General features: G+C 46.8%; 46 protein-coding genes and 1 riboswitch. Of the genes, 31 read left to right on the forward strand and 15 right to left on the reverse strand.

All coding sequences use genetic code 11. The annotated features are described in order from the left end of the window. Positions 1-458 precede the first annotated feature (458 nt). Positions 459-965 (reverse strand): hypothetical protein, encoded by a 507-nt coding sequence (locus G519_RS0123490; protein ID WP_029196777.1) that lies wholly within the window; start codon positions 963-965, stop codon positions 459-461. A 245-nt stretch (positions 966-1,210) separates the two neighbouring features. On the opposite strand from G519_RS0123490, the gene G519_RS0123495 reads away from it, so the two are divergent. Further along, complete coding sequence (locus G519_RS0123495) at positions 1,211-1,870, forward strand: hypothetical protein (protein WP_029196778.1); 660 nt, start codon at positions 1,211-1,213, stop codon at positions 1,868-1,870. Between the two features lie 77 nt (positions 1,871-1,947). On the opposite strand, the gene thrC is transcribed toward G519_RS0123495, so the two are convergent. The 6 genes from thrC to G519_RS0123520 form a co-directional block, all read right to left on the reverse strand. Then, positions 1,948-3,336, reverse strand: a complete 1,389-nt coding sequence (gene thrC, locus G519_RS0123500; protein WP_029196779.1) for a threonine synthase — start codon at positions 3,334-3,336, stop codon at positions 1,948-1,950. A 133-nt stretch (positions 3,337-3,469) separates the two neighbouring features. After that, complete coding sequence (locus G519_RS44235) at positions 3,470-3,844, reverse strand: LPD29 domain-containing protein (protein ID WP_051253622.1); 375 nt, start codon at positions 3,842-3,844, stop codon at positions 3,470-3,472. A gap of 66 nt (positions 3,845-3,910) precedes the next feature. Further along, positions 3,911-4,261, reverse strand: coding sequence for a zincin-like metallopeptidase domain-containing protein (locus G519_RS52340; RefSeq protein ID WP_244280196.1), 351 nt, complete (start codon positions 4,259-4,261; stop codon positions 3,911-3,913). Continuing rightward, the gene (locus G519_RS52345; RefSeq protein WP_244280197.1) at positions 4,236-4,640 is read right to left on the reverse strand and encodes an ArdC-like ssDNA-binding domain-containing protein; all 405 of its coding nucleotides are present in this window, start codon (positions 4,638-4,640) and stop codon (positions 4,236-4,238) included. The genes G519_RS52340 and G519_RS52345 overlap by 26 nt, the downstream gene beginning before the upstream one ends. A gap of 91 nt (positions 4,641-4,731) precedes the next feature. Continuing rightward, the gene (locus G519_RS0123515) at positions 4,732-5,019 is read right to left on the reverse strand and encodes a hypothetical protein (RefSeq protein ID WP_036633673.1); all 288 of its coding nucleotides are present in this window, start codon (positions 5,017-5,019) and stop codon (positions 4,732-4,734) included. A gap of 202 nt (positions 5,020-5,221) precedes the next feature. Then, positions 5,222-5,656 carry a hypothetical protein gene (locus G519_RS0123520; protein WP_029196781.1) on the reverse strand — a complete coding sequence of 145 codons (435 nt, stop codon included), beginning with the start codon at positions 5,654-5,656 and terminating at the stop codon, positions 5,222-5,224. A gap of 260 nt (positions 5,657-5,916) precedes the next feature. Continuing rightward, positions 5,917-6,003: riboswitch (cyclic di-GMP riboswitch) on the forward strand. Between the two features lie 91 nt (positions 6,004-6,094). Here G519_RS0123520 and G519_RS44245 point away from each other — a divergent pair. Further along, positions 6,095-8,389 (forward strand): EAL domain-containing protein, encoded by a 2,295-nt coding sequence (locus tag G519_RS44245; protein ID WP_051253623.1) that lies wholly within the window; start codon positions 6,095-6,097, stop codon positions 8,387-8,389. A gap of 151 nt (positions 8,390-8,540) precedes the next feature. Here the strand turns inward: G519_RS44245 and G519_RS50430 are convergent, their stop codons facing one another. Further along, complete coding sequence (locus tag G519_RS50430) at positions 8,541-8,777, reverse strand: hypothetical protein (protein WP_127528006.1); 237 nt, start codon at positions 8,775-8,777, stop codon at positions 8,541-8,543. Positions 8,778-9,041: 264 nt separating this feature from the next. Further along, the gene (locus G519_RS0123530) at positions 9,042-9,233 is read right to left on the reverse strand and encodes a hypothetical protein (RefSeq protein WP_029196782.1); all 192 of its coding nucleotides are present in this window, start codon (positions 9,231-9,233) and stop codon (positions 9,042-9,044) included. Positions 9,234-9,411: 178 nt separating this feature from the next. Between G519_RS0123530 and G519_RS0123535 the strand changes: the two genes are divergently transcribed. The 7 genes from G519_RS0123535 (at position 9,412) to G519_RS0123570 (ending at position 16,788) form a co-directional block, all read left to right on the forward strand. Then, positions 9,412-11,154 (forward strand): ABC transporter ATP-binding protein, encoded by a 1,743-nt coding sequence (locus G519_RS0123535; protein WP_029196783.1) that lies wholly within the window; start codon positions 9,412-9,414, stop codon positions 11,152-11,154. Between the two features lie 22 nt (positions 11,155-11,176). Further along, entirely contained in the window at positions 11,177-12,928 is a 1,752-nt protein-coding gene (locus G519_RS0123540; protein ID WP_029196784.1) for an ABC transporter ATP-binding protein, read from the forward strand. A 663-nt stretch (positions 12,929-13,591) separates the two neighbouring features. Next, positions 13,592-14,035 carry a MarR family winged helix-turn-helix transcriptional regulator gene (locus G519_RS0123550; RefSeq protein ID WP_029196786.1) on the forward strand — a complete coding sequence of 148 codons (444 nt, stop codon included), beginning with the start codon at positions 13,592-13,594 and terminating at the stop codon, positions 14,033-14,035. An 84-nt stretch (positions 14,036-14,119) separates the two neighbouring features. Beyond that, positions 14,120-14,521, forward strand: a complete 402-nt coding sequence (locus G519_RS0123555; protein WP_029196787.1) for a DoxX family protein — start codon at positions 14,120-14,122, stop codon at positions 14,519-14,521. Between the two features lie 63 nt (positions 14,522-14,584). After that, positions 14,585-15,541: a ring-cleaving dioxygenase gene (locus tag G519_RS0123560; protein WP_029196788.1), complete on the forward strand. Its 957-nt coding sequence runs from the start codon at positions 14,585-14,587 to the stop codon at positions 15,539-15,541. Next, entirely contained in the window at positions 15,538-16,146 is a 609-nt protein-coding gene (locus tag G519_RS0123565; protein ID WP_029196789.1) for an alpha/beta hydrolase, read from the forward strand. The genes G519_RS0123560 and G519_RS0123565 overlap by 4 nt, the downstream gene beginning before the upstream one ends. Before the next feature lie 30 nt (positions 16,147-16,176). Then, on the forward strand, positions 16,177-16,788 hold the full coding sequence (locus G519_RS0123570; protein WP_029196790.1) for a flavin reductase family protein: 612 nt from the start codon (positions 16,177-16,179) through the stop codon (positions 16,786-16,788). Between the two features lie 79 nt (positions 16,789-16,867). On the opposite strand, the gene G519_RS0123575 is transcribed toward G519_RS0123570, so the two are convergent. Next, the gene (locus tag G519_RS0123575; protein ID WP_244280198.1) at positions 16,868-17,863 is read right to left on the reverse strand and encodes an LLM class flavin-dependent oxidoreductase; all 996 of its coding nucleotides are present in this window, start codon (positions 17,861-17,863) and stop codon (positions 16,868-16,870) included. 495 nt (positions 17,864-18,358) lie between these two features. On the opposite strand from G519_RS0123575, the gene desA reads away from it, so the two are divergent. The 21 genes from desA to G519_RS50435 all read left to right on the forward strand — a co-directional run bounded on the left by desA (position 18,359) and on the right by G519_RS50435 (position 45,512). Then, the gene (desA, locus tag G519_RS44250) at positions 18,359-19,393 is read left to right on the forward strand and encodes a Delta(5) desaturase DesA (protein WP_036633674.1); all 1,035 of its coding nucleotides are present in this window, start codon (positions 18,359-18,361) and stop codon (positions 19,391-19,393) included. A gap of 139 nt (positions 19,394-19,532) precedes the next feature. Then, positions 19,533-20,159 (forward strand): TetR/AcrR family transcriptional regulator, encoded by a 627-nt coding sequence (locus G519_RS0123585; protein WP_029196792.1) that lies wholly within the window; start codon positions 19,533-19,535, stop codon positions 20,157-20,159. Positions 20,160-20,228: 69 nt separating this feature from the next. Continuing rightward, positions 20,229-23,339 carry an MMPL family transporter gene (locus G519_RS0123590; protein WP_029196793.1) on the forward strand — a complete coding sequence of 1,037 codons (3,111 nt, stop codon included), beginning with the start codon at positions 20,229-20,231 and terminating at the stop codon, positions 23,337-23,339. An 836-nt stretch (positions 23,340-24,175) separates the two neighbouring features. Further along, the gene (locus tag G519_RS0123595; RefSeq protein ID WP_029196794.1) at positions 24,176-25,138 is read left to right on the forward strand and encodes an ABC transporter permease; all 963 of its coding nucleotides are present in this window, start codon (positions 24,176-24,178) and stop codon (positions 25,136-25,138) included. A gap of 18 nt (positions 25,139-25,156) precedes the next feature. Beyond that, complete coding sequence (locus tag G519_RS0123600) at positions 25,157-26,038, forward strand: carbohydrate ABC transporter permease (protein WP_029196795.1); 882 nt, start codon at positions 25,157-25,159, stop codon at positions 26,036-26,038. Between the two features lie 145 nt (positions 26,039-26,183). Further along, positions 26,184-27,767 carry an extracellular solute-binding protein gene (locus G519_RS0123605; protein ID WP_029196796.1) on the forward strand — a complete coding sequence of 528 codons (1,584 nt, stop codon included), beginning with the start codon at positions 26,184-26,186 and terminating at the stop codon, positions 27,765-27,767. Positions 27,768-27,856: 89 nt separating this feature from the next. Further along, a complete protein-coding gene (locus G519_RS0123610; protein ID WP_029196797.1) occupies positions 27,857-28,897 on the forward strand; it encodes a response regulator transcription factor in 1,041 nt (346 codons plus the stop codon). Further along, on the forward strand, positions 28,894-30,738 hold the full coding sequence (locus tag G519_RS0123615; RefSeq protein WP_029196798.1) for a cache domain-containing sensor histidine kinase: 1,845 nt from the start codon (positions 28,894-28,896) through the stop codon (positions 30,736-30,738). The genes G519_RS0123610 and G519_RS0123615 overlap by 4 nt, the downstream gene beginning before the upstream one ends. Positions 30,739-31,040: 302 nt before the next feature. Continuing rightward, a complete protein-coding gene (locus tag G519_RS0123620; RefSeq protein WP_029196799.1) occupies positions 31,041-31,808 on the forward strand; it encodes an SDR family NAD(P)-dependent oxidoreductase in 768 nt (255 codons plus the stop codon). Continuing rightward, entirely contained in the window at positions 31,805-33,898 is a 2,094-nt protein-coding gene (locus G519_RS44255) for a heparinase II/III domain-containing protein (RefSeq protein WP_051253624.1), read from the forward strand. Before G519_RS0123620 ends, G519_RS44255 begins: the two co-directional genes overlap by 4 nt. 31 nt (positions 33,899-33,929) lie before the next feature. Beyond that, positions 33,930-36,233, forward strand: coding sequence for a DUF4962 domain-containing protein (locus G519_RS0123630; RefSeq protein WP_036633675.1), 2,304 nt, complete (start codon positions 33,930-33,932; stop codon positions 36,231-36,233). A gap of 674 nt (positions 36,234-36,907) precedes the next feature. Next, on the forward strand, positions 36,908-38,215 hold the full coding sequence (locus tag G519_RS0123640) for an extracellular solute-binding protein (RefSeq protein WP_051253627.1): 1,308 nt from the start codon (positions 36,908-36,910) through the stop codon (positions 38,213-38,215). A 94-nt stretch (positions 38,216-38,309) separates the two neighbouring features. After that, positions 38,310-39,200 carry a carbohydrate ABC transporter permease gene (locus G519_RS0123645; protein ID WP_029196802.1) on the forward strand — a complete coding sequence of 297 codons (891 nt, stop codon included), beginning with the start codon at positions 38,310-38,312 and terminating at the stop codon, positions 39,198-39,200. A gap of 17 nt (positions 39,201-39,217) precedes the next feature. Continuing rightward, positions 39,218-40,099 carry a carbohydrate ABC transporter permease gene (locus G519_RS0123650; RefSeq protein WP_029196803.1) on the forward strand — a complete coding sequence of 294 codons (882 nt, stop codon included), beginning with the start codon at positions 39,218-39,220 and terminating at the stop codon, positions 40,097-40,099. An 83-nt stretch (positions 40,100-40,182) separates the two neighbouring features. Next, complete coding sequence (locus G519_RS0123655; RefSeq protein ID WP_029196804.1) at positions 40,183-42,030, forward strand: sensor histidine kinase; 1,848 nt, start codon at positions 40,183-40,185, stop codon at positions 42,028-42,030. 3 nt (positions 42,031-42,033) lie between these two features. Next, positions 42,034-43,230, forward strand: a complete 1,197-nt coding sequence (locus tag G519_RS0123660) for a response regulator (RefSeq protein ID WP_029196805.1) — start codon at positions 42,034-42,036, stop codon at positions 43,228-43,230. Positions 43,231-43,392: 162 nt separating this feature from the next. Then, complete coding sequence (locus tag G519_RS0123665; RefSeq protein ID WP_029196806.1) at positions 43,393-43,932, forward strand: C40 family peptidase; 540 nt, start codon at positions 43,393-43,395, stop codon at positions 43,930-43,932. Positions 43,933-44,159: 227 nt separating this feature from the next. Continuing rightward, positions 44,160-44,561, forward strand: coding sequence for a pyrophosphohydrolase domain-containing protein (locus G519_RS0123670; protein WP_029196807.1), 402 nt, complete (start codon positions 44,160-44,162; stop codon positions 44,559-44,561). 13 nt (positions 44,562-44,574) lie between these two features. Then, positions 44,575-44,787 carry a helix-turn-helix domain-containing protein gene (locus G519_RS51085; RefSeq protein WP_029196808.1) on the forward strand — a complete coding sequence of 71 codons (213 nt, stop codon included), beginning with the start codon at positions 44,575-44,577 and terminating at the stop codon, positions 44,785-44,787. Between the two features lie 175 nt (positions 44,788-44,962). Further along, positions 44,963-45,163 (forward strand): cold-shock protein, encoded by a 201-nt coding sequence (locus G519_RS0123680; protein WP_028555213.1) that lies wholly within the window; start codon positions 44,963-44,965, stop codon positions 45,161-45,163. Between the two features lie 193 nt (positions 45,164-45,356). Then, positions 45,357-45,512, forward strand: a complete 156-nt coding sequence (locus G519_RS50435; protein ID WP_154669606.1) for a hypothetical protein — start codon at positions 45,357-45,359, stop codon at positions 45,510-45,512. Between the two features lie 462 nt (positions 45,513-45,974). Here G519_RS50435 and G519_RS0123695 read toward each other — a convergent pair whose 3' ends face one another. The 5 genes from G519_RS0123695 to G519_RS0123715 form a co-directional block, all read right to left on the reverse strand. After that, positions 45,975-47,291, reverse strand: coding sequence for an ABC transporter substrate-binding protein (locus G519_RS0123695; protein WP_051253625.1), 1,317 nt, complete (start codon positions 47,289-47,291; stop codon positions 45,975-45,977). Positions 47,292-47,437: 146 nt separating this feature from the next. Then, positions 47,438-49,054, reverse strand: coding sequence for a response regulator transcription factor (locus G519_RS0123700; RefSeq protein WP_029196811.1), 1,617 nt, complete (start codon positions 49,052-49,054; stop codon positions 47,438-47,440). Next, positions 49,032-50,789, reverse strand: a complete 1,758-nt coding sequence (locus G519_RS0123705; RefSeq protein WP_029196812.1) for a sensor histidine kinase — start codon at positions 50,787-50,789, stop codon at positions 49,032-49,034. Before G519_RS0123705 ends, G519_RS0123700 begins: the two co-directional genes overlap by 23 nt. 81 nt (positions 50,790-50,870) lie before the next feature. Further along, positions 50,871-51,722: a carbohydrate ABC transporter permease gene (locus tag G519_RS0123710; protein ID WP_051253626.1), complete on the reverse strand. Its 852-nt coding sequence runs from the start codon at positions 51,720-51,722 to the stop codon at positions 50,871-50,873. Beyond that, positions 51,719-52,681, reverse strand: a complete 963-nt coding sequence (locus tag G519_RS0123715) for a carbohydrate ABC transporter permease (protein WP_029196814.1) — start codon at positions 52,679-52,681, stop codon at positions 51,719-51,721. The genes G519_RS0123710 and G519_RS0123715 overlap by 4 nt, the downstream gene beginning before the upstream one ends. Positions 52,682-52,920: 239 nt before the next feature. Here G519_RS0123715 and G519_RS47755 point away from each other — a divergent pair. Further along, a partial coding sequence (locus G519_RS47755; RefSeq protein WP_154669607.1) for a transposase occupies positions 52,921-53,159 on the forward strand: 239 nt, incomplete at its 3' end.

The raw sequence follows: 53,159 nt of genomic DNA on the forward strand, positions 1-53,159 counted from the left end.
TGGTCTAACTTTGTAAATGCTGTCTTTCGCCCGCCAAGTAGAACTTCAAAGGGTCGACAGAAGACGAGCAAGACAAAAGAACGGCTAAGTTCACAGCGCATCATAGTGAGAGAATAGCGGAGACACAAGAATAAAATGTAAATTAATGGTAAAAACGCGTCATTTTCTGTAGTCTTTACTTTTTTGGCTTGTACCCAGAAAAACAAAATGGTAATAAATACAATATATTTAAGTAATTGTATTTATACGTGAAGACTTACTGATCATGTCAGCTATTTTGCATCGGTAATGTACAAAATACAACTTTTCGATTACCTAGGAGCTTGGACCCAATGTGACTTGGAGCAAGCCATTTTTTAAAGATAGTAGCTTGCGTCTTCAAATAAACTTTCTCGACATTGACCGCACCGCACAACACTCTCGTCCAAAAGGAGGGGGGTAATCCTTCTCTCGATAGATTACATTGATTTCCGATTACGCGTAATCATCATCAAGCCGCCAGCTATGATGAGAACGATGGCAATGATCGGTTGGTTGTGGAAAACCATGCTGAAAATAGACCCTATGGAGAAAATGGCGAAGAACAAAAGGGACATGACGGTTAGAATATTAATCGGGATGAGCAACCATTTATTTCGTCCCCCGAACCAATACAGTTCGAATAAACCCACAGCAACAGCCAGCATGAATCCAGGCCACATAAGGTGCCAGATATCGAACAGCATGGAGATTTGGCAGATGATGCCGGTCGTTAGGAGAAGCCCCCCTGGGACAAGCACGCCAACACCCCGCTGCTGCAGGATGAAGAAGTATAACCAGTGGAAAAACACGCCAACGGGTATGACAAATAAAGTAGGCCAGAAATACTCGAAAATGGTACCGGCATTGAACGTATTGTCACCTTTTAGAAACATAAAAACACCTAAGATAATCAATATAGGGCCCAGAAAGGCGCTGCGATTCAGATTCAACATGCTCACTCCTAAACGTTATTCTCACAATTAGTTTAAGGATATCATGACATGGAAAAAGTGTCTTCCTACTCAGGGGGAGGAGGGTATCGGTCGGAAGACTGATTTTTTTCTCCGTTATGGCCTTCCTTTTCTGCGTTGACGTCATCTTTCCTTTGTTTGGAAGCATGAATGAAAAAAGTCCACAAGCACACAATAAAAGGAACAGTGCACCATTTATGCTAAAAGGAGAGATGTTGATGCAAGGCAAGTTGCTAAAGGTAACGTTGCTATCGTTGTCCATTGCCTTAAGTGTTGTTCCTCTCAGAGCAGAGGCTAAGCTAGTGGACGAAAGACCTGTCGTAAAAATGCATTGTTACAGCCAATCCATGGTAAAGCTGAAAGGCGACCTAAAAAAGCTATGGCTCCAGCATGGTGTATGGGCGAGAAGCTATCTCGTAAGCACGCTTGCCGGTCTAGAAGATCAAGAGAAAGTGCTGGCAAGACTGCTCAAGAACCAGAAGGATATCGGAAATGCGATAAAACCGTATTATGGGGAAGCGATGGGTAATAAGTTAGGAGAACTGTTGACAGAGCATATCGTCCTAGCGGGTAAAGTTATAGCTGCAGCTAAAGGCGGTAATGCGTCTGATTATGAGAAGTATAATAAGGAATGGTATAGTAATGCCGATGATATTGCCGCATTTCTCAGCAAGGCAAACCCGAATTGGCCCATGAAAACACTGCAAGATTTTTTATATGGTCACTTGCAATTGTTTACTAATAATGTGTCAGCTAGGATCAAAAAGGATTGGGATGCCGATATTGCTGCGTTCGATCAAGGCGAGGAGCATACGATTATGTTTGCTGATTTTCTTTCAGACGGGATTATTAAGCAATTTCCTAAAAAGTTTAAGTAATAGGATAGCAAGCGCTCGAATGTGCTGTGAAAATAAAAAGCCTCGAAGACAATCGTCTTCGGGGCTTCTTCGCATCATTAGAAAAACTTAACGAGTTGATCTTTGATCTCATCATTCGTACCGCCAACAACCGTCTGGAACTGCGGCTTGTTGAACAGCGCTTGAATTTGCTGCGGATAAGTCTGCTCAATGCTGCGCAAACGGATGGACTCATCGAATTTGGCCGGATGAGCGGTCGAAAGAGCAACCGTCACTTCGCCGTCCACGGCGAGCTTGTCGGCAGCGGCTACCCCGCAAGCTGTATGCGGATCAAGCAGATACGCATATTTCTCATAGTATTCGCTGATTGTATCTAGGCACTCGTCGTTCTGCACGCCATAGGCAGCAAAGTCGGCTTGCACGGCTTGCAGCTTGTCGGCAGGAATAACAACGCGGCCTTCAGCCTTGAATTGATCCATGATCGCCGAAACAGCTTGCGCGTCTTCGCCATAGAGGTAGAACAAGTAGCGCTCGAAGTTGCTAGCCACTTGAATATCCATGGAAGGACTGTGTGTTCCGCGGAATGCTCCTGGTTGGTAGATGCCGTCCTGTACGAAACGCTCTAGAATATTATTTTCATTCGTCGCAAGAATGAGTTTATGGATAGGAAGGCCCATTTTCTGTGCCAAATAGCCAGCGAAGATATCACCGAAGTTACCTGTCGGTACACTGAAATTGACCTTTTCAGCCTGATTATTGTTCGCTAATTGGAAGTAAGCATAGAAGTAATATACCGTTTGTGCCAAAATGCGGGCAATGTTGATCGAGTTAATCGCGCGCAAATGGTAGCGGTGCTTGAACTCGACGTCGGCGAACAGCTCCTTGATAATACGTTGGCAGTCGTCGAAAGTGCCTTCAACGGAAAGATTCAGCACATTCGCATCGTCTACGGTAGTCATCTGCAGCTCTTGAACCTTGCTGACCTTCCCGTGGGGGTGAAGAATACAGATTCGGATGCCTTCTTTGCCGCGCACGCCTTCAATTGCCGAAGCCCCTGTATCCCCTGAAGTTGCTCCGAGAATATGGATAATCGAATTCGTTTTGCGAGAAACGTACGAGTAGAGATTGCCTAAGAATTGCAGAGCAATGTCTTTGAAAGCAAAAGTAGGTCCGTGGAACAATTCCAGCACATACGTGCCGTCGTTCAGACGTTTGACCGGTGTTACAGCCTCATCCCGAAAGGTTGCATAGCTGTCGTCAACAAGCTGCTTCAGCTCATTGCGCGGAATTTCGTTATTCACATATAGCGAGAAGATTTCAAGAGCCAACTCCGAGTAGGAAAGCTTTTGCCACTTCTGTAACGTGTCTGCCGATAATTGTGGGATATGCTTAGGAACAAGTAAACCGCCGTCGTCTGCCAATCCCATCAAGATGGCGTCGATGAAGCCGATGGGTTCTACTTTTCCGCGAGTGCTAATGTATTCCATATGAGTCCCCTTACGATTGAATTTTCAGTTATTGTATCAAAAAACAGACCATTTGGACAGTGTAGATACTTTACAAATGGGCAAAAAAACCTTCCTAAGATGGAAGGTTCTTCGATATGTTAATAGTATTAACCTATTCTTTCAGCATAAGATCCGGAACCTTGGCATCTAGCATGCGGATGCCCTTTTCCATCATCCGGTTTTCGACCAGCCTGCGCCGTTCTTCCGAAAAGGACCGCTTGGCATTGATCCATTGTGCGCCGACGATCCGCTGTCCCTCCCATTCGTAACCGACCGCGACCAGCCGATCATTCGGGCCGATCCGCCGCGTTTCGTAGCTCTCAAACCGCTGCAAAAGGCGATATACGGCAGCTTCTAGCGGTCCATCCTCCCAGGTCACATGAACGCTGTCAAAGTAGGACCGGACGGAAAATTTGATTATGGGGAACGTCTGCTTTAATGCCTTGCGGATCTTCTGCGCCGTTTCTTTTCCGGTTTCGTTTATCATGCTTGGATCTTCCTTTCTTTTTTGGAGTGGACCGGGAACCGCTAGGTTCCCGGCTGCTTTTCTCGTTTATCCGGCTTCGTCGAACGCCACGCCTAAAATGTAATCCGCGGCCTTCTGCGCTTGTCCTGCGGCTTGGACGATCAGCTTTTTATCATCCTTCAGCCGCCGCAGCCAGCTCCCCACATACGCCGCGCTGTTTTCCATGGTCGTGTTATCAATCCCGGCAACGCCGCATAACATGGCCGCGCCGATCTCCGCGACAAGTTCCTCTTTGCTGTAGCTTTCATCCCCGAACGCGGCCAACTCCGTAATGCCCGAACGGTCCAAACGGTTTTTGTGGCCGGTGCTGTGAACGTGTTCATGAAATAACGTGCTGTAATATTCCTCGGGCCTAGCGTAATCGCATAGCGGCGGCACGCTGACAACATCCTGTGCCGGTCGGTAGAAGGCCCGGCCGGAAGCGAATAAAACAGGCGGCGCGTCCTTGTAACCGGCACAAATTGTAGTAGCGCAGAAACGGGATTTTCACCGGCTTGTCGCTGTCGTCGTCCTCTTTCTCCAGCCACGTCCAAAAGACGACGATATGCCCTTTTTCGCCCTTCTTGACCGTTCCCCCGGCTTCCGTTACCTGTTTAAAGCTGGCATACTCGCCCGGCTCCAGTAGCAGCGTATTAATGCCCCGATAGGGCTTTTGATTTTTCCAGTTCACCGCCGCGCCCACGCGCCAAGGCACAACGCCTTTTTCCAGCAGTTCAATCATGCGATTGGTTATCATTTCGTAAATTTTTTCGCTCATGGGTTCCCTCTCCCTTATGTGGTATAATGGAGGGGCGAAGGGATCCAATTCTTCGCCCCGGCCGAACCTGCTCCCTTAAGCAGCTCGGCCTTTAATATTCTTCCGGCAGTAAAAACGTGGTTACGCTGCGGTCATGCTCGGTGATGATCCAAAAGGTAACGCCGCCCTCGCTGGTGTACGCCGACAGAAGCCGGAAGCCGTTTTGTAAGGCTTCGTTATTGCTCTCGGTGTCCTCGTCGCTAAGTTCGCCCCAATCGCCGCTCTGATGCCTGACAAGCGCTGAAACCCGGTCTAGCTCGGTCGTCGCTTCCAAAACGCCGGGAGTCGCGACCACTTGCCCAAGCGGAAATTTTTTAACGAAAATGTCGTCTTGTGCCATCTTGTTTCTCACCTCCTTTCAAGCTTGTTTTTTTTCCTTTCAACCCTATTCGGGAACCGTTTGCCGGTCAGCCCTAGCGGCGTTTGAGCGGAAGGTTTTAAGGTTTTTGAGCAGTTTGCTTGTGATGCTGCCCTCGCCTTGCGGTATGGAGTTTTCAAAGAACATAATCATTCGTTATACCGTAGCCGTCGCAGATTTTGGATCATATCGGTTCTCGCAGCGCAAGGTTGCCCGAAGGGACGACAAAAAGTTTTTTGAGCGTTTTTCTCAAAAAACTTTTTTCGCCTTGCGCGGAGAGGTTCGGTATGATTCCATGCGACCGGATGGATACGGTAAGACGAATGTCTTCTTTGAAAAGCGTAAGTACGCAAGGCGGCACGCGGGATAACGTCTGCGAGGGCGAACCTTCCGCTTCGTAGATCCCGGCTTGCAAACGGTTTGCATCGAGGAAGGACCGGCTGCACTTGCGCATGTTGAAAACATGCAGCGACAGCGGAATGGATTCATGATGCGCTGCCTTGGCATCGTAAGCCATGTTTGCCATGCAGCGGCAGCGAAGCGATAGCGGAATGGCAATGATGGGTGAGCTGCGCTTTAAAAGCCATTGCTTCCCTGCGAGTTCCGTTAAGAATCCCAATGGAACCCGGACGCTTGTTCCCGGGTCGCTTGGGATTTAGGGACGCTGAACCGGGGGATTAGACTTCCATTTCCAAACCCTGCCCTGGCTTAAGCCAGGACAACATGCTTAAGCAAATAAAAAAAACAGCCCTAAAATGGACTGTCCCTGACGGCTTACATATGAAATTGGTCGATCATTCGGAAATAAGTTGCTTCCAAATTGTCGAAATTTATCGGATATTGTTGAAATGTACATTTGATCTGCTTATAATAGGATAATATCGAAAAAGGCAAACTTATTGAAAGATAAGGACGCAAAACTACGGGCCCTACCGGATATTCTCCAAGGGCAGCCGAGTCGCCGAATTGAAACCTCGATTTCCTTTATAGGAAACACCGGTCACTCCCTTCGAGTGGCCGTTTTTCTGTTTACCCATCCTAATTAAGAGGTGAAAGATTGAATACATCTAAGATTAAACAGCAAAGAATCACTAAACTCCTTATATCCTTAATCTTTATTTATGTGGTCGCTGACTTTATTTTTGAATACATTCATAATCAATATATCCACGAGTTTATTCATAAATCTCGTTTCGTCGAATGGGAAGTTGCGTTTATCATTGGCGAACAGATACTGGTCGCCGTCCCCTTAATCTTTGCTTTTATCCAGTTTTATAAAAGGGATACCGAGCAGACCCGCCGCCACTTATTAGAAATTATGGAGAGTGAGTCCCGTCACCGCATGTTGATGGATGCCCTCCCGGATTTCGTGCTCATTGAATCACAAGGAAAAGTCCAATATATCAATGATGCTGCTGCACAATTGCTCCGAGTTTCCAGCAAAGAGGAGTTAATCGGGCGTCCCGCAACCGACTCCATTTTTGCAGCACCTTCCCCAAACAGAGAGCCAGTCGTGGGCCAAACCTCAGGTACAGAATTACATCGGGTTACCGGGAGGGACGGCATTGAAATTGAAGTGGAATATTCTAGTCAGCCCATCAATTATAACGGGTTTGATGCCATATTATATATCGGCAGGGATATCACCGAGCGCAACAAAAAATACAACGAATTAGCCATAACAAGAGCCCAGCTTCATAATATATTAAATTCCATAGATACGGGTATCTGGTCGTATGACGTTAAGGAAGATAAAATGCTTTTTGTTTCCGAAGCTTACAAAAAAATGTTTGGAATCCCTTCTGAAGAAAATGACATCAGCCCGGATCGCTGGCGGGAACTAGCCCTTCCAGAAGATCTGCCTGCTTTTGATGAGAGTTTTGCAAGAATATCGGAAACAAATTTATTCATCTACGACTTTCGCTACTATAAACCTGACGGTTCAATCGGGTATATCCAAACCCGGATCGTCCCCGTTAAAGACGATGAAGGCACAGTAGTTAGGCTAGATGGCGTGAATATCGATATAACCAAACGAGTGAGCGACCAGAAAAGAATTGAATTTCTGGCCTATCACGATGAACTAACGGGCCTGCCAAACAGGCGTATGTTCAGGCAACGTCTAAAGGAAGCGGCAACAAACGCAACCAAACACAATGAAAAATTCGGTGTTGTCTATCTGGATATGGACAAGTTTAAAAATATTAACGATACCATGGGACATTATGCGGGAGACCTCTTTCTCATTTCCGTGGGTGCACGTCTTCTCGGTGAATTTGATCAAACACAACATACCGTTGCAAGAATGGGTGGAGACGAGTTCACACTCATCGTGAACGGAATAAAGTCGGGCGATCACTTGAAAGACATGATCGCTCGGATAGAGAAGTTGTTTCATGAACCGTTTCTATTGGACGGTGTGGATTTCATCGTTACTGCGAGCATTGGGATTTCCGTCTACCCGGATGACGGAACCGACGTTGATATGCTTATGAATTATGCTGATCAAGCCATGTTTTTGGCTAAAGAATCACGTAATGGGCACAAATATCACAATCTCCAAGAATCAACCCTCGATATAGAACGTTATCACCTGCAAAACGGTCTGCAAAAAGCGCTCGAAAATGACGAGTTCAGCGTCTTCTATCAGCCTAAATACAATATATCGGACAGCAGGCTGATCGGTGCAGAAGCACTTATTCGCTGGAAACATCCCAAATTGGGACAAGTCTCCCCTGCGAAATTCATTCCGATTGCCGAAGAGTTCGGACTCATTAAATCAATTGGTGAGTGGGTGCTTGAGCAAGTATGCAAACAGATCGCCGTTTGGCAAAACCTAGGTTACAGGTTCCCGGTCAGTGTCAATTTATCCGTCAAACAGTTCCGCGAGGAAACAATCGTCCAAACGATCCGCAGCATGATCGAACGATCCGGCATCGACCCAGGGCTTCTGGAACTGGAGATTACCGAGGGCATGGCGATGGACATTGAAAAAGCGCTGCGGATTTTGCAGGAACTTAGAAAGATTGGACTCAGAATCAGCGTCGATGATTTCGGAACGGGTTACAGTTCTCTTAATTACTTAAAAAAACTGCCGATTCATCAATTAAAAGTAGATAAATCCTTTATTGATGATATCACTCGGGATCTGGGCGATGCGGCTATCGTATCCACAATTGTCACTCTCGCACATAACTTGAACTTGAAGGTCATTGCCGAGGGAGTCGAGAACATGGAGCAATTGGAGAAGCTTCGAGAAATAGGTTGCGATGAGGTGCAGGGGTATCTGTTCAACAAGCCATTGCCACTCGCAGAATTTGATGAGATTTTGTACCAGAATTTTGGGAAATAAAATACAAAAAACATATGCCTGCCATAATGGAAATATTGAGACCCCTTTTATGTACAAAACATATGTTTACGTTCACCGCAATTGATCCTAAACTATACTATGAGGTTAGCCAGTTTTTACTGGTTGACCTCTTTTGTCTTTAAGAGGAGGTTTAGTTGCGGTAACCGAGGTAGAACGTCTCTGCCTGTGGGGCTTTGATCCCGTGTCCTAAACTGTTCATCCCTTCGCAGATCCCGGCTTGCAAACGGTTTGCATCGAGGAAAGAACCGGCTGCACTAACGCATGATGAAGACATGCAGCGATAGCGGAATGGATTCATCATGCGCTGCCTTGGCTTCGTAGCCCATGTTTGCCATGCAGCTGCAGCGAAGCGATAGCGAAATGGCAATGATGGGTGAGCGGTGCCTTCAAAAGCCCTTGCTTCCCTGCGAGTCCCGTTAAGAATCCCAATGGAACCCGGACGATTTTGCCGGGGTCGCTTGGGATTTAGGGACGCTGAACCGGGGGATTAGACTTCCCTTTCCAAACCCTGCCCTGGCTTAAGCCAGGACAACATGCTTAAGCAAACAAAAAAACAGCCCCAAAGGGACTGTCCCAAACGGAATATGTATGAAATTTTTCGATCATTTATGGAAGGAGAACTTTATAATGATTAAATAAGCAGCTTCTCGGAAAGGGCTCCTCCATTGACTTGAACAGAAATAGCCGCTGAAGCAGCTTGTGTGGTGACAGGCATAATCGTAGTCGTTTGGGCAGTTTCATTCGTTGCAGCATATGCTGCGCCCGTCGTCATCATGGCGGATAAGGATAGAATAGCTAGGCTCTTTTTCATTGTGCGATTCATGGTTGTAATTCCTTCCTGTATGTAAGTTGTGTAGGATAGTCTGTCTTCTTAAACGAACGCATTTTCCAGAATGTTGCAGGTGAACGGAAAGTTTCGTTAAAAACAACTTAATAAGTAGACTTCAATTGGCTTAAACTATAAAATCAATCTTAGCTAAAAATGGAAAGGGGTGGAAACCGTGTCTTTTGTAATCAAATTGCGGTGGTTTTTCAAAGAAAGATGGAAATACTACGTGCTTGCAATTAGCTTAATGATTTGTGTGAATTTATTGGCGACGATTCCGCCTAAAATGATAGGGAATACAATTGACCAGATTCGCAGCGGGAATTTAACGGCATCTAGTTTAAGTCAGACTGTCCTTCTGCTTGTAGGCTTGTCTCTCCTATTATATGTATTTACTTATATTTGGATCACGACCTTATTCGGCAATTCGGCACTCGTTGAGAAAGTGCTCAGAGGGCGTTTACTGGCTCATCTGACGAAAATGACACCGGCTTTCTTCCAACGCAACAGCACGGGTCAGTTAATGGCATTAGCTACGAATGATGTGCTTGCTATTGGCCAGACATCTGGTTACGGCGTTATGACACTCGTTCACACGTTGGTAGGAGCATCCGTCGTCATTATTACTATGATTTCCCTAATTAGCTTCAAATTAATGATTGCGGCGCTGATTCCTCTGCCTTTTCTAGCCTTGGTGATTAGTAAGCTGGGTCAAAAAGTGAGAGTGCGCTTCCTTGCTGCGCAGGCCTCTTTCGGTCAAATGAATGATCATGCCCTTGAGTCCATCTCCGGTATTCGTGTGATTCGTTCTTATGTTCAGGAAGATCATGATCTAGTCGCCTTCGATAAAGTGACGTCAGAAGTGATGAATAAGAATAAACGCGTATCCATGCTGAATGCGCTTTTTCAGCCGCTTACCTCGTTGATTGTCGGTCTGAGTTATTCGATAGGCATTGGCTATGGCTCTTATATGGTCTTTCATGATGAGATCACGTTGGGTCAGCTGATTTCATTTAATATATACCTAGGTATGCTGATCTGGCCGATGATTTCTTTCGGCGAGTTTATTAATGTCCTGCAGCGCGGAAGTGCCTCAGCTGACCGTTTGGACACAGCGCTGACGCAGAAAGCGGATATTGTTGATGTCGATGCGCCGATTGCAGTGAGTGTACCGGAACGTATCGAGATGCAGGGGCTAACCTTTACGTATCCGACTGCCAACCATCCAAGTCTAGTCAACGTTTCTTTCCAATTAGAAAGAGGGCAGACGCTAGGGATTGTAGGCCGTACGGGTAGCGGCAAAAGCACGCTGCTGAAGCAGCTGCTGCGGCAATTCCCGATTGAACCAGGCAAGCTGCTGGTTTCAGGCGTGCCGATTGAGAGAATCGCCTTGGATCAGGTGAAGCGCTGGGTTGCCTACGTTCCGCAGGAGCATCTGCTGCTGTCGAAATCCATTCGCGACAACGTCGCACTGGGTAAGCACGATGCTTCGCCGGAAGAGATTGCGCGAGCCATAGAGATGGCCTCTTTTACCCAAGATATCGAGCAAATGCCGGAAGGCCTAGCAACAATTGTCGGCGAAAATGGCGTTATGCTGTCCGGTGGACAGAAGCAGCGTCTGGCGATTGCTAGAGCCCTTCTGATCGATTCGGAAATCCTGCTGCTCGATGACTCGTTATCCGCCGTCGATGCGCGGACGGAAAGCCGTATTCTCCAGCATATCCGCAAGGAACGAGCAGGCAGAACGACATTGATCAGCACGCACCGACTCTCAGCTGTGAGCCACGCGAATTGGATCCTCGTCCTGGATGAGGGGCGAATCGTCGAAGAGGGTACCCACGAAGAGCTGATGCTGTTCGGCGGCTGGTACCGTGAGCAGTGGGAGCGTCAACAAATGGAAGCGAGCTTGGAAGAATGACCAACAAAGAAGGGAGGACGACATGATGCAGAAACCGTCCACGGCGAGAAGGCTGATTTCGTATGCACTCGTCTATAAGTTCAGGATTCTCGGCGCACTGCTCATTCTATGCTGCGCAGTGGGCGCCGAGCTGGGCGGACCTTATATAACTAAAACCATTATCGATCAGCATTTGTCTACAGGTACACACACGATGGCGCCTGTACTTAAGCTGCTTGGTCTCTATATGGGCTTGCTCCTCATAGCAAGCATTTGTAATTTCTCGCAAGCCTATTTGCTCCAATCTACGGCTTTGCAAATCATCAAAAACATGCGCATGGACTTAATGCAGCACATTCAGCGCATTTCGCTGCGCTATTTCGATAACACGCCGATCGGGCAGGTTGTATCCCGAATTGCGAACGATACCGAGGCGATCCGCGATTTATTCATGAGCTTCATGGCTACGTTCGTCGTGAGCATGATGCAGCTAACCGGCATCTTCGTAGCTTTATTCATTCTGGATTGGCATCTTGCACTTTTTTGCTTGGTGCTGCCGCCAATCTTCGCATTAATTATGGTCGTTCACTTAAAATATTCGAAAATCTTCATCACCATTATGCGTGCGCGGTTGAGTGATATGAACGCGATGATTAACGAATCGATCGTGGTTATGCCCATTATTCAAGCCTTTCGCCGGGAGAAAGTGACGCTTGAGGAATTCGAAGTGCTGAACAAGGACCGCTATGTGAATCAGCTGAAGCAGTTCCGCATTTTTTCCCTATCCTCTCGTAATATTGTGGGGACCATCGGCAGTCTGGTGACGGCTATGGTCATTTGGTATTTTGGCCGGGAATCGCTGACGGCTGTGATTTCTTTTGGGGTGTTTTATGCGTTCATCGATTATCTGGGGCGGATCTTTCAGCCGATTATCGGGATCTTCGATCAGTTGACGAATGCGCAGAGAGCCTTTGTTTCCGCGGATAAGGTGTTCACCATCCTAGACATGGAAGGCCAAGAGGTAGAGAAAACCGATAAGGTCAGCCGCCCGGAAGGCGTCGTTAAGTTCGAGGACGTAACCTTTGCCTATAAAGCTGGGGAAAACGTGCTGAAGCATATTTCCTTCGAAGCTCGCAAAGGGGAAACTGTAGCCTTGGTCGGACATACAGGCTCAGGCAAAAGCTCCATCATGAACCTGCTGCTTGGTTTTTATGAACCGGATGAAGGCAGCATCACGATTGATGGACGCGACATCCGGGGGATGTCCAAGCAAGCGCTGCGCAAGCATATGGGCATTGTTTTGCAGGACCCGTTCTTGTTTGCTGGAGATATCAAATTCAATGTTAGCCTCTATAATGAGGAGATTTCGCTGGAACGCGTGAAAAATGCACTAAGCGATGTAGGCGCATCCTCCTTCATTGAGCAGCTGCCTAATGGCTATGATGAGCAGGTTGTGGAGCGGGGAAGCACCCTGTCTTCCGGCCAAAGACAACTCATTTCGTTCGCGCGAGCGCTGGCCTTCGACCCGTCGATTCTCATCTTGGATGAAGCGACAGCCAGCATCGACAGTGAGACGGAAGGGCTGATCCAGCGCGCGCTGAAAGTCGTCAGCGAAGGGCGCACGACCTTGGTCATCGCGCACAGGCTGTCGACGATCCGTGATGCGGATCAGATTCTTGTGCTGCACCGCGGCGAGATTGCCGAGCGTGGCAATCATGAGACGCTGATGGCGCTTGGCGGCCGATACGCGAAGATGTATCAGCTTCAGAAGGGCGAGTCGGCTGTTGTGGGCTGACTTAGACGTATAAAGCCTGCCTATAAGTGAAGCATAGGACGTGTGGTAAAAGGATAGGCCTTTCCCGATAGGGGAGGCCTTCTTTTTTGCCAATTTGCCTGCACAGTTCATTTTGGTTAAAAATGAAGATGCAAAAAGTGCATGTATTTTCCGGTGTGTAGTCCTTTATTAAGAAAGAACCTGCAAAAAGTGCAGCAAAAAAGTAATCTTTTAATCAGATCGACTTGTTTAGGATAGATTAGCTGTAGTTTTTGCAGCAAAACTTGCTGTGAAGCCCATTTAAGCCAAATTTGCTGTACAAGATGCATCAACTTGTTCATATATTTCCATCCACCGCGCCAACAAGAATGTAATCCAATAAATCAAAATGAATGGCATCCTCAAACCGACACATGCTTTGACAAAATAGGCTTAGACTCCAGCTATTCTTGCTATTTCGGACTATTTAAGAGGATACAACCGCACTTTAAGCAGCATGATAAAGACGAGTACAATATTTTAAAAATAGCCATTGACATCTATCTCTAAATAGAGTATCTTTAAATCAAGACATTACAAATTAATATTTCGCAACATAACATGGCACGCCACAGAGAATCACAACGCAACAAATCGCACCACACCACAACACAGCAAAAAGATAATAGAAATGAGGTGAACCAAATGAGTGAACAGAGAAATGATTCATTAGATCTCTATATTGCACTCTCCAGAGCTAGTGAATGGGTCAACGCCCATGGGGACCGCGATATTCGGAATTATGGCTTAAATCGAACAGAATTCGGTGTGCTCGAACTCCTTTATCATAAAGGTGCGCAGCCGATTCAACAGATTGGCAGCAAGGTGCTTATGAGCAGCGGGAACATTACCTATGTTGTAGATAAGCTGGAGAAGAAAGAGTTCGTAAAGCGAAAGACCTCAACTGAGGACCGCAGGCTCATTTTTGCGGAAATTACGGAAAAAGGGAAGCAGTTTATTGAAGAGGTATTTCCCGAGCATACCAAGGTCATTGAGAAAGCGGTGGCTGGACTTACGGCAGAAGAGAAGAAATTAGCTAGTCAATTGTTGAAGAAGCTCGGTAAGTTTGCTCAGGATGGTTTCAAGTAGTTTGCGCCTCCCTAGAGGTGTTAGCTGCTTAACCTTTTATCATATATCTTTAAATAGAGATTCTTAAAATGGAGGAGATATGAAATGAGTATCGCATTAGGATTACTAATCATTCGTTTGGTTGTTGGATTAAGCTTTGTGGCGCATGGGGCACAGAAGTTGTTTGGTTGGTTCGGAGGCTATGGTCCGAAAGGAACGGGCGGCTGGATGGAATCCATCGGCATTAAACCCGGTGTTGTTATGGCGGTTATGGCAGGACTCATGGAGTTCGTAGGCGGTGCGTTATTTGCTGCTGGATTAGGTACAGTCATTGCTTCATTGCTCATCGTTATGACAATGGTCGTTGCAATTGTCAAAGTACACGGCAAGAACGGTTATTGGGCTACAGCGGGCGGCTATGAATACAACTTGCTGCTGATTGCTATTGCGGTAGGCGTGGCATTCACAGGTGCAGGAGCTTACTCCGTCGACGCTTTATTCAATTAATAATCTTTGATACTTTTAAATCAGGTATGGAATAATTAAACTAAACTAAAGGAGTTGGATTCAATGACACAACAACAACAAACAGCAGGTATTCACCATATAACAGCTTTCGTTCAAAATGCACAGGAAACTGTAGATTTTTATGCTGGGATTCTAGGACTTCGGATGATCAAAAAAACGATTAACTTCGACGCACCTGAAGTGTACCATCTGTATTTCGGCAATGAAATGGGAAGTCCGGGGACAATCATCACTTTCTTCCCATGGGCGCACTCTCGCAAAGGACATATCGGCGGCGGTCAAGTCGGAGTCACAACGTATGCTGTTCCTACAGGCAGTCTGTCATTCTGGGAAGAGCGTCTAGGGCAATTCGATATTCCTTTTGAAAAAACACAAAGATTCACAGAAACATACCTTCAATTCGAGGATAAAGATGGTCTGAAACTTGAAATCGTAGAGCGTGAGCAAGGAGCGCTTAGCCAATGGTCTTTCGGCGGCATTCCAACGGATAAAGCGATCAAAGGCTTCGGCGGCGCTGTTCTCTACAGCACTGCACCAGACAAAACTTCTCAGCTGCTAGAGCAGGTTATGGGGCTGCAGAAAGTAGGGCAAGAGGGAGCTTACGCTCGATTCAAATCCTTCGGAGATTTGGGGAACATCGTAGATATTAATGTAACTCAGATGCCCTATGGAGCTGGAGGCGCGGGTACCGTCCATCACATTGCATGGCGCGCCAAAGATGATGCTGAGCATGCACTATGGAGAAGCCACGTACAGTCGAATGGGTTCCAACCTACGCCGATTGTGGATCGTCAATATTTTAACGCGATCTACTTCCGTGAAGAAGGCGGCATACTCTTTGAGATTGCAACGGATCCTCCGGGCTTTGCACGTGATGAAGAGCCTGAGGCGCTAGGTGAGAAACTGATGCTGCCGGAATGGTTCGAAGAGAGCCGTGACCAAATCGTGCGTAATCTTCCGCCAATTCAAGTACGTGTATTGGAGGCGAAAAAACAATGAAACATATCTTTCAAAAGGGAACGGATATAACGGCTCCGGTACTTGTGCTTTTCCATGGCACGGGTGGCACTGAACGTGATCTTCTGCCGCTAGCTCAGGCTATTTCACCGACATCGTCGGTGCTGAGCGTCAGAGGTAATGTGCTTGAGCATGGCATGCCACGGTTTTTTCGCCGGCTGGCTGAGGGAATCTTTGATGAGGAGGATCTCATCTTCCGTACCAAGGAGTTGTACGATTTCCTCGATGAAGCTGCTGCGGAACACGGCTTTGATCGCAACAATCTCGTAGCCATCGGCTATTCCAACGGAGCAAACATCGCCGGAAGCCTCTTATTCCACTATCCGGATGCACTGCGAGGCGCTATTCTCCATCATCCGATGGTGCCGCTGCGAGGCATTCAACTGCCAGATCTTTCAGGTATTCCGGTCTTTATCGGAGCGGGTCAGAACGATCCGATCTGCTCCCCGCAGGAGACAGAGGAATTACAGAAGCTGTTAAGTGAAGCGGGATCAACCGTTGCCGTTCACTGGGAACAAGCAGGGCATCAGTTGACTCGTTCAGAGGTAGAAGCGGCAGGGACTTGGTTTAAGACGAATTTGGCATGAGGTGAGTCTAGTAAAGGTGGGAGATGCTTTGTGAGATCCATTGATCCCTCAAGTCAAAGCGAGCGGGAAAACTATAAGCTAATGATAGGCAGTATAATTCCTAGGCCGATTGCATTTGTAACATCCCTATCTTCAGAGGGTGTGCTTAATGCAGCACCGTATAGTTATTTTACAATTGTGACGGCGAATCCTCCAATGGTCGCTATCTCCGTGCAGAGGAAGCAGGGTGTGCGCAAGGATACTTCGCGAAACGCCATCGATACGGGAGCTTTCGTCGTTCATATCTCTGACGAATCGTATATCGACCAGATCAATCAAACCGCTGCTGCGCTAGCACCGGATGAAAGCGAAGTTGCTTTAGCTGGACTAACACCAGTCGCAAGTGACAAGATTGTCGTACCGGGCATCGCCGAAGCGAGCATACGCATGGAATGTGTCCTGGAACAAGTTATAACGCTTGGCGGAACAGATGATGCGCCTGCAGCCGATTTATTAATCGGGAGAGTCGTACAGTTTCATATCGCTGAGTCCTTATATGAGAACGGTCATATTGACGCGATTGGACTTAAACCCGTCAGTCGGTTGGCCGGCAGCTCGTATGCGAAATTGGGCGAACAATTTGCAATGGATCGTCCGGTTTGAATCCACAAATAGGAAAGCCCTCGTAGCCCATTCTTCTTTCTTTTTGAAAGATAAAATGGATTGCGAGGGCTTTTTTTAACTAGATCTCTTTGACAACCTCTGCCACAATTTCATAGGATCTCAAACGAGCATTATGATCATAAATTTGGCCGGCGATGATCCACTCATCGGCGGCAGTTTGCTGCTGCAGCATAGCAAGCTTCTCTCGGACAGTGTCTTTACTTCCCACGATGGAGAAGCTTAAGGCCTTGTGAACGTAAGCTTTCTCCTGCGGACTCCATAAGGACTCCATGCTGTCTACGGGTGGGCTCAGCATGCCAGGACGGCCGCGCACGATGTTCAGAAATTGCTGGTGCTGCGACGTCGCCAAATGCTGGGCTTTCTCATCGGTATCGGCAGCAATAATGTTAACGCCGACCATCGCGTACGGCTTATCAAGCGCGTCCGACGGGCGGAACTGACGGCGATACAGATCAAGAGCCGCCAGCAAATAATCCGGAGCGAAGTGGCTGGCGAAAGCGAAAGGAAGCCCCAGCTGACCAGCAAGCTGGGCGCTGAAATCACTCGATCCGAGCAGCCAGATCGGGATGTCCAGCCCTTCGCCCGGCACGGCGCGCACGCCCGGTACACCTGTACCCAGCGCCGGGTTGAGATAGCCGCGGAGCTCGCTCAGCTGCTCCGGGAAGTCGTGGCCGTCGCTGCCTAAGCCGCGGCGGAGCGCTCTTGCCGCTGGCTGATCGGAGCCAGGCGCACGCCCTAAACCGAGATCGATGCGTCCCGGGAACATCGATTCCAGCGTCCCGAACTGCTCGGCGATGACGAGCGGCGCGTGATTAGGCAGCATAATGCCGCCGGAGCCTACGCGAATCTTCTCCGTAGCCATCGCGACATATCCGATGACGAGCGATGTGGCGGAGCTGGCAATGCCAGGCATGTTATGATGTTCAGCGAGCCAATATCTATGGTAGCCCCACTTTTCAACGTGTCTGGCTAGATCAACGGAACGGTGAAAGGATTCTCTTGGCGTACCGCCTGCAATAACGGGAGCCAAGTCCAAAACAGATATAGGTATCATTGAATAGACCTCCATTTTTTATATAACCACTATACCAGTATTGTATCAAGTGTAACAATTCTGCCTAAATCCCGCCTCGAGTAACCACTATAGCCAATCTCCCCTACGAAGCTGTTGAATGACTAAAATATAGTATATTCGGTTTTTTTGCAGCATTTGAAGGGTATAGCATCGATTTATTCGCCTAATGTTGTAATAAGTTAAATTTAACCAAGCAGGAGCATGTTCTGTAAGAGCAACCTATTTTTTATGGGAAAATAAGGGTTAGGTTGCCTTTCGCAGGTTGAATTTTGGTCTGTGTAGAATAGTAAAAAATATGACCTAATACACATTTGACTTATCTTGCATTTTACAAAAAGCATTTTGGAACTTATGATGAGAGGGCAATGTAACATTTCTTCTCTTATAACGGGAACTTAATTGAATTCCCAACGTACTACATCAGGTGTCACAAAACAGTCCGGTACGAAACGGAGAGAAGGAGCTTTAATTAGCATGAGTCAACAAGACAAAGGTGGGTGGCGGTCTGACATCGCGCCTTACGAAAGACCGCATATGAAGATCAGTGTGTGGCAAATTATTAATACATTAGGACCCTTTTTTTTACTTTGGTATTTCGCCTTCTTAAGTCTTTCGGTTTCGATCTGGCTTACGTTCGTGTTAGACATTATTGCAGCAGGATTCCTCATTCGAATCTTTATTATTTTCCACGATTGCTGTCACAAGTCTTTTTTTAAAAATAAATTAGCGAATGAAATTGTTGGTACATTAACAGGCATTTTGACGTTTGTTCCTTATCATCAGTGGCGTCATACCCACTCCGTCCATCATGCATCCAGCGGCAATTTGGATCGTAGAGGTGTCGGCGATATCTGGACACTAACGGTTGACGAATATATGGCATCTTCTCCGCTTAGAAGACTTTATTATCGGGTTTATAGAAATCCGATTGTGATGTTTATTGTCGGACCCATTTTCATCTTTTTGATCGATTACCGTTTTAACCGCAAACGTGCAGGCATGAAAGAACGAATGAATACGTACATCACGAATCTGGGCATCTTTGGGAGCATTGCGCTGCTTTGCTGGGGTATCGGTTGGCAATCATTTCTCCTAGTCCAAGGTCCGATGTTTTTAATTTCAGGTATGGCTGGGATTTGGCTTTTCTACGTTCAGCACAACTATGAAGACTCGTACTTCGAGAATGACGGGGAATGGGATTATATGAAGGCGGCTATGCACGGAAGCTCTTTTTACAAATTGCCTAGAATTCTGCACTGGATTACAGGCAATATAGGCTTCCACCATATTCACCATCTGAGTCCGCGAGTTCCTAATTATTACTTGGAAAAAGTTCATAACAAGAACGCAGAGCTGCGCAAAGTTCAGACGGTTACATTGAAGACAAGCTTGGAATCCCTTAAGTTCCGTATTTGGAACGAGGAATCCAAGAAGTTCATACAGTTCAAAGATCTCAAGCCTTTCAAGTCGAAAAGAATAATGGAGACTCTCAAAGCTAAGGCGGAGTAGTGTTAAAAGAAGAGTCGACGGCCTCTGGCAGCATGCTGCTTAGGTTGTCGGCTTTTTTTGCGATTTTAAGCTTGCAAAATAGGAAGTACGCACGTTATAATCATTGCATTAAGTCGAAAAGTGAACGGGTGTTTATTATATGCAGATTTTAAAGGATGACGTAAAAAAGAGTATCCGCCAAGCGGCATTGTCCGAATTCAAGAAACATGGCTATATGAAAGCTTCTATACGGCATATTGCAGACGCTGCGGGTATTACACCAGGAAATATTTACCGGTATTTTAAAAATAAAGAAGACTTATTCTATGAGCTGATTCAACCCGTCTATGAGCAGCTTGCTGCTTACACCTTAGAGATTAAAAATGAGGTTGATTTCAAATTGTGCACGGAAACTGCCGATCATCTCGTTATTTTGCGTAAAATCGATGCGACGATTATGCAGCTTTTCAAGCAATCAAGTGTGGAGCTGACCATCCTCTTAAATCTGAGTGAAGGCTCACGCTACGAAACCGTGAAAGAGGAACTTATTACACTGGTGTATCAAATTTTGGAGAACGTCTTCACCACCAAGAAGGAAACGTCGGCCCCGCTCGAAGCGAAAGAGCAGCAATCTGCACGGATGCTAGCTGTTACGCTTATTGAAGGCATGAGCCTTATTCTGCGCGATTATGAGGATGGCGATACGATTAAGGTGCTGGTTGATGAACTGTTGTACCTGTATTCTGCGGGTATTTCAGAAAAAATAAAGCTTCAAGGACTGTGCTAAAATTTTTTTGACTCAAAAATGAACGCTTGTTTACTAACGTTTTGTAAAATCGGAGGAGGAATCAGAGAAATGAAACAAATTATTAAATGGCGCTGGACGATTGTCGCCTTGTGGCTGGTAGCCACTGTAGTTCTGACCGTTTTTCAGCCCGATGTGAACGCCATTTTAGGGCTCAGGGGTCAAGATCCGCTGCCAAAGGACAGTCCGTCCAAGGTCGCTACCTCTATTTTGAATAAAATGAATGGGGTTAATGGGACTAGCGATATCATCGTGTTCCACAACCCGAATAAACTGTCGGATGCGGACATGAAGCAGATCGAGTCCGGTATAACGAGTATGAAAAACCATCAAGCGGAGCTTGGCTTTGATCAATTGCTGGATCCGTTCTCGCTGCCTGACGCGAAGTCCTCGCTAATTTCGGAGGATCAGACTACGTTAATGGCGAGCTTCAGCTTGGATAAAAGAGGCCGTCATGTCGATGAGATTCAACAAGAGTTTGAGGGTGTTTTGAAAGATGTGAAGGTGGATTACTACCTCTCGGGTGAGGACTTCATTCAGAACGATTACATCAAAGCTTCCGAGTCGGGTGTGGCCAAAAGTGCGGCCTTAACGGTGATTTTCATCTTAGCAGTGCTGGTCATTATGTTCCGTTCCGTTGTGATTCCGATTGTCTCGCTGCTTGCTGTAGGTATTTCCTACTTGTGCTCCATGGGGATTGCCGCGCAGCTGATTGATAAATTTGAGTTTCCAGTGACAAGTGTCACGGAGATGTTGTTGATTTTGATTCTTTTTGGAATTGGAACCGACTATAACATCCTGTTGTTCAATCGATTCAAAGAAGAATTATCCCACGGTCTGTCCGTGGATGAAGCGATTATCGTGACATATAAAACGGCTGGCAAAACGATTTTTTATAGTATTTTGACCGTATTTATTGCTTTCGCGAGCTTGACGTTCTCGGACTTTGGGATTTATAAATCAGGAAATGTCGTAGCTATCGGTACCGCGGTACTCCTGCTTGAAATTATGACAGTGACGCCTTTCCTCATGAAAGTACTAGGCAATAAGCTGTATTGGCCTTCCAAGGGTGTAACCGGGCATAAGGAAAGTAAATTTTGGGCGAGCTTGACGGCTATTGCGGTGAAAAGACCGGTGATCACAACGCTGCTTATTCTGATTGTGATGATTCCGATTGCCCTTTCCAACCATCAGAAACTGTCTTTTGACCAGTTGAAAGAATTAGGAAATGGCCATGAATCCACCAAAGGATTCAGCCTTGTAGCGGATCATTTTAGCCGAGGCCAAGCGCTGCCAACTATGGTCGTTTTAGAGAATGATAAAGCACTTGATAATAATGACGGATTAGCCGCAATTGATAAGTTGACGGACAAATTAAAGAGTGTTCCGGGCGTGGATAAGGTGTCCAGTGTGACGCAACCACAGTCGAAGCCAATTGATAACTTCTATATTTCCAACCAAACGTCGACCGTCGCTGAAGGAATTACGGCTTCGCAGAAGGGCGTTAATCAAATAAAAGATGGTTTGAATTTGATGCAGAGCAAGCTGGTCAGTCCAGATTTGTCCGGCACCGATCAGTTAGTTGACGGAACGGGTAAGGTACAGGATGGCTACAGCCAGATTACTGTTGCGCTTGGGCAAGTATCGAAGGGTATTGCTCAGGGGGCCGACGGAGCTGGGGAGCTAAGCGCGGGCATTGCGAGCTTAAAGGATGGCATGACGCAAGTTGATGCCAATACGTCGAAGATTAGCAGCGGGCTAACGCAGCTACAGCAGGGCTATAGTGCTTTAGCTGACGGCTATCGTCAGATTGAAGGGAAGCTTCCTGGTATTCAGCAGGGGCTGACCGGGATGAATGGGCTTATTGGCGGGCTGGGGGAAAAGTACAGCCAGTTGTCTAAAGATAGCGACTACATCAAGCTGAAGCAGACGGGGGAGGGCTTGGAATCCGGTCTCGCCCAGCTGAACGGCGGGCTGAAGGAGCTTGGCGCGAATGCCGCCAAGTTGAATGGCTCTTTTGCTGAGGCTGCTGCGGGGCTTGCGCAGATTAACGGCGCGCAGGCGCAGCTTGCTGCGGGATTGGCATCGCTACAGAGCGGCTCGGACGCGCTCGCTAATGGGCTGAAGCAAGGCAGCGCGGGCAGCCAAGAGATCGCCTCGAACATGGCGAAGCTGAATGACGCGCTGGGCAGCGTCAAGGACGGGCAGCAGAAGCTGAACGAGGGCTTGTCGGGCTTGGCTGGCGGCATGAGCCAGCTGAAGGACGGCCTCGGCCAAAGCGGCAACGGACTTGGCGATGTGTCCGATGGGCTCGGCAAAACGAGCCAGTTCCTGACGCAGCTGAACAGCTCGAAGACGTTCTTCATTCCGAAAGAAGCGCTAACGAGCGCAGATTTCGGCAAATCGATGGACAGCTTCATGTCCAAGGATCGCAAGAGTACGAAACTCATCGTCATTCTGAAGGATGATCCGTACTCGTCAGCGGCTATGGACACCATCGAGGGGATTAACGCCGAGTTAACGTCTAGTTTGAAAGGCACAGTGCTGGAGAAAGCGAAATTCGGTGCCGCGGGACCAAGCTCCACGACTTACGACACGAACAAAGCACAGCTGAAATCCTTCAACAGCACGGCAATCATCGTAATTATTGGCGTATTTATTGTCTTGTTGTTCGTGATACGCTCATTCTGGCCAGCGGTCTATATCATCGTGTCCTTAGTGATTTCCTACTATGTGGCCATGACCGCTACGAATATCGTCACAGATAAAATCATCGGAGCAGACGGTGTTTCCTCTTTCGTACCGTTCTTCTCCTTCATCATCATCATCGCAGTCGGTGTCGACTACAGCATCTTCCTGATGATGCGATATAAAGAGCTTGGCGAATTATCGCCGTCTAAAGCGATCGTTCAAGCCGCTAAGCATATCGGCGGCGTGGTGATCTCGGCTATGATCATCCTAGGCGGTACCTTCGCGACGTTGGTTCCATCAGGGCTAGTTCTGCTGATTGAGCTAGCCGTAGCCGTGATCGTTGGGCTCGTTGTGCTTTGCTTTATTTTGCTGCCGATGCTGCTGCCGGCTTTGCTGGCTATGCCTGAGGCGCTGCGGATGAAGCGCAAGTCAGCGGCTCGGCAAGTGTCCACGGAAAGTAGAACCGCGTGAGCATGAAGTGAGTGAATTTGATGGCGCCTCCCACATTGTGGGGGGCGTTTTTTTGTCGTGTTGTGAATGTGGTGGCTTTAACGATGATTTCCATCGTTAAAGTGATGATCTTGAGCAGCAGCCCGACTATAGCGATGAAAAACAGTCTTACGAGCAGGGAAATATACTTAAAGGCAGAGTAGATGTGGCCCTAACGATGAAATTCATCGTTAAAGTGCTGAATTTGAGCAGCAGCCCGACTGTAGCGATGAAAAACAACCTTACAAGCAGAAAATTTTACTTAAGAGCCAAGTAGCATGAATTGGGAACTGGACGTGTTGTAAGTCGGAGGGAATTTGGATAATTGGAAGCAGGCCTGAGCGTGAAAACCGTACTACATGCATTTTGTGCATCAAAATTGCATGTTGAATGTCTGTTTGGAGGTTTTATATGTAAAATGTGCAGCTAATTTCTCGCAAAAGCGTTAAAACTCACTTTTTCCAGGAAATTAACTGTAGGAAATGCAGCTAATTCATAAACAAAGCAAGCTGAATCAAAATTAGCAGCACGTTTTACATCAAAAGGCGTTGAGAACTTACGTATGCCGCGCAATAGACGGAAGGTGCTCGACACTGTGAGGACGGATGCTAGTTAGCCGAATACTTCTATTGTGTTTCTCACCCTTCTTCGCCTTCTCGCCTCCGCACCTCCCACACGTCAACCACAAGTCGCACCGCGGCACATTTACCCACCTAAAAAAAACACAAGTGAGGGAAAAGCCAATCCATTGTTGCAAGCGCTTTAGCAGGATACGATATAGGTATAACATCAGCGAAGAATAGTGAGGGGGGCCAAGGATGGCGGTCAACGCACAAGCGGTTAATAAGATGAATCAGCGCTCGCAGGTACGGAAAGGTAGATCCTTTCTGCGAACGTTCTGGAAGTATAAGGCGCTGTATTTAATATCGCTGCCGGGGATTTTGTATTTTATTGTTTTCAAGTATGTACCCTTGTTAGGTTCAGTCATTGCTTTTCAAGATTACAACATTTTTGATGGCTTCACGGGAAGTGAATGGGTTGGGTTCGAACATTTCATTCGGATGTTTGCCCACTATGACTTCCTCAAGATTTTGAAGAATACGATTCTGATCGGCATTTACGATTTGGTACTGGCTTTTCCAGCGCCAATCATACTCGCCTTGCTGCTTAATGAGCTGCGCGTTGTAGTGTACAAGCGGTTACTTCAAACCGTTGTTTACATGCCTCACTTCTTGTCGTGGGTTATTGTGAGCGGGATTGCGATCGGTATTCTATCTCCTTCAACGGGAGCTTTGAACCATCTCATCACTTGGCTAGGTTTCGAGCCGATTTATTTCATGGGTGAAGAGTCATGGATTCGTACAGTGCTCATTTCTTCGGGTATTTGGCGTGATTCCGGCTACGGTACGATTATTTATTTGGCTGCTCTGGCAGGGATTAATCCGGATCTATATGAAGCTTCTGAGGTGGATGGCGCGAACCGCTGGAGACAAACCATTTCAATTACTCTCCCGTCGCTTCTACCAACCATTATGATTTTGTTCCTCCTTCATATCGGTAAATTCTTAGACTTTGGCTTCGAACGTGTTTACGTGTTCCTGAACCCGCTAAATAAGGAAAATGGTGAAATTTTAGACACGTATATCTACACTGCGGGGTTGTTAGGTCAGCAGTTTAGCTATACGACGGCGATTGGACTTTTCAAAGCACTTGTTGGCGTGATTTTTATTGTTACGGGTAATATTTTAAGCAAAAAAACAACGGGTGAAAGCTTGTACTAAGACGGAGGTGAACGCTTTATGAATCGCAAGCCGACAGCCGGCTGGCAAGTTTTTAACTTCTTTAATGTGCTATTTCTGACTCTTCTATCGCTAGCGATGCTCCTGCCGTTCTTAAACGTGCTGGCCCAATCGTTCAGTTCTTCGGAAGCCATCGTGAATGGGAAGGTATTATTCCTACCTGTTCAATTTACATCGATCAACTATCAATATGTGTTTAGCGATGCGGCAATCTGGCGTTCTTTCGGAGTGACCGTGTATATTACAGTAGTGGGTACCCTGATCAATCTGATCGCCACGGCATCACTTGCATATCCGGTGTCTCGACCAGAGTATGCTGGCCGTAACGTTGTCGTTATTATGGTTCTCATTACGATGGTTTTTACAGCTCCACTGATTCCAAACTTTATTTTGATGAAAAATTTACACCTGACGAATTCGCTTTGGGCTTTATTGCTTCCAGGTGCAATCAGTGCTTTCAATTTTTTCATTATGCGGTCCTTTTTCTTGCAAATTCCGAGTGAGCTGATTGATTCCGGACGTATCGACGGCTGCTCCGAGCTTCGCATGATCTGGAATATCATTCTGCCTTTGTCCAAACCCGTGATGGCCTCTCTGGGGATCTTCTATGCGGTGGGTCACTGGAATACGTACCAAAGTGCACTGTACTATATTAACAAGCCTGCCTTATGGCCGCTTCAGGTAAAGCTTCGTCAATTGATTGTGTCTGAGGATATTAGTATTGATCCGAACGCTTCCCAATTCAGCGGACTTGCTCATATGGATCCGGAAGGCATCAAGATGGCGACCATTATTATTGCGACGATCCCCATTATTCTTATCTATCCGTTCTTGCAGCGTCATTTTGTCAAAGGAATGATGGTTGGTTCTGTAAAATCTTAAGGTTGCATGAAATCAACAATTTCTACAGCATTCTAAAAAAAAGACAAATCGAACTAAAGACATTCCATATCGGCAATTTGTAAACGCTTTTACAATGAAGATGTGAATGCGTTCATATCTTAGTGAAATGAAAAGAGGGGTAGAAATGAAAAAATGGATTCCCACCACGATGGCAGCCGTAATGATGGCCAGTTTGCTGGTTGCTTGCTCTTCTAAACCCGCTGAACAATCGGCGTCAAACGCTGCGGCTGGCACATCAAGCGCAAAGCCTGCTGAAAAAACGAAATTCTCCATCTCCTTGCGTACACTCGCATTCGGACATGTAGAGAAGTCGCCTGATATTAATCAAGACAAATGGGTGAAAAAGTTAGAAGAGATGACGAACTCGGATATGAATATCGTACTTGTTCCTCACAAAGAATATGAGCAAAAAATGATTCAGATGTTTGCAACCAATGACATTCCTGACGTTGTACAGGGTAGTGGTGGCGTGAACGGTAAAGAAATGGCAGGTTCCGTGAAGGCTGGCGTGTTCACGCCGCTTGATGAATTGTTGAAGAAGTATGGACCGAATCTGCTCAAAAAAGTGCCGAAAGACGCTTGGGATAACGTTACTTACCAAGGTAAAATTTTCGCCATTCCGGAATACTTGTCCAACCCTTCCCGCCGTGCCATTTTCATTCGTAAAGATTTACTCGACAAAACAGGCCTAGGGGTTCCAAAAACGGTTGACGAGTACATGGCAGTACTTCGCAAGTTCAAAGAAATGGGCGTTGAGAACCCGTACATGGGTCGTGAAAACTTCAAGTACGCAGACTCCTTCTTCGGTGCTTATGACGTATTTCCTTACTTATCCATGTTCGAGAAATCAGGCGATCAAGTTCTGCCTAAATTCTTCGACACAGAGAATATGACGAAAGCGCTGCAAACATACAAAACAATGTTTGATGAAGGCCTGATCAATAAAGAGTTCGCAACGATCAACGCCACAGTATTCAAAAACACTATTCTTGCGGGTAAAGCAGGGATGTGGTCCATGAATGCAAATGAATTGCTGCAATGGGAAACACAGCTGAAAACAACGGTTCCAACGGGTGATATCGAGATTATTGCATCTCCGACAGGACCAGATGGCAAAGGCGGTCACTACTTGTATGGACCTGCGCCGCGTGCTTACTTTATCAATAAAAATGCTAAAAATGCTGCGCAAATTATTCAGTTCTTCGATTGGATGATGTCGGATGAGGCAGAGAAATACTTTACATTCGGTATTGAAGGTGACACGTACAAAACGGTGGATGGCAAAATCGACTACAAAGCCCCAACAGATACAGCGGGTGTCGATGAAGAGCGTTACCGTCAATCCTTCTTGTGGCTTGTCCAAGATACGACTTATAATAAAGGGACACTTAGCTTGTCAGAAGAAGGTAAGAAATTAATGAATGTCTACGATACAACGTTAAAAAATGAAGGGCGCGACGGTATCAGTTTCGAGCCACGTCTTGAATCTTTAATGAAAAATCCTGACATTTCGCCGCTTTCCGACCAAGCACCTCCAGTCATTCTCCAGCACATGGTGAAGATGGTGTACGGCAAAGAGCCGATCTCCGATTGGCCGAAAGTATTGGAAGAGTGGAAATCCAAAGGCGGTAACGAAGTAATCAAGGAAGCAACAGAGAAATTCAATAGTAAAGATTCCGGTACGACCGTGTCGATGCCGCGTAAATAAGCTCATCTGCTGAGCATAACCGCCTCCTCACGTGCCCACCAGCCCGTGGGGAGCGTGCATTTCATAAGGGTTTGAAAGGAGCACTCCTCATGTACCGCATACTCATTGTCGATGACGAACCGATGATACGCAAAGGCTTACAGAAACTCGTTGAACAATCGGAGCTCCCCATCGAAAGCCTGCGAACGGCTGAGAATGGCGTTGTCGCGCTGCAGCGGATTCAAGAGGAACGACCTGACTTCCTGTTCACCGATATTCGGATGCCTAAGATGGACGGGCTGGAATTATGTGCTCGTGTTGCAGAAATGGATGCGGACATCCAAGTTGTGGTCATTTCCGGCTATGGTGATTTCGAATATGCGCAGAAATGCGTCTCATACGGGGTGAAAGAGTACTTACTGAAACCCGTCAACATTAAGGGATTTCAGCATGTGTTAGAAAAGCTAATTCGTAACCAAAGTAAAGTAAGCTCCGAATCCTTCGTTGCTGTAACGAAGCTCGAACAGTGGGCAGGCCGCATGGAGCAAGCCGTATGGATGCTGCAGCAGGCGGAATTAAATTTCGTTGTAGAGGAAATTCAGGCAGAGCTGAAGGCCAATAAGCTTAAGCTCAATCGGGTTAGTGATATTTTGCAAGAAATCCACACCCTCCTGCACCAAAGGTTGAATGTGAGAGATGTCTATTTCATCCAGGGTGAGCTTGATTTAACCGGTGCTGTGAGCGAAGAGGAAGCGTGGCTTCGTTTCACGACCGCGATCAGCGGGTATCTGGATGAGCTTCGAATCAAACGCAAAGGCAAGCTTAAGGACCCTGTTGAGGAAGCCAAGCACTATATAGAGACGCATCTCGCTGAGGAAGTATCTTTAGAAGAGGTGGCTGACTTTATCGGGCTTAATCCTTCTTATTTCAGCCAACTGTTTAAGCAAAGTACGGCAGAAACGTTCGTGCAGTACCGCACGCGCAGACGCATGGAGAAGGCGAAGAAGCTGCTTCAACAGCCGCAGTGGCGAATTACCGATATCTCGGGTGAGGTCGGTTACGCCGATCATCCTCATTTTACAAAAACATTTAAGAAATACGAGGGCTGCCTTCCTTCTGAATATCGACAACAAATGGGTATCCGTTCATGAAAAGAAAGACGCTGTCAGGTCAAATTTATACGTACTTTCTCATTGTGATCGTGCTGTCACTTTTGTCCGTAGGCGCTGTATCCTATTGGCAATCATCACGGGCGTTAGACGACCAAGTGAAGCAGTATATGGAGCAAATGGTCGACAGTGCGAACTATCAGACTGATAGTTATTTGCAGGCTTACGAGCTGCTTAGCAATGCCTTTTCATCCAACTCCGATGTGCGCGCTTTCATGGAAATTAAGCCAGATGACGCGTATGAGTATTATGTGTATTCGGATAAAATCAAGAAATTTTCGGAATCTTCCGTTCAGTCCGTTGTCACCTTGTACAAACAGTTGAACATGATTTATGTCGTCGGCCAACATGGGCGTTCCTTCATTTATGAGAATCAGAATCTACTGAACTTCGATCCGGTGCTCGTACAAGAACAATTTGATAACCTGATGAAAATTGCGGGTGACGGGAAAATTGCGCTGCTGAATATGAGCATACGTCCAATTGATCAAGGAACTGTCGTGACGATGGCTCGTAAAGTCAGAGGACCTTCTTATGGCGATGAGAATCGCGGGGTTGTTGCCATTGAAATCAAGTTAGCGGAATTGGCGAAAACGTGGGATCGTGTCAGCTTGGGTAAAGAAGGCTTTTTCTTTATCGTCGATGATACCGGGAACTACATTTACCCGCCTTCCATGGGGCTGCGGAAGCCTCAAGATGAACTAGCATCGCTCGTTTTGGCGAGCGGTAATCAGACATTCCTCCATAAATACAATGGAGAAGAACGTATGTTTGTATCAAGGAAATCCGGTTACTCCGATTGGAATCTTGTCGCATCGATGCCAGTTGAAGAACTGCACCGCCCAGCAGATACGATTCGAACGACGACCATCATCGTTGGTCTGGTTACATTGGCTATCGCATTATGGCTAGCATACCGTTTCGGTAGGTCTATTATTGCCCCCATACGAGGGCTGAAAGACAGCATGCGGGAAACAGAAAAAGGAAACTGGCAGTACATCGACGAGATTGGTCGAACGGATGAGATCGGCGGACTTATTCACAGCTACAATCTAATGGTGACGCGTCTTTCCGATATGATCAAACGGGTGTATGAAGCCGAGCTGGAGCAGCAGAAGAACCAGCTTGAGCTAGGTGAGACGAAGCTTGAACGGCAGCGGGCAGAATTTCAGTCCTTGCAGCTGCAGATCAATCCGCATTTTTTATATAACACGTTGGAAACGATCAATTGTTATGCAATAGTTCAGGATTCCAGTGAAATTACAGAGATGGTAGAAGCAATGGCTTTCATGCTCCGCTACTCGGTGCAGACGAATTTAGAAGAAATTACAGTAGCGAATGAACTGAATCATGTACGCAATTATATGATTGTTTTGCAGCACAGGACGGGTAAAGAGTTTGAAATTGATGTCGCGATCCCGCCAGGCTTGCTTTTGGAAAAGATGGTTCGGCTGACTCTGCAGCCGCTCATCGAAAATATTTTTCAGCATGCATTCCCAGATGGTGTGGAACCGCATCATTTCATGCGTATCGATGCTCGCAAAGAAGGCGGATTGTTCCAAGTGTTCATCCAGGACAATGGCACAGGTATCAAGCCGGAGAGGCTCGCCGAGCTGCGTACGAAGCTGGAGGAAAACCGCTTGGCGGAGCCGGAAGAGACAGGCGAATCACAAGGTGGCGGCATTGGACTCATGAACGTCCATCGACGGATTCAGATGGTGTTCGGCGAGGCCTACGGCCTGTCTATTGACAGTGAGTGGGGACGAGGGACCTGTGTGACGATGACCATGCCGGAGACGGTGAGGCCTCGGTTGCGTGGGTGAGTGGGGTTTTTATCACTGTAGACGGACTTTCGCTAGGTCGTTCCGTCCGCATTAAGCGTGTTTTATATCGTTAAGCGGGCAGGTTTCCACGAGAGTCATCATTTAGCGATGGAAAACATCGTTTCAGGCGGTAGTAAGGAAGGAAATGGTCGTTTCCCTCAGAGTTAAGCATGTTTTATATCGTTAAGTGGGCAGGTTTCCGCGGGAGTCATCATTTAGCGATGAAAAACATTGTCTCAGGCGGAATCTACAAAGTGATGTAAGTTGAAATTTTAAATACACATACATGGGAGGTAATTCATATGAATATCGATTTGACGGGGAAAATTGCACTGGTGACAGGATCTAATGCGGGGATTGGACGCGCAATTGCACTAGCTCTGGCTAGCAATGGGGCGAAGGTTGGTGTGAATTGCTTGAATAATGTTGCACAAGGTCAGGAAGTTGTAGCGGCTATTCAAGCAGCAGGCGGCGAGGCTGTATTAGTACAGGCGGATGTAACGAATTTGGAGCAAATCGATAGACTCGTTAGCGAAGTTGAGCAAGCTCTAGGCGGGACGATTGATATTCTCGTGAACAATGCAGGCCATCTCGTTCAGCGTGTGGCGAATTCTGAAATGTTCGAAGAAATGTACAACCGAATTATGGATGTAAATTTAAAGAGTGCGGTGTTCATGTCCAAAAGAGTGCTTGCCGGCATGAAGGCGAAGGGCTACGGCCGCATCGTGAATATGACATCGGTTGCTGCGCATAACGGCGGAGGACCTGGTTCCAGTATATATGCAGCTAGCAAAGCAGCCGTACAAACTTTTTCCAAAGGATTAGCCAAGGAAGTAGCGGCAAGTGGAATTACCGTCAACAACGTCTCCCCTGGCTTTATCGGCAATACGATGTTCCATGCGACATTCACAACGGACACAGCACGCCAAGCAACTGTAAATGGCATTCCGCTGCAGCGTGAAGGAACACCGGACGATGTAGCAGGCGCCGTGCTTTACCTTGCTTCCGATCTAGCTGCCTACGTAACAGGTGAAACGATCGAAATCAATGGCGGGATGATGATGCGATGAGTACCGCGCTGAGGTTAGGCGAAAAACTAGAAAAACTAACTTGGGCAGGCCGAACAGCGCACATATTGAAAGAGGAGATTGATAGGCTGCAGCAAGCAGGCAGCCTATCAATTCCTAAGGAACCTGGGGGTTGGTGGCACCAGTATGTCTGTCCACACCATCATACCGAACTGACGTTCGATCCGATGCGAGTGGATGCGTCCGAATTTCTATGTCCGCACGGCTGCATAATTGAGGGCGAAGCTTACCGAGGTGCTTGGCTCGTGTTCAAGCACCAATCACTTGCGCGGGTGGCTTTGCAGTCAGCGGCCGTTTATGCAGCGCTGGGTGATAAGTCGTATGCGCAGATTAGTAAAAGGCTGCTCGTAGAGTACGCAGAGCAGTTCCCGCTCTACCCCGTGCATCCGGAAGCTCAGAGCTGGATGTTGAAGGGGCGGGCTTTTCACCAGGCGCTAACCGAGGCGATCTGGTCCACGACCTTGATTCGCGCTTACTTGTTACTGCGCGATGAGGGCGTTGTTTTCGAGGCGAAGGAGCAGGCGGCGATTGACGCCTTCCTAGGTTTACTCGCGGGGAGTATGGAAGAATACCGGCACATCCTGATTCATGAGCGGAACAATGCGGAGAACAACTACACCGCTTGGCTGAACGCGTCATTATCTTGTGTCTATGCCGCTCGCGGAGAGCAAGCGGCGCTGGAAGCGCTCATTGAAGGCCAAGGTGGCTTCAAGCATCATTTATCGATCGGCGTGAAGGCCGATCAACTGGAGTTCGAGGGAAGCACGTATTACCACGTATTCGTGCTTAGGGCGTACTTAATCTCCGCGGAGATGGCGCAGCGATTCGGCATTGATCTCTACGCCACGACAGGCGCAGATGGTCAATCTATGCGCGGCATGCTCGAGGCGTTGGCCGATCTGGCAGACGACCAGGGCGCGCTGCCCGCCCTGCATGACGGGCCGCTGGCGCGGGACCCTTACGCCCGTGAGATCGCCGAGATCGCTGAGCAGGGGCTCGCGATCTACGGCATCGCTGGGCTCGCGCCGGTCCTGCGCGAAGCGTACCGGCAGCTAGGCGCTGCCGGCGGCGAGCAGCTCGAGGCGCTGCTCTACGGCGCTGGCGAGTCCGCTGACCGCGCGCCTGCCCAAGAGCCGCGAGGATCGCGGCTCTGGCCGGACGCCGGCTTCGTCATCGGCCGCGCAGCCGGGAACCCGCTGTCGTTCCTCGCCGATTTTGGCGAGCACGGCGGGTCCCACGGCCATTACGACAAGCTGCATCTGACGTTGATGCACACGGACCAAACCCTGACGCCCGATTTCGGAATGGTGCCTTACGGTTCGCCCATGCGGAAATCGTGGTTTGCCGAAACCGCCAGCCACAACACCGTGTCGCTGGATGGCCGATCCCAAGCGCCGCATGAAGGGCGCTGCGTCCGCTATGAGGCCAACGATTCGACCGTGTACGCATGGCTTCAGTCAACAGCAGCCTACGAGGGGTGCACGTTGAATCGCCATTTGCTGCTTACCGGCGAGTGGCTGCTTGATTGGTTCCAAGTCGAACTCGCAGGCGAAGAGCCGAGGAGCATCGAGTGGTGGATGCATCCTGCTGTTCAAATGCAATCAGAGCAGTTACGTAGCCGAGATGAAGTTTACAAGCTTCTCATTGAACAGAAAGATGCTGCTTCCGATGCCGCCGCTGTATCAGAGCAAAATCTGCCGATCATCGGCCAGTACGTTGCTAGCGATTCCGTCGACGCAAGCGGTGCATCTCAATTGCACGCATCTTATGCCCTAGGTTCTGATCCTAACGGCTCCACTGCGACCGTATTCCACACGGCGCTTGCGCAACCGGGCGATGAGCTTCTAGCTGTACAGACACCGGGCGACTCCGTTGACCCGAGTCGATCGCTCACAGCGATGCTTCACCGTCGGAATGATCGTCAGGCTGACTTCATTTATATTTACCGTGCAGGCAGCCGTGCTGAGCTAACGCGTATTTCCGCACAGGAAATTGCCATTACAGTTCCGGGACAAACAAACAGCTCAAAACGCATTCAATTAACAGCCCATAATGGCTTGCTTTTTATATAAAAAAGAGAACCCATCCGGGAGGAGAATGGATATGACTTCATTGTCGCCATTATACGAACCGCAGAGCGGCGTTTTAACTGTACAATACGAACCGAATGAGATGACCTTACTGCTGGAAAACCCACCTCGTTTCACATGGATTCCCGCACAATTGGAGCATGATCGCTATGTACTGCAAATCTCGCATTCTGAGGCCTTCTCTCAGGCTGACACACGAACGATTAAGCCGATTCCTTACAACTTATATACACCGGATGATGCGTTAACCCCCGGCACATATTTCTGGCGGTACGCCCTTCTCCAAGAAGATGGCACCCAAACCGTCTGGAGCCTCGTTCGACGCTTCGAGGTGCCAGACGATTTACCGGAAACACCATTACCTAGCAGAGAACGCCGATATGCGGAAGCGTCGTCCCAACACCCTAGATTGTGGCTGCAATCTTCTGAGCTTGATGACTTCCGTAGTAGGCTAGCAACAGATCCGGCTTATTGCGGGTTTGATATCTTTTACGAGAAATCCGTCAAGCCTTGGATTGAGCGTGAGCTGATGGCCGAGCCTCTGCCATACCCAGACAATAAACGTGTAGCAAAGCTATGGCGCCAAATGTACATGGACACTCAAGAGGCCCTCTATGCGGTTCGCCATCTCGTGGTGGCAGGATCGATTTTGAATGACCAAACGCTGCTGGATCGCGCGAAAACGTGGCTGCTCCATCTGTGCAGCTGGGACGTGAATGGTACAACAAGCCGTGACTACAACGACGAAGCCTCCTTCCGAATGGCTGGAGCTATCGCATGGGGCTATGACTGGCTTCATGCCCAGCTAACAGAGGATGAGCGGAAGCAGGTGCGGAAAGTTTTGCTCGCCCGTACGCGTCAAATCGCCCAGCATGTTATTGAGCATTCCAAGATCCATCATGTGCCGTTCGATAGTCATGCGGTGCGTTCGTTATCCAGTGTACTAGTCCCGTGCTGCATTGCGCTCTTGAATGAGGAGACGGAAGTTCGTGAATGGCTCGATTATACCCTTGAATACTATGCCTGCTTATATTCGCCTTGGGGCGGACCGGATGGAGGCTGGGCGGAAGGTCCGATGTATTGGACGACCGGGATGGCTTTTGTCACGGAAGCGATGAATTTGCTGAAAAAATATACTGGCATTAACTTTTATAAACGACCGTTTTTCACGAAAACAGGCGATTTCCCGCTATACACGTTCAGTCCGGATACCCTTCGCGCAAGCTTCGGCGACCAATCGACCCTTGGCGATCCGGTAAGTTTGAAGACCGGTTTTAACATTCGTCAGTTCGCCGGTGTGACTGGAAACGGGCTGTACCAGTGGTATTTTGAGCGGGTACGTGAAACAGATACCGACTCGGAAATGAAATTTTACAACTATGGTTGGTGGGATTTCCGTTTCGACGAAATGGTCTACCGTCATGATTATCCGCAAGTGGAAGCTATCGCCCCAACTGATGCGAATATCGAGCCGGTCAAATGGTTCCGCGATATCGGCTGGGTGGCGTTTCACTCGCAAATGGCCGATCCAGAGCGCCATATCATGCTGCTGATGAAAAGCAGCAAATACGGCTCCGTCAGCCATAGTCATGGCGACCAGAATGGCTTCCTGCTTCATGCTTACGGGGAACCGCTTGCCATTGAAAGCGGCTATTATGTGGCATTTAGCAGCACGATGCATATGAATTGGCGCAGACAGACGCGCTCGACGAACAATATTTTGATTGACGGTTTGGGTCAATATGCCGAAAAGAACAAAGTGCTGAACATGGCGGCTAACGGGTTCGTTGAAGTTGCCGAGCAGCGCAAAGGCTACGGTTATTCCCGCAGCAACGCAACTGCAGCTTACAAGGAGTACGTTCCTTATTTGGAGCGTTATGTACGTGAGCTCTACTTTTTCGGCACGTACGTTGTTGTCGTCGACCACATCGACCTGTCGCAAGCAGGTTCTGTTGATTGGCTGTTCCAGATGCTATATGAAATGAAGCTAAGCGGACAGACTTTCAAAGTCCAAGGCCGCAAGGCGGATATGGACGGCCGTTTCGTCTATTGCTCATCTGGTGAATTGGAGCTGACACAGCATCAAGGCTTTACGGATGTGGATCCGGCCGAAATCGAGGGACTGCCGCCGCACTGGCATCTCAAGGCAACGACCAAGCCGGCGCGCAGCCACCGCATTGCAACACTCCTTGTGCCGATCAAGCACGGCGAGCCCAAATACGTATCCTATTTCATGGATGATCAAGGCTTCGACACGCATATTTATTTCACCGAAAACGGTGTAACGCATAGAGTCGAGGTGCCGAAGGCTTACTAGTTTTTCACGAGCTGCACTCATCATTTATCTATAAAGATCGATCTCTTCATCGCTGGGTAGCGAAAGAGGTTGATCTTTTTTGCTTTATAGGAAGCTGTTTATTATATAGGTATCTGATTGTAATTGTAATGGGTATTTATAGGTTCTGGGGGTGTGAACATGTGTCAATCAGCCGGGAGGGAGGATGAGTTTTGTTTTGTTTTTTCGGGGTGAGAGGATGAGAAGAGGTTAGTCAGACATAGGTATGAGTTTAAAAAAAGAAGATTTGAGATGTAACTAGAGGACTTGAAATTGTTCAAATGGTTGGAAGTAATCAGAGGTGGGGGATGGGAGATAGGTGAATAGAAATAGGATGTAAGAAATAAGAAATAAGAGTTAGAAGATAAGTGGTGAGGGCCGAGATGTGAGGTGCAAGGTTAACTCCAACCAGCCACCACCGCACCAGCACTCCTACTAGTCACTCCACCATTCCTCACCCCCATCCGCCAACCACCCACCATTCCCCTCACTTCCAGCATAAACCTATAAAAATCAAACATCATACCTATAGTTCCCACATTGTAAGGGTTACCAATTTCGAGCGATAATAAGGACATCAAGAACAACCAACCAAACGAGGGGGATTCACATTGGTAACTAAATATAAAGCACTAAGCGTCGTGGCAGCTAGCTTGATGGCGATCAGCTTGACGGCATGCGGTGCAGGTGGAAGCACGAGCGGCAGCACAACGGATACGAAAGCTACCGCAGCACCGACTGCGACAGCACAAGCTAAAAAGCAGGAAAACATTACGATCACGTTCCAAAATATATATCCGGATCCAACGGATCCAAAAAACGGCATGTTGAAGAAAATCGTTAACGATTACCAAACGAAAAATCCGAACATCAAGATCGAGCTTGATTCCTTGAACACGGATCAACAAAAGCTGAAGCTCAAAACGCAAGCCGCTTCCAAAGAGGTTCCCGACATCACGATCGTGAATCCGGCCGCGCAAATGAAGCCTTTCGTCGATGCTGGCCTTTTCGCGCCACTGAACGATATGGTGGATCAAAACGGATTAAAGGGGACGTTCCAAGAAGGTATTCTGAACTGGTACACATTCAACAACAACATCTACGCATTGCCTGACGGTAATAACATTGCTGTCGTTTATTACAATAAAGATCTATTCAAGCAAGCTGGCGTTGAAGTACCGAAGACTTTCGAAGAAATGGTAACAGCGGTAAAAACGCTCAAAGGCAAAGGCATTCAGCCAATGGCGATCGGTGAAAAAGATTCCTGGACAGGTTCCTTCTTGTTCATGAACGTACTGCTTCGCACCAATGGCGGCCCTGGCTTCCTACAAGCTGTCGTAGATGGCAAAAAGACGTTTGCTGATCCAGCATTCACTGAAGCCGTAAGCAGCTTCCAAGACCTAGTTCAAGCTGGCGCTTTCCAAGAGGGCGCAACATCTTTTGACTACAATGCAGGCGAAAACTTGTTTAAAACCGGCAAAGCCGCTATGTACTTCATGGGCAGCTGGGCAACAGGCGGAATCGAAACCTCTTCCGTGAATGGTAAAGTTGGCGTGTTCAAATTCCCAACCGTTAATGGCAAGGGGAACCCAGACGAGTTCATGCTTGCTCCAGGAAGCGCGTTCGCCGTGTCTGCTAACAGCAAACATTTGAAAGAAACCAAAGATTTCTTGAACTATTTCATGCTGAACTTCCCTAAAGAAGCTTTCGCTGTAAAAGGCGCTGTAGGTATCGCACAAAAAGTAGATGGCGACTTCAAAGCCGCTGGTTACTCCGATATGGCGATGGAAGTGCTTGGTTTGTTCAAACAAGTAAAAGGCGGAGATCTTGCGTTCGATAATACGATGAACCCTGGAACAGCGCAAGGACACTTAACAAGCATCCAAAACCTTTTCGTACAGAAGAAAGACCCTGCTGAAGTAGGCAAAGAGCACCAAACCGCTTATGAAACGAATAAAAAATAAGATGAATTAGCAGCCGAATCGGAATTTATCTTGAGCGCCTTGATGGGCTGAAGGTAGATTCCGATTGGTATATGTGAGGAAGGAGGCGAGCCAAGTGAATGTGTTAAGAGTCTCCAAGTGGACAATTGCCATGTTTGTATTACCGTGTTTGCTGATCTATGTGAGTCTCGTTTTCGTCCCGATTCTCGTGTCTCTGTACAGTGGTTTGCTGGATTGGAACGGAATTGGCGATTCGACATTCGTAGGTTTCAAAAATTTTCAAACTCTGCTATTCGCAGACCCGGTGTTCTGGCCGTCCGTTCGCCGTACATTGATGTTTGCTGTATTTTCCATGGCCGAAATTCCGGTCGCTTTAGGTGTAGCTATTCTCCTGAACCGATTTATCAAAGAACCGAATTTTCTCGTTTCGAGTTATTTTTTACCTGTTATTCTATCCGTCGTTATCATCGGTCAATTGTGGAAAACCATCTATAACCCCGCCGCGATGGGGGGCATGCTCAATCAAGTGCTCGATATGCTCAATTTACATGGTTGGACGAGATCGTGGCTGACAGATCCTAAGATTGCGATGTATTCTCTTTATTTTGTAGCCCTATGGCAGTACTTGGGTTACCATACGCTGATCCAGTTTACCGGTATTCAGAACATCCCTGCTGATATCTATGAGGCAGCCCGGATTGACGGAGCCGAGGGGCTTAAAGCCGACTGGCATATTACTTTCCCTATGAATATTCCGATTTTTAAAATATCGATCGTCCTCGCCTTCATCGGCTCGCTGCAAGCGTTCGACATGGTCATGGTCATGACCGCAGGGGGACCGGCACACGCGACAGACGTAATCTCCACGCATATGTACAACATGTCCTTCCTCTCCATGAAATATGGGTACGGAAGCGCGATTGCGGCTTTCTTGGTCGGCATGTGCTTAATCGCAACGGTTATCATTAATGCGGTTTTCAACCGACTAGAGAGAAGATTTTCATGAAGGAGGGGAGTGTTACCATGCAGACCGCACGGGAAATAGCTTCGGCTAAGCCTGCAACCATTCGGAGACGCAAACGCCTCTCTATCGTCAAAATCATCGTGATCGCTTTTCTTTCGCTACTTGTGGTCACGCAAGTATATCCGCTGATTTGGCTAGCTATTTACTCATTAAAAAGTAATGAAGAAATCCTGTCGGGCCAGTTTTTCGCTCTCCCTCATACGCTTCAATGGAAGAATTTCACGGATGCTATCAAGGCGGGACACTATTTTCAATATTTGAAAAACAGCTTATTCGTCACTTCAATTACGATGGTGAGCGTCCTGCTGCTCAGTTCTCTTACCTCGTTCGCTATCGCCCGATTCCGTTGGAAATACGGTCAAATCGTGATGGTTATCTTCCTCATCGGGATGATGGTGCCGCTGCAGGCAACATTATTGCCGTTGATGATTATTTTCAAAAATCTACACTCATTGAATACTCATCTTTCGATCATTCTTCCTTATATAGCGTTCCAGACTCCGATTGCGGTCTTTATCCTCAGTGGATTTATGAAATCCATTCCGAGTGAGATAGAGGAATCCGCTGTCATGGATGGCGCGGGGGTTTTCAGGATCTTCCGCAGTATTATCTTACCGATTTCGATTCCACCGATGATGACGGTTTGTATTTTAACTTTCATTAGCATCTGGAATGAATACATTCTCGCGGCGACTTTCATTTCGTCCGAGCGGCTTAAGACGCTTCCTTTCGGTGTTAATAGCTTCGTCAGTCAATATTCGGTTAATTACGGGGCTATCGGTGCCTTCCTTGTGCTGGGCGCGCTGCCGGTCATTCTTATCTATTTCTTGTTAGCTGATAAAATTACAAAAGGTATGGTAGCGGGAGCGGTGAAGGGTTAATTTCACCCCTCTCTTTTTGCTGTTTCTTGGGATGCCTGTGATAAAATAGGAAGAAGCAAATACGAAAGGGGACCTACACCTAAGTGACACGAGGCCTACACTCCATTCATAACCGGCTATTTCTGCTATTTATCTCCTGCATGCTAGTTCTCGTGCTTCTTTTAAGTGTGCTCTATTATCAGAAAACAACGCAAATTATCCATAGTAAAATTAGTGATTTGGCGGAGAAAAATATTTCTCAAACGGTAGGTTTATTTGATTTGCTGCTGCAAGGCTATGACAGTATCACGAAATCTCTGAATAGCAATTATGAAATGCTGAGGCTTATTCAAGATCGGGACACGAACAAGGATCAAGCGGTTAGTATCATCAATGAGCGAACCATTACGAATATTCTAGGCGCTATTTATTATTCACGCGATGATATCGTTGGGATTCATGTCATCACGAATGCGGGTAAAAACTACAACTACGAGCGAGGATTCGATAGTGTCATCGATACGAATTATTCGTCCTCGGAGTGGTATCAGAAGCTGCAAGACTCATCCGGAGAAATGGTGTGGCTCGGGTTATTTCAAGGCTCTGTGATCAATCGGTTCCAGAAGGATCAGTTGTTCGTATTCGGGCGCAAGCTGTACGATTTAACAGACCATCGTGTGATCGGCGTCATGCTCATCGAGACGAATCCGCAGCCGATACTAGCTGCACTTTCGAATGTGACGATAAGCCCGAACAGTCGTGTATACATTGTTGACCGCGAGAATCGGATGATCGCCTCTACCGCGGAAGAGAAGGTCATTCCGCCTTCATTCAGCGGGCTTCCGCGTCCTCAATCCGATGAGATCATCGTCGATGATCGGACGGATCAGCTTATCGTCGCTGCGAAGGCGAAGATGTCGGATTGGACCGTGCTTGGTTTGACTCCAAAAGGGGATATCAACGCCGAGGTCGTGAAGACAAGAGAGTATTTGTACGTAGTTATTGTAGTACTCGTTATTTTGTCTACGGCTTTGGCAAGTCTCATTTCCCGCAACATCGCTTCGCCGCTCAAGCTGCTCATCCGCGAGATGAAGCAGGTGGAGATGGGGAATTTCAAAGGCTCGGTGACGGTGAAGTCATTTGAGGAAATCAATTCGTTGGTTTCATCGTTTAACCGCATGGTGAATCGAATGGAGGAGCTTATCGAGCGCATTACGCTCTCTTCCATGAGTGAGAAGAATGCGGAGCTGCAGGCCCTTCAATCGCAGGTCAACCCTCATTTCCTCTACAACACACTGGATATGATTTATTGGATGCTGGATGAGCGGGAGAACGACCGGTTGGGCAAGGTAATCTTAGCCCTGTCTCACATGTTCCGCTACAGCAGCGACTGGCAGGAAGCGTCGAAGACGACGCTGCGGCAGGAGCTGGACCAAATGAGGCATTACATCACGATTATCGAAAGCCGTTTGGAAGGTAGAGTTAGTACTGACATACAAATTGATCCTGATGTCCTTGATGTCATCCTACCGAAAATGACCTTGCAGCCGATCATCGAGAACGCTGTTAAATATGGGCTGGAGCCTCTCCGTGAGCCGGGTATTCTTCGTGTACGTACGGAAGTTCATGAGCAAGAGCTCCATATCATTATTCAGGATAATGGGGTCGGCATCGAGGAGAGCACACTAACGGAGATGCAGGAGCTGCTGCGCGCGGATACAGCGGAAGCGGGTGGCCTGGTGGCTTCGATGAAAATGGAGCAGCAGACAGCTGCAAGCTCCGTCCAAGCGGCAGGTCCTTCTGTTAAAACAAGGCGGGGCATTGGACTCACCAATGTTCACCGCCGTATAGCGTTAATGTTCGGAGATGCCTATGGGCTCCGTATTCATAGTAATCAAGGGGAAGGAACAACGGTCATCATCGCGATGCCGCTTCCTAGGAAAGGAATGTAAAACATGGACATTCTCATCGTAGATGATGAAACGGTCATACGAGAGGGCATTCAGCGTACGCTGCAGAATCGTTTCCCCGAGTATCGGGTTCATCTGGCTGCGAATGCAGAGCAAGCCGTTACGCTGCTGCGGAGCCATCCGATTCATATCGTTCTCACGGATATTTTGATGCCGGGCATGACCGGACTAGAGTTTATGAATATGTCTCGGAGCCGACACCCCCATGTGAAATGGGTTGTCATTTCGGCCTATTCGGAGTTTGCTTACGCCCAGGAGGCTGTGCGGCTAGGGGCAAAGGACTATTTGCTTAAGCCGATCGGCAAAGAAGTTTTGATTGACATGATCAGCAAGCTAAGCGAAGAAATTACGCGTGAAACGGAGCTGACCGAAGAGGCTGAACTGTTGAAGGCTAACCGCAAATACTTGCAGGAAGCCGTCTTCCAGCGCTTTGCGCAGGGCTTGGACACGGGTCGCATCGACATGGGCCCCTTCATGGAGCAGCACCCTTATTTTCATCTTATCATGGTTAAAATGGAGACCGATAAGCCCGTCTTCCTCGAAAATTTCATTATCGAGAACGTCACGCTTGAGCTTATCGAGCGCTACGGCAAGGGCTTCGTGACGGTGCACGACAGCAAAAGCCTGCTAGGTCTCGTCACGCTACCCGAAGGCAGAAGCCTGACCCTGCTGATTGATGAGCTGCGCAGCCATCTGGTGAAGTACCTGAAGGTGCCCTTCCAGATGATGAGCTCCGAGCTAATCGACTGCTTTCAGGCGGTGCCTGCGGAAGTACAGCGTATGAGGCAAGCGTCTACGACGCAAATCTACGAGCATCATGCCAGCGGCAGTGATCGCTCTATAGACGTCGCCTTGCAATATATCCGCACGCATTACCATGCTGATCTATCACTAGAGAAGGTCGCTTCGATCGTTTACCTAAACTCGGTTTACTTTAGCCAGCTTTTTAAGCAAAAGACGGGTCAAGGCTTCAAGGAGTATGTTATTCACCTTCGTTTGGAGCAGGCTAAGCAGCTGCTGATGAATCCCAAGCTCAAGCTCGCTGACGTGGCTGAACGTATCGGCTACCATGACATGCGCCATTTCTCGCAAGTTTTCCGCAAAAAGTACGGTGTAACCCCTTCGGAATATCGCCAGGAGAATACGGGGGATAAGTCAGATAAATTTGTGTCAAGAGACTGATGCTCATCAAATTCTCATGAAATTCTAAGAATGGCGGATAATGCTAGGTGTGGCGTGACTTTCTCCTAATTCAGGTAAATATTGGGTGATCGTAGTGTGGTAAGGTGGAATCAGGGCAAACAAGCCCATCACAACACGATCCATGAAGGAGGAAGTCAAGTCATGCAAACATTGAAAAACAACCGCCTTAGCAAATCGTTAGTGGGGATAAGCCTTAGCCTTTCCTTGTTAACTTCAGGAACGATGTTCCTTAGTCCACAGTCCGCTCATGCAGCAGCTGCCCCCGCGGCAACTGCAACCTATAGCGCAACCGCAACTAGTGCTAGCAAAGCAGACAGTATCGTACGTACAGCACAATCTTATATAGGTAAAGTTCGCTACGTATTTGGCGTAAGAGATACGAAACGTTTACTCTTAGACTGTTCTGCTTATACGCAAATGGTATTTAAACAGAATGGCATTTCGATTCCTTGGGGATCAAGTGCACAAGCGAAGTTAGGAACTCCTGTTAAAAATAAATCGCAATTACAAAAAGGCGATCTCGTTTTCTTTAGTGTTAGCAAACCAGGCCGCATTAATCACGTTGGCATCTATGTTGGCAATGGTAAGTTTATTAGCAACACGACCAGCTCCGGTGTAGTCATTCGCGATATGAATACGGGATATTGGAAAGATAGATTCATTACAGGTCGTCATTTGTAAAATTGGACAAGCAGCTAAGGCGGGAAAATTGCGCCTTAGCTGCTTGCCGCGCGCGTGTCGCAGTCAATAAGCGCGTTTTCCGCGCTTAACGTCAATCCTACCTTTAGAAGCCCTCACTCGATCCTCCTATCAAATAGGTGAATCGAAGTGAGGGCTTCATGTTGACCAAGCATACTTTTAAATGGTATATAAAAGAAAACCGTTTACAAGGGAGCAGAAGAATCGAAATGACCTTAAAACAAGCATTTGAAGATGTTAAAAAGTTTCATGAAACGTTTGAACATCCAGTAGGTACAACCCCACAGCGCCTTTCTGACAGCCGCAAAGCTGCTCGTCTAGCTTGGATGCAAGAGGAGCTCCAGGAGTTCAAAGAAGCAGTCACACTGGAAGACGAAGTGGATGCGATGATCGATGAGTTATATTTTGTCCTAGGTACGTTGGTTGAAATGGGAGTGGAGCCTGGACCGATTTTTGATATTGTTCAGCATGCAAATATGTCCAAGGTATGGCCCGATGGACAAGTTCATAAAAATGAGACCGGCAAAACAATTAAGCCCCCTCATTGGCAGGACCCATTCGACAAAATTAAAGCCGAAATTCGCAGACAGCAAGGCAACCAAAATGGCTGAGGAGGGCGCAGCAGTGGCGTTTCACACGAAATTAAAAGAGCTCAGACAACAGCAAAATCTAACTCTCCGTAAGCTCGGAGAGAAGGCAGGAATCAGCTATTCCATCCTTAATTCTATCGAAAATGGTCGAATCGAGCCGTCGAAAGATGTCGCATTAGCACTGGCTATTGCCTTGAAAATAGAGGACAGGGAAGAGTTCTTATCTTTAGCAAGAAATCCCTTCTAGGGGTAATTGCATTACATGATATTGTGTGGTAAAGTAATGTTAAGTCTTAAAGATTCAACCTGAATTGCGTATTGCAAAGGGTTATCATTAAGTTAATGAAACCTTTTCCAATGTGTAATTTTTTTGTTCGAAACAAGAAAAAAGACATGTTAATAAAACTTTGGAGGTATTACCCATGGCAGTAGGAACAGTAAAATGGTTTAACGCAGAAAAAGGATTTGGCTTTATCGAAGTTGAAGGCGGCAACGATGTATTCGTACATTTCTCCGCAATCACTGGCGAAGGTTTCAAATCTTTGGACGAAGGCCAACGCGTTGAGTTCAACGTAGTTCAAGGCAACCGCGGACCACAAGCTGAGAACGTTGTAAAACTGTAAGCTTAGCTTGCACAAATAGCATTCTCTAAGAACGGCCTCTCAACTTTATGTTGAGGGTCGTTCTTTTTTGCGTCCTACTCCATTGGTGTATTATTTTTTTGGCAAGACTCTATTGAGCAGAGAGGTAAACAACTATTGGGAGCACGAGTTGTTCTGTGTTATAATTCGATTATTAATAGTCGAGGTGATGACAATGACGGTCACTGAACATAATAAATATATTGAAATTCTTGATGAGTATATTAAGAAGATTATTGAGGAGCCGCGTGAAAGGTCTTTGGACTTCTTAACCAAAGCCGGTATTGTTGATAACGATGGTAAATTAATGCCCCAATACCAAGAACGATGATGTACTCTAATTTGCCTAATTTCGTACTTGGCTTCCATGGATGTGATCAATCGATTGCCGATAGGATTTTGATGCATCAGTACGCCGATGCCTGTCCATAAAAATGGACGTGGAAATGAGAGCCAAGATTTACTTCTGCGATTTTTGGATTGTGCTGTTATTCAATCAGTTCACGAATTTAATCGTGAGATGGGTCTTAAACAGTATGATTCTGTTCGAGGAGTATTTTTTGAAGGGAATGAACTTTATCCTGGGGCAAGTTTTATGGAAAAGAATCATATCCAAATATGTGTTATTAATCCTAATTGCATTAAAGGATACTTTAAGCCGATGATTCCATTAGAGGGTTATAGCGTTCCTTAAATGATGATAAATGGTAAGGCTTTAGCAAAGAGAACCCAAAAGAGGACTGGGCGTACATCCCTGACCTTTTTTGGGTTCTCTTTGCATTTAATCTGGCTTTTATTGATAATCCTTCGCCTTTTTCACAAGCTCATCATAAGCAGCTTCAGGCGTTATTTTGCCGAACATCACTTTTTCACCGATACTCTTATAATCTTTAGCTGTATAGTTACTCCAGCCCTTAGCTCCAGCATTGAAAGGTTGAGCGTCAGGAGCAACATTTTTAATGAGTTCAATTTGCAATTTATCAGCAGGTGTTAACTTAGGTGTTAGGTAATCAAGCATTTTCTTGGAAACCGGCACGCCTCTTGTTGTCGTTAGGATGTCTGCGGCTTCGCTATCATTCACGAACCAGTCGATGAATTTCTTGGATTCTTCGGCATACTTGGAATCAGCACTCACTGACCAGAACATGGAAGGCTTCAGCCAACCGCTAGACTTTGGCCCTTTCGGCTGAGCAACAAGTGAGTAAGCACCTGGTTTTACACCCTCGTAGCCTGGGAATAGCGCGGCGAAAGTACGTTTCATCAATACGCTGTCATTGTTCATCAAGTCGAGCTTAGCATCAGACTCTTTGTCTGTGCTAGCGATTTCTGCGGGAGGAATGACCCCGGCTGTTCTCAGCTCCGCATATTTCTTAACGAAGGTCAGCCACGTATCTTTATCGAAGTTAAATTTGCCGTCCTCGGTAATCGGGTAGCCTTTGCCCTGACTAATTTGATAGGCGGAATACGTGGTATAATCGGATGTCGCATCCATCAGCACATATTTGTCTTTCTCAAGCTTGGCTTTAGCGTCTTTACCGAATTGGAAGTATTCGTCCCATGTCCAACCATTTTTAGGAGGCGTAATCCCTAATTTATCAACGGCATTCTTATTGTAGATCATGCCAGTTGCATTATTGCCAAGCGCGATGGCATAAAGCTTATCTTTAAATTTCCCTGAATCCACGAGCGATTTGTCGATATCTTCGGTACGAATGCCTTTGGATAAGTCCGCCAACTGGTTTCTGCCTGCATACTCGGCAAGCCATGCCGGATCCATTTGGATAATGTCCGGAGCATTTTTAGCTGCAGCTTGGGTAGCCAGCTTATCCGCATAACCATCAAACCCAGAAAATTCTGGCTCAAAGGTCACATTCGGATGTTTCTTTGTATACGCATCTAGTGCTTTTAATGTAGCGTCGTGCCTTGCCTGTGAACCCCACCAAACAATGCGAAGCTTAACAGGCTGGGAGGTTGTAGCCGCGGGTGCTGCTGTTGCTGCAGGGCTGCTTCCCGTAGTACTTGGTGTATTTCCGGAACCACATGCACTTAGGGACAGCGCTATCATGGCAGTCATCGAGAGCATGCTCCATTTTCTCATCTGCACTTTCATTGAAAATCCCCTTTCACTACCTCATTATCTTTACAAGTTAATTATAGGACAACTGAAAAGAAGAAAAAGGAGAGTAATGAACACACTTCTTTCACTATTGATCACAATATGGCTCATAACAGGACGACGAATAGGTACCTTCCGCGTTATAATCCACTCTTACTTACTTCACTCGGGCTAATGCCATTATATTTTTTGAAAATTGAGCTAAAATAAGGGACGTTTTTATAGCCGACTTTTTCGGATATCTCATAAATCAAATATTTGCCTTCGGCTAGAAGGGCTTGTGCCTTCTTCATTCGTACTTGGATGACGTAGTTCGTAAAGGTTTCGCCGGTTGCTTTCTTGAATATTTGATTCAAATAATTGCGAGACAAATAAAGCTGCTTCGACATATCTTCCAAGCTGATCTCTTCGGCATAGTGATCATGTGCATATTGAATCATGAAATCAACCGCTTCTTTATGTTTGGAATTCTCGTTCCAATGTCGGCTGGTAGCAATAATATGAATTTTTCCTCGCAACCATTGCTGCAATTGTTCGGGTGTTTGGATTTGAATAATTTCCGACTGCAGCTTCATTCCAGGAAACAGCTCATCAAGCACAATACCTACGCTATATAAGGAATAAGCAAAGATGGTCCACAGCTCTGTACATAAATACTGCAAGTAAGCCGGAGTTATGGTTGACATGCTTTGCAAGCGATTGATATAAGCTTCCACAATCTGTGCAGCGGTTTCTTCTTTGGAATAGACAATTGCTTCCGCAAGCTCTTGATAAAACTTAATTGGACGAATAGCCAGTTCTTTCTCGGATGGAACGGTAGATAGCTGATCTCCTTTAAGTTGCGGGATGTTGGACATTTGTAATAAATCTAGAAAGGCTTCCTCGGTGGAGTCCGATATTTCCTGCCAGGATTCCTTCATTTGACCTAGCCCCAAGCGGATCGTTAGCCGAAGGTAAGTAAGCACACAGTCCGTGATACGCTCGCCAATCAACTGAATCCGACGCATCGCATCAGCTGTCACGCTCGAACGCTCAACATGAAACATAATCGCAGCATGATGGCTGTGAAGCTCAATAAAGTCGGACTCCGGCCAATCTTCGGCCAAGATTTCTCGAATAATATTGGCTAATGCAAAGCGAAACAAGTTCCAATCGATTAGCGATAGGTTAGCCGTGCGAACAGTACTCATCAGCTCTATACCCATCACGACGTGGTTTCTTTGCAGCCAGTAGGCTTGTTCAGATAGCAGAATGCTTTCCACGGCAATCGTTTCATTAAAGGTGCCGGTCATGACCGACTTCAACCATTCTTGCTGGACAAAGGGTTCATACATCATCAGCCTTCTTTTGACTTCTTCTTGCTCTATTTTTTTCAGTTCTTTCGTTTCCAGTTCTTTAATGACTTTGGCCAGAACAGCCCCCAGCTCTTCAATGGTCACGGGCTTGGACAAATAGTCGCTCACCTGCAGCCTCAGAGCCTGCCGTGCATACTGGAAGTCGGCGTAGCCACTTAGGATTATCAGCTCACCGGGAAAGTTATTCTCGCGGAGTTTCTCAATCATTTCTAGCCCGTTCATCACAGGCATGTAAATATCCGTAATCACGATATCCGGCTGAGTTTGTCGGACCATCTTTAGACCCTCAGCGCCATCACTCGCTTCACCAACTAATACGGCGTCAATGGACTCCCAGGGAATCGCCTTCTTCATACCTTCCAACACTTGAAAGTCGTCATCAATAATGAGTATTTTCCACATGATACCTCTCCTCGACTTCTTCTTTATTTTGGATTTGCGGCAGTAGAATAGTGACTTCGGTGCCCCTGCCTTCCGTACTTGTAATATGGACCCCATAAGGAGGCCCGAAATAAGCCTCAATGCGTTCTTTCACATTTCGCAAGCCATAACCGCCAGTTTTCCTTGCCTTCGGTTGATCCCAGTCGGGTCGCAGCCCAACGCCATCATCCCAAACTTGAAATTGAATGTCTTGCCCTAGCAGCTGCACATTCACGCGGATTTCGCCTTTCTTGCGCCCGTGGAAACCGTGAATAATCGCATTTTCGATAAAAGGCTGCAGGGTTAGTCTCGGTACATAGAGGTCTTTGGCTGTTTCATCGACAGAGATGGTGAATGCCAAGCGATCGCCCCAACGAATTTGCTGTATTTGCAAATAACATTCGATATGCGTGATTTCGTCTGCGATGGGAATCAATGTTTCACCATTGGAGAGGCCGATGCGAAACATTTTACCCATTAAGGAGAGGATCTTGCTGATTTTCGTTTGACCGGAATCAATAGCTAACCAGTTTAATTGATCTAATGTGTTGTACAGAAAATGGGGATTAATCATGGCTTGCAGCGCCTTAATTTCGGCTTCGCGTTGACGTTTGTGCTGAGCTTTCAATGAGATTAATAGTTCATCAATTCGTTCCATTTGTTTCCGATAACCGTTAAATAAATTGCCAAACTCATTGGTATAGTCCGTAGGCAAGTCCGAAACAAGACCCCGATCAGGAAGCTTATTCATAAAAGCAACCAAAAGTCGAATGGGGTTGGTGAATTGTCTGGATATAAAGAATGTGAAAAAGGAAGCGATAAAAATGGCGGATAAGCCAACGGTTAAGAGAATCAGCGCTAATCGAATACTGCCATTGACAATGCTCTTCCATGGTGTCACCTCAATTAGTGTCCAGTTCGAAGGGGATTTACTCCAAACGAGTAAGGATTCATTTTGTGGTTTGGCTGTTAAATGAACACTTCCGGACTTCTCCTTCAGTCTAATCTTCTCCAGCTCACTCTCTTGTAAGTTGGGATCGCCAATGGCAGCAATGGTTCTGCCGCCAGCATCAATTAACAGTCTGCTTCTTCCCTCCGTTTCACCTCGAATCAAATTCTGAATCTCGGATGATTTCACATTGAGCAAGAGCAAGCCGTAATAGATACCTGAGTTATTGTAAAGCTTTCTTGCAAAGCCAGTAACCGCTAGCGAGCCTGTATTGGTCTGAATCGTACGTTCTTTTACCCAGGCAAAATCATTATTTTGGATGTCCAAAAACCAATCCTCGTCCTTCAATTTCTGCCAATCATAAACGCGAATGGGTCCCTGAGCATCTGTTACAAACGGACGATCAATATATAAATAAATGGATTGTACCATTGTCGTACTGTACGTAATGCTAGCAAGAAGATTACTCAAATCTACTTTGCGTTTGTTTCGCTCAAATAAGTCACTCTCCAGAGGATCATACCCGATAATATCGATATTTCTAGAGGCTGCATTAGACATCTGCTCAATCGAATTCAACTGAGTCGCCAGGCGCTTATTCAGTTCATTTAATAGATCCTGCTGATAGTTGGCGGTATTGTCAGCTAATTCGCGTGAAGTTAGGCTGTAGCTGATCCAGGAGGAAATGAGCAGCAGCACGGCAATGAACGCGGCGAAGCTTCCAAAGAACAGGCGGCCGATGCGAACGCGCTTGAATAAGTTAAACACAGCAGTTCCTCCTCATTTACTTCCAATAAAAGTGGAAAAAAGGCTGCAGGTAGCAACCTTTTTCATGATATTTAATTTATTCTATCCTTTCACTGCACCCGAAGCAATGCCATCGACAAAATGACGCTGCGCCATAAAAAAGAGAATCAGTGATGGAATAATTGAAACGAGCGACATGGCAAGCAATTGTCCCCACGGAAGCGCCGATTGGCTGTCGACGAACAGCTTCAAGGCAAGACCGACGGTGTATTTGCTCACAGAATTGATATACAGCAAGTGTCCGAAGAAATCGTCCCAATTCCAAAGGAAACAATAAATGGCGACTGTTACGAGTGCCGGTTTCGTTAAGGGCAGCACAATGCGTAAGTAAATGCCGAACCAGCTGCAGCCGTCCATTTTGGCCGATTCATCGAGCTCCCGCGGAATCCCGCGTATAAACTGCACCAATAGGAAGATAAAGAAGGGTCCTCCGATACCGCCTGCTAGGGCATGTGGAACATAGAAAGGCAGATACGTATTGATCCAACCCCAAGTGTTAAACATGATGTACTGTGGAACTAGTGTCACTTGACTTGGCAGCATCAGGGTGACCATCAGAATGGAAAACCAGAAATTTTTCAACGGAAAATCCAATCGAGCGAAACCAAAAGCAACCAAGCTGCAGGAAATAATAGACGTTACAAGAACTCCAGCAATCAGTTCAAAGGTATTCAGATAAAAATGAGTAAAAGTAAACTTAGGAATGGCTACCCACCCTTGGCTGAAGTTGCTCCATAACCACTCCGTAGGAAAGAAGCTGGGTGAGCTCATCTCCGCGTTCGATTTAAAGGCAGCTCCTACCCACCATAGCATGGGATATATCATGATTAGACTAAAAAGCGCTAATAAGAAATGCGTTCGAAAAGTCCGTACTCCAGACAGATGGTTTCTCATTTTCTTCTCGCTCCTTCGGTTTCATAGAATACCCAGTAACGGGATGAGGCGAAAATTAAAGCCGTTACGATCGCAATCACCACAAGGAGTATCCAAGCCAGAGCGGAAGCATAACCCATCTCATATCTAGAAAAGGCGCGATCATATAGGTATAAAGCGTACATGTACGTGGAGTTAATGGGTCCGCCTTTTGTAATGATGAAAGCTTGCGTAAACATTTGAAAGGAACCGATCGTCTGCAGCACGAGATTAAACAATAGTACAGGCGACAACATAGGTAAGGTAATACTGACAAACTGTCTGACTTTAGATGCGCCATCCACGGAGGAAGCCTCGTATAACTCGGCAGGTATTTGTTTTAATCCGGCTAGAAATATAACCATCGAAGAACCAAACTGCCAAGCAACCAGAATAATTAAAGTGCCTAAAGCCGTACTTGGATTGCTGATCCAACTGATTCCCTCAATACCGAAATAACTTAAAAATCGATTGATAAAACCGTTGATACCGAAAATGTTTTGCCAAAGAATAGCTACAGCAATGCTGCTCCCTATTAATGAAGGCAAATAGATGAACGTTCGGTAAACAGAAATCCCTTTTATTTTCTTATTAAGCACCATCGCAACCATTAAGGCGCTGAAGAGCTTGATGGGCACGGATAAAACGACGAAAAGTATCGTTATTTTCAATGATTGACGAAACATTTCATCATCTGCAAAAATACGCTCATAGTTTCTTAGGCCAATCCACTCTGGCGCATCTAACAACGTATATTTAGTAAAAGAGTAATACATCGATTGAACCATCGGCCATAAGGTTAACAGCAGAAATCCAAGTAACCACGGGGAAATAAAGAGATACCCAGCTATGGGCGATTCCCAGCGTCCTTTCAGAGTGAATGCTGTTGTTTTTTTGCGTGAGGAAAGCTTTTGGTGAGCAATGGTAGTTTCAGGCTTCATCCGGAAAAACCGCCTTTCATTTCAATAACACCTTTATGTTTAGTATAAAAGGAATTGCTCCCCCGAAAAATGAGAGTAATGAACACAATTCATTCACAATCGAACAAATTGGTTTCTGAGATCTAATAAACAAAAACCCAGTCAAAACACCAAAATGGTCTTACCCCCTTTAAGTAGACACTCAAAAAAAACCTTATGGTACCATAAGGAAATGAGTACAACTTGGAGGGGATATTTCTATGGCTAAAAAAGGACAAACATTTAATCAGTATACGGAGGAATTTAAGTTAGCTGCCGTTCAGGAATACATGAAGGGATCATCCAGCTATAGAAGGGTAGCTGAAAAGTTAGACATTAGAAACTGTACTCAATTGAAGGTATGGGTGAAGAATGGCTTAACGGAGAGGCCTTTAAGGTATGATCAGAGAAGACAACTACACCTCTTACAGGACGTCCTCGCACGATTTTCAATACGGTA

Source organism: Paenibacillus alginolyticus DSM 5050 = NBRC 15375, assembly GCF_000422905.1.
Taxonomy (GTDB): domain Bacteria; phylum Bacillota; class Bacilli; order Paenibacillales; family NBRC-103111; genus Paenibacillus_E; species Paenibacillus_E alginolyticus.

Coding starts and splice junctions, on each gene's coding strand:
- G519_RS0123670 (WP_029196807.1), top strand. CDS start 44,160: ATGACCTTAAAACAAGCATTTGAAGATGTTAAAAAGTTTCATGAAACG.
- G519_RS0123600 (WP_029196795.1), top strand. CDS start 25,157: ATGAATCGCAAGCCGACAGCCGGCTGGCAAGTTTTTAACTTCTTTAAT.
- desA (WP_036633674.1), top strand. CDS start 18,359: ATGAGTCAACAAGACAAAGGTGGGTGGCGGTCTGACATCGCGCCTTAC.
- G519_RS0123550 (WP_029196786.1), top strand. CDS start 13,592: ATGAGTGAACAGAGAAATGATTCATTAGATCTCTATATTGCACTCTCC.
- G519_RS0123615 (WP_029196798.1), top strand. CDS start 28,894: ATGAAAAGAAAGACGCTGTCAGGTCAAATTTATACGTACTTTCTCATT.
- G519_RS0123595 (WP_029196794.1), top strand. CDS start 24,176: ATGGCGGTCAACGCACAAGCGGTTAATAAGATGAATCAGCGCTCGCAG.
- G519_RS0123555 (WP_029196787.1), top strand. CDS start 14,120: ATGAGTATCGCATTAGGATTACTAATCATTCGTTTGGTTGTTGGATTA.
- G519_RS0123585 (WP_029196792.1), top strand. CDS start 19,533: ATGCAGATTTTAAAGGATGACGTAAAAAAGAGTATCCGCCAAGCGGCA.
- G519_RS0123495 (WP_029196778.1), top strand. CDS start 1,211: ATGCAAGGCAAGTTGCTAAAGGTAACGTTGCTATCGTTGTCCATTGCC.
- G519_RS0123530 (WP_029196782.1), bottom strand. CDS start 9,233: ATGAATCGCACAATGAAAAAGAGCCTAGCTATTCTATCCTTATCCGCC.
- G519_RS0123640 (WP_051253627.1), top strand. CDS start 36,908: ATGGCGATCAGCTTGACGGCATGCGGTGCAGGTGGAAGCACGAGCGGC.
- G519_RS44235 (WP_051253622.1), bottom strand. CDS start 3,844: ATGATAAACGAAACCGGAAAAGAAACGGCGCAGAAGATCCGCAAGGCA.
- G519_RS0123540 (WP_029196784.1), top strand. CDS start 11,177: ATGATGCAGAAACCGTCCACGGCGAGAAGGCTGATTTCGTATGCACTC.
- G519_RS44255 (WP_051253624.1), top strand. CDS start 31,805: ATGAGTACCGCGCTGAGGTTAGGCGAAAAACTAGAAAAACTAACTTGG.
- G519_RS0123665 (WP_029196806.1), top strand. CDS start 43,393: ATGCAAACATTGAAAAACAACCGCCTTAGCAAATCGTTAGTGGGGATA.
- G519_RS0123630 (WP_036633675.1), top strand. CDS start 33,930: ATGACTTCATTGTCGCCATTATACGAACCGCAGAGCGGCGTTTTAACT.
- G519_RS52345 (WP_244280197.1), bottom strand. CDS start 4,640: ATGAGCGAAAAAATTTACGAAATGATAACCAATCGCATGATTGAACTG.
- G519_RS0123710 (WP_051253626.1), bottom strand. CDS start 51,722: ATGAGAAACCATCTGTCTGGAGTACGGACTTTTCGAACGCATTTCTTA.
- G519_RS0123560 (WP_029196788.1), top strand. CDS start 14,585: ATGACACAACAACAACAAACAGCAGGTATTCACCATATAACAGCTTTC.
- G519_RS0123610 (WP_029196797.1), top strand. CDS start 27,857: ATGTACCGCATACTCATTGTCGATGACGAACCGATGATACGCAAAGGC.
- G519_RS0123660 (WP_029196805.1), top strand. CDS start 42,034: ATGGACATTCTCATCGTAGATGATGAAACGGTCATACGAGAGGGCATT.
- G519_RS0123650 (WP_029196803.1), top strand. CDS start 39,218: ATGCAGACCGCACGGGAAATAGCTTCGGCTAAGCCTGCAACCATTCGG.
- G519_RS0123590 (WP_029196793.1), top strand. CDS start 20,229: ATGAAACAAATTATTAAATGGCGCTGGACGATTGTCGCCTTGTGGCTG.
- G519_RS0123695 (WP_051253625.1), bottom strand. CDS start 47,291: ATGAAAGTGCAGATGAGAAAATGGAGCATGCTCTCGATGACTGCCATG.
- G519_RS0123605 (WP_029196796.1), top strand. CDS start 26,184: ATGAAAAAATGGATTCCCACCACGATGGCAGCCGTAATGATGGCCAGT.
- G519_RS50435 (WP_154669606.1), top strand. CDS start 45,357: ATGACGGTCACTGAACATAATAAATATATTGAAATTCTTGATGAGTAT.
- G519_RS0123715 (WP_029196814.1), bottom strand. CDS start 52,681: ATGAAGCCTGAAACTACCATTGCTCACCAAAAGCTTTCCTCACGCAAA.
- G519_RS0123565 (WP_029196789.1), top strand. CDS start 15,538: ATGAAACATATCTTTCAAAAGGGAACGGATATAACGGCTCCGGTACTT.
- G519_RS0123515 (WP_036633673.1), bottom strand. CDS start 5,019: ATGGCACAAGACGACATTTTCGTTAAAAAATTTCCGCTTGGGCAAGTG.
- thrC (WP_029196779.1), bottom strand. CDS start 3,336: ATGGAATACATTAGCACTCGCGGAAAAGTAGAACCCATCGGCTTCATC.
- G519_RS0123700 (WP_029196811.1), bottom strand. CDS start 49,054: ATGTGGAAAATACTCATTATTGATGACGACTTTCAAGTGTTGGAAGGT.
- G519_RS0123620 (WP_029196799.1), top strand. CDS start 31,041: ATGAATATCGATTTGACGGGGAAAATTGCACTGGTGACAGGATCTAAT.
- G519_RS0123575 (WP_244280198.1), bottom strand. CDS start 17,863: ATGATACCTATATCTGTTTTGGACTTGGCTCCCGTTATTGCAGGCGGT.
- G519_RS0123680 (WP_028555213.1), top strand. CDS start 44,963: ATGGCAGTAGGAACAGTAAAATGGTTTAACGCAGAAAAAGGATTTGGC.